The organism is Halomonas alkalisoli (genome assembly GCF_021412585.1).
GTDB classification, from domain to species: Bacteria; Pseudomonadota; Gammaproteobacteria; order Pseudomonadales; family Halomonadaceae; genus Halomonas; species Halomonas alkalisoli.
Genome location: NZ_JAKCMI010000012.1, coordinates 343373 through 393343, shown reverse-complemented (window position 1 = coordinate 393343; position 49971 = coordinate 343373). Strand labels below are relative to the sequence as shown.

The following is a 49971-nucleotide window of genomic DNA, read 5'->3' as shown; positions in this document are numbered from 1 at the left end:
GCCGGGAGTCCTTCGGCCTCCAGTCGTGATCTGAAGATACTCCAACAGCGGCGTGGCACCGTCGGTGGAGAGATTCGCTGTTGGAGCGCCGCTCCCCATCGCGACTGGCGCCGATAGGCGCCTTGGCGGTGCCACATCATTCCTCTACGCCACCACCACAATCGGCAGGGGGACATTGGCAAGCAGTTCGGGGTCTTCGTTGAGCAGCTGTGCCAGTTCGGTTCGATGCAGCAGCAGGCCGCCGGCATCGGCGTGGGCGAGCTGGTTTTCCAACTCCCGGGCGTGGCGGATCGGCAGGGGGGAGAGGCCTTCGAAGAGTGCCGTCAGCCAGTCGGGTATGGCTTGTGCGCCGTTTGATTGCCCTCGGCTCAGCATCCGCAGCGGGCCGCGCTTGAAGGGGTGCCGTTCATCCCAGAGCAGCACCGTGCAGGGGGCTTCCAGTATGAGCCGGCGGCTGGTGGAGCCGAGCCGCGTGCCCCAGCGCTCGGTCGTGCCGGCCTTGCCCAGTACCAGCACATCCTCGGGGCCGGCCTTGGCCAGGGCTTCCCCGGCGACCGGGCCGCGGCTGACTTCAAGGCGATGACGCAGCTCGCGCCCGGCCACGGCGCGTTCCAGCGCCTGGTGTACCCGCTGCAGCTGACGGGCGATGGTGGCCTCCAGCGTATCCACCGTAAGCGGCCGCGTGAGGCCCGATTGTGCGCCGATCTCGCAGGAGAACGGAAAGGCCGCACAGCTCAGCAGGTCCAGGTCTTCGACATAGACTGCGACGAGCTCGGCCTGTCGGCTGCTGGCCAGGTCCACCGCAGCGGCCAGGGCCGCCAGGCTATGGCGCGAGGCGTCGAGCAACGCCAGCACGCGCGCGATTTCGAGGATGGTGCCGCCGTTGCCGGGTGGTGGCGTGTCAGGCTTCATCATCGTCACGCGCCTCCTGGTCCCTGTCGTTCTCCTCGTCGTTCATCTTGCCGTTGCGCCCGCGCTCATGGCGGGCCACCTTGTGGAAGGCCACGAGCCGCTCGGCAACCAGGGCGTTGACGCTGCCCTCGGGATACTGGCCGTCATCGTCGCGCTCGCCCGGTGTCATGCCGGTCAATAGCGCCAGCGCTTCGTCCAGCGCGTGAATGGCATAGACCTTGAAGTCACCGGCGGCAATGGCGTCGCGCACGTCCGCCTTGAGCATCAGGTGCGCCACGTTGGTCGCCGGCAGCAAGACCCCATGGTCCTTGAGTTCGCCCCGCGCCCGGCAGATGTCGAAGAAGCCCTCGATCTTCTCGTTGACGCCGCCCACCGCCTGCACCATGCCGTACTGGTCGATGGAGCCGGTGACCGCCAGGCGCTGGTCGATGCCGACGCGGGCGATGGCCGAGATCAGCGCGCAGGCCTCGGCCACGGAGGCGCTGTCGCCTTCCACGCCGCCATAGGACTGCTCGAAGGCCAGGCTGGCGGAGAGCGACAGCGGCGAATCGGGGGCAAAGCGGCTGGCAAGGTAGCGTGACAGGATCATCACCGCCTTGGAGTGGATGCGCCCGCCCATCCGCGATTCACGTTCGATATCCACCACCTGGCCGGCGCCGGGGCGGGCGGTGGCGGTAATCCGGCTCGGCTGGCCGAAGGCGTAGTGGCCCAGGCTCAGCACCGAGAGCCCGTTCACCTGGCCCACCTGGAAGCCCTCGGTGCGAATCGCCACCGTGCCCCGGGTGATCATCTCGTGGCTGCGTTCGCGCAGGCGACTGGCGCGCCACAGCTGCTGCTCCACCGCCTTCTCCACGTGGGTGCGGCCGATCACCTTGGCTGCGGCCTGGTCGGCCCAGTGGTCGGCCTCTTCCAGCAGGTCGCTGAGTTCGCGATGGCGCGCGGTGAGCTTGCTCTGGTCATCGGCCAGGCGGCTGGCCCGCTCGATCACCGCCGCCACGCCGCTGCGATCGAGCGGGCGCAGGGCGGAATCCCGGGCCAGGGTGGCGATCATTCGCGCGAACAGGGGCTGGTTGGCGTCGTTGCGCTCCAGCTCATCCTCCAGGTCCGCCTGCACCTTGAACAGCTCCAGGAAATCGGGGTCGTGTTCGCACAGCAGGTAGTAGAACAGCCGTTCGCCGAGCAGCACCACCTTGAGATCCAGCGGTATCGGCTCCGGCTCCAGGGTGGTGGTGCTGATCAGCCCATAGGCCTGCTCCAGCGACTCGGTGCGGATCTCTCCGGCGCGCAGCACGCGCTTCAGGGTCTCCCAGGCACCGGGCTGCATCAGCAGGGCACGGACATCCACCATCAGATAGCCGCCGTTGGCGCGATGCAGCCCCCCGGCGCGGATCAGCGAGAAGTCGGTCAACAGGGTGCCATTGTGGACGTGGTGCTCGATGCGGCCCACCAGGTGCTGATGGGTCGGCAGGTCCAGATAGACCACCGGCGCCCCTTCACAGCTCCGGTTATCGACGATCAGATTGACCTGGAAGCGGCTGAACAACGCTTCCGGCGGAATGTCCGGTTCATCCGCGATAAAGGACTCCACGTGGGCCACGATCGCCTGGCGGATGGCCGTCAAATGAGCCAGTACGCCTTCATGGTCGGCATAGCGTTGCTCCAACTCCTCCAGCGGTGCCCCGATCGCGGTCTGCAGCATCTCCTCATTCAGTGCCACCATCTGCTCGTGCAGCTGCTTGGCAAGCTTCGGCATCTGACGAATGGCACGGGAGAGCTTCTTCTGCAGCACCTTGACCGTGCCTTCGATGCGCTCGCGGTCATCCTGGGGCAGCGCCTCGAACTCCTCCGGTGCCATCATCTTGTCATCGCTGGCCGGCGCGAAGGTGAACCCGTTGGGGGTGGAGAGCAGCAGGATATCGTGCTCGCGGGCCTCGCGACGCACCGCCTCGATGGCATCGCGCTGGCGCTCGTTCATGGCCTGCTTCAGCTCATGCAGGCGGTTCTGGTACTCATCCCCCTCGAAGACAGCGGGAATCGACGTACTCAGCTCCTGTGTCAGCTGCTCGATATCGGCGCGGAGCACCCGGCCCATGCCGGTGGGCAGCAGCAGGTGGAGGGGTCGCGAAGGGTCGTCGAAATTGTAGCGATAGGCCACGTCCGGCGGGGTCGGCTCGTCACGGGAACGCTCGGCGAGGAAGCGGCCCACCAGCTGATGCTTGCCATGGCCGGGGTTGCCCAGCACATAAAGATTGAAACCATCGCTGCGCATCGCCGTGCCGAAATCCAGCGCCTCCCGGGCCCGGTCATGGCCGCTGAGCAAATCCAGTGAGGGCAGCTCACTGCTCACCTTGAACGCGAACGCCTCCTCGGGGCAGTGGCGATACACCTGCGTCACATCCAATGGTTTCAAGATGGCTGCCTCCCTGTTCCCGGTGCACTTTGATGACGCTTCATCTCAGTATGGCGGAGTACATGCGGAAGTGCCTGATATAGGTCAAGGCGAGAAGATGTGCGCCTTGGCGGAGGCGGTGTCGTTGGTGGTGGTCGCTAACACTGGCAACACCGCCGGGAGGCCTGCGGCCTCCAGTCGTGAGCTGAAGCTTCCTCCTACAGGGTGGTAATCGCTTGCCACGGTAGGAAAAATCCGCTGTTGGAGCGCTGGTTTCCAACGAGACTGGCGCCGGTAGGCGCCTTGGCGGAGGCGGCCGAGGTTGGCAGTGGTCGCCACATCGGCAACACCGCCGGGAGGCCTGCGGCCTCCAGTCGTGAGCTGAAGCTTCCTCCTAGAGGGTGGTAATCGCTTGCCACGGTAGGAAAAATCCGCTGTTGGAGCGCTGCTCCGCATCGCGACTGGCGCCGGCAGGCGCCTCGGCGGAGGCGGCCGAGGATGGGAGTGGTCGCCAGCGTCGGCAACACCGCCGGGAGGCCTTCGGCCTCCAGTCGTGAGCTGAAGCTTCCTCCTACAGGGTGGTAATCGCTTGCCACGGTAGGAAAAATCCGCTGTTGGAGCGCTGGTTCCCATCGCGACTGGCGCCGTCAGGCGCCTCGGCGGAGGCCGGAAGCCTTCTTCACAGACTCCGGTAGCGGAACACTCTCAGGCTGGGGAGGAAGGGGGTGTCTTCCAGGCGTTCGTCGCTGCGCCGGGCGCGGGTGCGGGTCTCGGGCGGCTTGGCGGGTGGCAGGTTGTGGTCGGGCAGGCGGCCGCGGGGTGCGGGCAGGAAGAGCGGCAGGGCGACATTCATGGCGCGCCGGGTGCGGCCGTCGTCGAGGGGTTCGGTGTAGAAGAGGTTGGCGCGCATCAGCGGTGCCTGGCTCTGCACCTGGGCGAGGGGTTCGTCCGAGGGCAGGCCGGCGAGCTTGCGCAGCTGGATGCGCACGTGGGGCGCGTCGGTGTCCAGTGTCATCAGCTTCTTCTCGACATCGCCCACGCTGAGCCGCTTGATCGAGCGGCCGCTGGAATACCAGGCCAGGCGTACCCGTGCCACCGGGGCTTCGGCCACGGGAATGGCCCGCCAGCACTGCTTGAGGTGCAGCCGGGCGAGGCCGCTGCCGCGCAGGTGGTCGTGCAGTTCGGGGTGGCGAAACGGCAGCACCGCCTTGGCTTCGAGCAGCAGCGGCGGGTGGTTGTCGCGGATATGGGCCAGCTGCCTGGCGAATTCGGCCTTGGCGCCATTCACCGCGGCGACCTTCTCCAGCAGGATGTCATCGGCGGCGACCAGCCCCACATGGCTGCGGGTGGCGCGGCCGTCCTGGCCGTCCTGATACCAGAAGTCGAGCAGGGCACGGCGCAACCACGCCTCGCTGGCATCGGCCTGAAAGGCCCAGGCTTCGGCGGGCGAGCGGCTATAGGCCGCCAGCAGTTCCTCGCTGCGCTCGATCAGCGCATCGAAGGCCGCTTCCAGCTCCGCCAGCAGGCGGTAGGAGGGCGCCGGCGCCGGGCTCACCGGTCGTCGCCTCGCTCGGCCCGGGCCAGCCACTCTTCGATGTTGTGCTCGTCCATCGCCGGCTCACCGGCGATACGGTGCGATTCGTCGGCCCAGGCACCTAGGTCGAGCATCTTGCACCGCTCGCTGCAGAAGGGCCGGTAGGGGTTCTGTTCGCTCCATTCCACCTTGGTCTTGCACTGGGGACAGGCGACTTTCAGGGGGCGTTGGTTCGATTGGCTCATGAATCCGTTAGGCGTTGGTGGCTGTGAGGTCATTCTAGCGTCAATGACGGTGGCTGTGTGCCCAGGCGTTACCCGAAAAGCCTGATCAAGTGCGCCTGCTGGCTTTGAGATACACGGCATTGCGATCCCGTTTGCCTACTGCAATGACAAGTACAACCAGTTCTTGTTCGCGAACTTCGTACACCAGGCGAAAGCCAGCACTCCGCAGCTTGACCTTGTAGCGGTTCCTGCTGCCCGCAAGGCGCGAGGCAGGGATGATGGGGCTATCCAGGATGGTGATGAGCTTCTTCTTGAATTGGACCCGGACACTATCATCCAGTTTGCGCCACTCCTTCAGCGCTTCTTCACGAAAGCGCAGCTCATAGCTCATCCAGGGTCACCGTGACCTCCGCTTGGGAGCTGCGTTCGTCGGCAATGCGGTTCAGCTCGGCATCCTCCAGCTTTTCCAGCAATTCTTCGTAGGCGGCGGCCGGGATGCAGTAGAAGGCCGGTTGATTGTGATTCAAGACAGCCACAGGAAACCCCTCGCCCGCAGCGACCGTGGCCATGGGGTTCTTCTTCAACTCCGAAATGCTGGCGGTGGTATCGGCATGAATCTTGTAGGGCATGGCGGTCTCCTGACTGATCTATAGACCGAATTATAGTCTTTTATTCGGTCTCGTAAAGATTCTCGCAAGGGACGCTCTTCAACCTGCCAACTCACGATACCGACGATCCAGCTCGGCGACCTGGGCCTTAAGGCTGGCTTCATCGCCGCTGTTGTCGATCACGTCGTCGGCCCGGGCCAGGCGCTCGGCGCGGGGCATCTGCGCGGCGACGATGGCGCGGGCCTGGGCTTCGTCGACATCGTCACGGGCGGCGGTGCGGGCGATCTGCAGGCTTTCCGGCACGTCGATCACCAGGCAGCGGTCGGCCATCTCGCTCTGCCCTGACTCGAACAGCAGCGGCGAGACCAGCAGCACATAGGGCGCGCCTTCGGCCTGCAGCCGCTCCAGATGGACAATAAGGCGTTGCCGAATGCGGGGGTGCGTCACCGACTCCAGCCACTGCCGCTCGGCCGGGTCGGCAAAGACGATCTCGCGCAGCGCCCGGCGATCGAGGCTGCCGTCTTCCTGCAATACCCGCGGGCCCTCCACTCGGGAATAGCGCTCGGCGATCTCGGCCAGGGCCGGCTCGCCGGGCTCGACCACCTCGCGGGCCACGTCGTCGGCATCCACCCAGGGCACGCCCAGTGCGGCGAAGGCCCGTGCCACGGTGGACTTGCCCGAAGCGATGCCGCCGGTTACGCCAATGATCACAGTCACACTCCGTGAGATAGGGAACGGGTCACAGCATCACGCCCAGATAAAGCGCCATCAGCGGCTCGCCCACCAACAGCGCGATCCAGCCGGCCATGGCCAGGTAGGGGCCGAAGGGCATCGGTGCGCCGCGCAGGCGGGGAATGGCCAGCTGAGCGAGCACGCCAACGACGGCACCGACGCCAGCGGAAAGGATCAGCACCATCGGCAGGTACTGCCAGCCCAGCCAGGCCCCCAGTGCCGCCAGCAGCTTGAAGTCGCCGAAGCCCATGCCCTCCTTGCCGGTTACCAGCTTGAACAGCCAGTAGAAGCTCCACAGCGACAGGTACCCCGCCATGGCGCCGATCACCGCATCGGAGAGCAGCAGCGGCTGGAACAGCAGCTGGTAGAGCAGCCCCGCCCACAGCAGCGGCAGGGTGACGATGTCCGGCAGCAGTTGGGTGCGAAGGTCGATCACCGCCAGTGCCAGCAGCGAAAGGCAGGCGCCGAAGATGAACAGCCCTTGCCAGGTGGGGCCGTGCAGCGCCAGCACCGCCACCGCCAGGGCGCCACCGGCCAGCTCCACCAACGGATACTGCGGGCTGATCCGCCCTTCACAGTGGGCGCAGCGGCCGCGGCGCTTCAGCCAGCCGATTACAGGCAGGTTGTCGTGCCAGGCGATGGGCGTTTCGCAGCTGGGGCAGATCGAGCGCGGTACCATCAGGTTGAAGCGCGGCGGGGTCTCGTCCGGCAGCTCCAGCGCCTCGCGGGCCTCGGCCCGCCAGCCCAGCATCAGCATCACCGGCAGGCGCACGATCACCACGTTGAGGAAACTGCCCAGGCACAGGCCCAGGAAGGCCACCAAGGGCCAGAGAAGGGCGGGGGGAAGGTCAGTCAAAATAATTCCTTATCAAGCTGCCTCACTTTTCAGCAAGGGCCAGGCGCCTTGCTTGGAGGCATCGAGAATTACCACTTCCACTATACTGCCATCATCGGCATAGCTAACGTGCGTATGCCAGTCCTGTGACACTTCCTTTACGATAGGCTTTTCTGATAGATGCAGTACAAGGATGTCATCAGCTTCGTCGTAAGTGGTTCTCACTGTTACTCCTCCCAGCTGAAGTGGTGCATGATCGTCTTTACGACGAGTCTATCTTCGAGCACCACTGCCGCACAAATACAGTGCATCACTCACAACACCGTGCCGAGCTCAAATATGGGCAGATACATGGAAATGACCAGGCCGCCGACCAGCACCCCAAGCACCACGATGATCAGCGGCTCCAGCAGCGAGGTGAGGGCGTCGACCTTGTTGTCGACCTCCTCCTCGTAGTAGTCGGCCACGCGGTTGAGCATGGCGTCCAGCGAGCCGGACTCCTCGCCGATGCCCACCATCTGCACCGCCAGGGGAGGGAACTGTTCGGTCAGACGCATGGCAAAGTGCAGTTGCTGGCCGGTGGCGACATCCTCGCGGATCTGCCGGGTGGCGCGTTCATACACCAGGTTGCCCGCTGCGCCGGCGGCGATGTCCAGCGCCTCGACCATGGGCACGCCGGCCCCGTAGGTGGTGGCCAGGGTGCGTGAATAGCGCGCCACCGAGGACTTGTCGAGAATGTCCCCGATCACCGGGATCTTCAGCGAGAACTTGTGCATGCGATAGGCGAACGCCTGGGAGCGCTTCATGCCCTGGCGCATCAGGTAGACGAAGGCCACCACGATGCCGATGCCCCACAGCCAGTACTGCTGGGCGAATTCCGACATGGAGATGGTCATGCGGGTCATGGCCGGCAGCTCGGCGCCGAAGCCGTGGAACAGGCTCTCGAACTGGGGCACCACCTTGATCAGCAGCAGCGCCGTGACGCCGATCCCCACGGCGATCACCGCAATGGGATACCACAGCGCCTTCTTGACGCGGCCCTTGAGCGACTCGATCTTCTCCTTGTAGGCGGCGATCCGCTCGAGCATTCGATCCAGCGAACCGGAGCTCTCGCCGGCCTCCACCAGGTTGCAGAAGAGATTGTCGAACTGCTCGGGGTGCTGGCGCAGCGCCTGGGAGAAGCTCGACCCCGCCGCCACCTCGTTCATCATCTGCTGCACCACCGCACTCATGGCCGGCTTGCGGATGCTCTCGGCCACCACCTGGAACGCCTGCAGCACCGGCACCCCGGCGCGAATCATGGTCGCCATCTGGCGGGCGAAGAGCATGATGTCCCGCGGCTTGATGGTGCCCATGCCGCCGCCAAGCCCGCCCTTGCGGCGCACGTTCTTGACGATGATGTTCTGGTTGGCCAGCTCCCGCTCCACCTCTGCCTTGTGCGTTGCCACCACCTCGCCGCGCACCAGGCGCCCGCCCGGGCCCTTGCCCGACCAGTTCCAGCGGTAGAGCTTCAGCTTCCGGGGCGCTTTCGCTGTTCTGGTTGCCATGTCGTTCCCTGCTGCGTATCGAAAAACGTGGTCTCGGTTTCTTATAGTATTCCGCTATCAACCGTTATATCGGCCAGTTTGTCAGTTGTTTTAGTGTGAACCCAACTTAATCTTTCGTTACACGGTTGACCTCGGTCAAGCTTGTGATTCCCTGCATCACCTTGAGCAGGCCGCTTCGGCGCAGGTCCGGATGGCCTTCCTGGCGGGCCAACTGATCGAAGTCCATGGAGTTGCCCTGGCGCATGATCAGCTGGCTCATGGCACCGCTCACCGGCACCACTTCGTAGATACCCACCCGGCCCTTGTAGCCGTGGGTGCAGTGCATGCAGCCCACCGGCTCGTAGACGGTGGCACTGCCCACCTCCAGGTCGGTGAAGCCCTCGCGCAGCAGCGCCTCGCGGGGGATCTCCGCGGGCTGCTTGCACTGCTTGCACAGCCGGCGCGCCAGGCGCTGGGCGATGATCAGGCTGACGGAACTGGCGATATTGAAGGGCGGCACGCCCATGTTGGCCAGGCGGGTCAGGGTTTCTGCCGCCGAATTGGTGTGCACGGTGGAGAGCACCAGGTGCCCGGTCTGGGACGCCTTCACCGCGATCTCGGCGGTCTCCAGGTCGCGGATCTCGCCGACCATCACCACGTCCGGGTCCTGGCGCAGGAAGGCGCGCAGGGCACTGGCGAAGTCCAGCCCGATCTTGGGCAGCACGTTGACCTGGTTGACCCCCGGCACCTTGATTTCCACCGGGTCCTCCGCGGTACAGATATTGCGCTGCACTTCGTTGAGGATGTTCAGGCCGGTGTAGAGCGTGACCGTCTTGCCGCTGCCGGTGGGGCCGGTGACCAGGATCATGCCCTGGGGATGGTCCAGCACCGTTTCGTAGAGCCCGCGCTGCTCCGGCGTGAAGCCCAGCGCATCGATGCCGATCTGGGCCGAGGCGGGATCGAGGATACGCAGCACGATCTTCTCGCCGTAGACGGTGGGCAGCGAGTTGACGCGAAAGTCGATGGAGCGGGTCTTGGAGACCTTGAGCTTGATGGCGCCATCCTGGGGCAGGCGGCGCTCGGAAATATCCAGCCGCGACATCACCTTCAGGCGCGCGGCAATGCGCGCCCGCATGGAGAAGGGCGGGCGCGCCGCTTCCAGCAGCATGCCGTCGATGCGCATGCGTACCCGGTAGCTGGTCTCGTAGGGCTCGAAGTGAATGTCCGAGGCGCCGCGGCGGATGGCGTCGAGCAGGATCTTGTTGACGAACTTGACGATGGGCGCGTCATCGGCGCCGCTATGGGCGGCCTGGTTCGCCTCCTCGCTGAGGTCCACCCCCTCGTCGAACTCCAGCTCGCTGATTGCGTCGTCGACCCCGGCCAGGTCGTCCATCATGCTGGTCTCGTTCTGGGCCAGGTAGGCCTCCAGCACCGGCAGCAGCTGGTCGACCGGGCACAGCACCGCCTCGATGCTTAGCCCGGTGGCGAACTGCAGCTCATCGAGCTTGGCCAGGGTCGAGGGATAGGGCACCGCCACCGTCAGGCGGTGGGAGCGGCGCATCAGCGGCACCACGCACAGCTTGCGCAGCAGCTTTTCGGGATACTCATTGGCCGGCGGCAGGCTGGACAGGCGCAGGGCGTCCAGGTCGACGATGGGCAGGCCATACTCCCAGGCGGCGCACAGGGTGCCATCCCGGGGGGTGACCATGCCGGCATCGATCACATGCTGCAGCAGCGTGACCTCGGACTCGCGGGCCTCCTGCTCGGCGCGTTCCGCCGCCGGGCGCGACAGCAGGCCGTACTCCACCAGGCGCCGGGCCAGGCCGCGCAGGCCCTCGGCGGCCTGGGTCATGGTGGCGGTGTCGTCGGCGGTGCCGGCTTCCGAGAAGGGGCGGTTACTGTTCATGGCGCCTCTGTCGTTGGCCCGCGGGGCGGGGTGGAAAACGATAAATGGAATACCAATATACTAGTCCTTTACCACGGGGCGGCACAGCGGTAATCTCACGCGCGCTCAACCCTGGCATTAATCCGCTGGTACATTATCATTAGCTCAAATTCTCAGGCAGACGTATGTCGTGCTTGCAGGATGTCGAAGTGTAATTTAGTGTAAGTGGCAGGAGCGTGAATTCAGGGACAGTGGCGATACGCCAAATCGGAACAAAGGGGGCATCCGCCCCGGCTGCAGAAAGGCAGAAAGAAGGCAACCGGAAGCCAGCGGCTTCCATCGGCAGCTCCACGGGGCCGAACCAGCGAACCAAGGCCACGACCGGGCAACAGAGTAGGGGATAGGGCGATGAACATGATGAAAGAAATGCAGAACCAGCGGGCAGCCAGGAAGGGCCAGGGCGGCTTCACCCTGATCGAGCTGCTGATCGTGGTGGCGATCATCGGTATTCTGGCGGCAATTGCAATTCCGCAGTATCAGGATTACACCGCTCGTGCTGCGGACAGGGCTTGTTTGTCTGATATGCGAGCATTTGCAACAGCTGTGGCTGCATCGCGTTCAGATAGAATGAGCTTCTTGGCGGCAGATGGGGGGGATCCGGACCCGGCTGATATAAACATTACAGTTGGTCCTGCTGGAGCTTGCTCCGCCATTGACATTGATGGGACAACTATAACTGGAACAGCAAACGACCCGGGTGGCGAGATTGATGCAATTGACCACGGCGTTGCTGCGCCAACCGCACCAGCCACTTAAATAAGCCATTTAAGGGTTGCAGACGGCCGGCTTTCGCCGGCCGTTTTTTGTGTGGTGTGCTAAGAATGGCGCGCTACGCCTGAATGCTTGTAACCCCAGGGTGTTTTCACAGGGGGGGGGCTAGAGACGTTGAGCTCATTTTCCTATTGTGCACACGCTTGATGCCCACACAACCAACCCCGTTCCGATTTATTCATCGGAGGTGCTGAAAATTTCTACGGTGAGATCGTCGTGCTTTGCTCTAATGTGAGGTGACAGCAGAGGCCGGTGCTTTGGTAAGGTCACCGATCGAACCATCGAGGGAAAAGGCGCCGGCGGTTTTCATTATGATGAGGCTTTCGGTGAGATGGACGATGGGAGCGGCAGCAGTAGCGTCACCGAACTGCCCTGGCTGCAGTCCATATGGGTGCATTTAAGAACAATTCATAACTTCCATCTTCCCTGCGCATTCACCGCCTAGACTGTCGATACGTGCCCCACTGGAGGTCGACAGTATGAAAACGCGTAATGGATTGACGATAATTGCCGCAGCCACGCTCAGCCTGGCGCTGGCTTCTGCCCAGTTGCAGGCGCAGCCGGTGGAGCCCCGTGGGCAAGGACAGGGCCAGGGGCAAGGGCAGGGCAACAGCCAGCGTGGCCAGGGCCAGGAGCACCGTAAGGAGCATCGTCAAGAGCATCGCCAGGGTCGGGGCCAGGCCGGTGAGCGCCGCCAGCAGGCCGCCGAGGAGGGCGAGCGTCGCGAATGGCGCCGAGATGGCGAGTCGCGACGTGAAGGCCGTGGCGACTGGGAGCGCGAGCGCCGCTCCGGCAGCGATGGTTATCGTGATCGGCGTTCCGGTAGTGATGGTTATCGCGATGGGCCGAGAATCGATGAGCGGGAGATACGGCGTTTCTTCGGCGAGCGGCGAGAGTGGATCGAAGTCGATCGCTCACGTGATAGCCTGCCGCCGGGCATTCGCATGAACCTGGAGCGCGGCAAGCCGCTGCCGCCGGGGATTGCCAAACAGTTCGATGGTCGTCTCGCTCGGGACCTTCCCCGTTACGAAGGTTATGAGTGGCGTCGCGTCGGGCCCGACGTGGTACTGGTGGATATGGTCAACGATGTCGTTTACGAGGTGCTGCGGGATATTCTTTACTGATCGCGTGAGGCTCGTATCACCATAACGACCCTTGACTATCATTGATCCAAGCGCCGCCGTCGGGCGGCGTTCTCGTTTCCGGACTAAGCGCCACCCGATCGTTGACACGTGAGTATTTGCCTGTTGCCACCTATTTGGCCAAACTGATATAACGTATAAATACAGGCTTGCATATTGTCATGGGGCGCTGCTTGATGTATTTATAGTCGCCGCATCCTGTAAATTTTCCCAACCTAAGGAATACACGCCATGTCCCTTCTCAGTGAGTTCATGCAGAAAGAACAGCAGCTCAAGCAGCTCCAGGCTGAAATGGATCGTCTGCAGAACGATGATCGCCTGAAGGCCGAGCTGGCATTCAAGGACAAGCTTGAAGCCCTGATGCGCGAATTCAACAAGAGTTCTGCCGATGTCATCAGCTTGCTGGACCCGCAGGGCAGCAAGCCCGCTGCCGCCAAGGCATCCGCGGCAGCCGGTGGTGGCCGTCGCAAGCGTAAGCTGAAGATCTACAAGAACCCGAATACCGGTGAGGTCGTGGAAACCCGCGGCGGTAACCAGAAGACGCTGAAGGCGTGGAAGGACGAGCACGGCTCTGACAAGGTCGAGAGCTGGCTGGTACGCGTCGAGGAGTGATCGTTTCCTGCTGGCTGAATTGGCCAGCGCTGAAATCAGAGTGGCTGAATTCGCAGTAAGCGCCGGGCCCAGTGGGCCCGGCTGTTTTTGCAGTGTACTTCAATCCTCGTTTGTCGCGTTTCAAGTGTTCGTGATGAGTATCGGTAGTTGTACTTCCACACCCTGCTCCAGCAGGCGTACCTGCGCGGGTTCGCCGCTGGCATAGCAGCGCTTTTTTGCCAACCCCTCCCTGACGAGATACTGCACGGCCGCGGGTACCTCTTCCGGCGTGTTTACCGTAAGGCAAGCGTGACGCTGCTCCGGCAGTTCCAGGATACGAAAGGAAGCGGGAATGGCTAAACCGACATCGTTCTGCTCATCGATCAGTGGGCCGATATCGATGCGGTCCAGTTCGCAGGGCAGGGGTGTGCTATGGAGTACGGCAACGGTAGGGGCTTGTCTGAGGCGTTCGGGCAGGGTCTCGGCTCCTTTAGCAAGTTGTGCCCACTTGTGGAGATTGGAAAGGCCGCCGGCATCGATCTTGTGATAGAGCCGGGTGACCAGCGCCTGTCGAGGTGGCAGGCTGCGGATTTCGAAGTCCGGTGGTGCGCCACTGTGGCCCTGGCAGTACAAGGGCGAGCGTAACTTCAGGCGTTCCACCTGCCGGTACTGGCGAGGTGTCTGGTTGTAGCGGCGCTGGAAGGCGCGGCTGAAAGCCGAATGATTGTGATAACCGCTCCTCATGGCGATGGTATGAATTCTATAGGGTGTCAGTGCGAGTAGGCGGGCAGCCTTTTCCAGTCTCAAGATATCGCGATACGCGCTTGGCGAGAGACCGAAGCATTGCTTGAACCTCCGTCGTACCTGTGAGGTCGAATAACCGAGTCGATTGGCGAGGTCATCGATCCCCTGCTGGCTAGTCAGATGCTCCTGTAGCCAGATTTCCGCTCGCATCATCTCGTTGAACATCATTTGGTCCCTTGCGTTCGAGCCTGTAGCAATGCTTGACTTGACAGCCGATTATTTTGATGTTGGCGCTGTGTACTGGCGCCGGGTGTAGGCACATTGACGCTCCCAACCCGAAGTATTTATTGGTTTTATGCGTTCCTTTATGCGCTGTAGCGGGAGTCGAAGGCAAGTTTGGTGACGGGGGTTGACCGTTTGTGCATACTTTGTAGCGTAGAAGTGCAAACGGAATAATGAAACATGGTAACAGCAATCATTATCATGCATGGTGTTTCTCGGTTTCGCTCCGAGAATCAATAGCGGTATACTCATGACCAGACATTAATCGAGTGCTGTTCGGTACTTGAGCTTTAACGGAATCTAATGAAACAACACAAACCCAACCGACACATGGACGAGCGCGAAAAGCTGCGCAAGTTTCGTGAGCTCGACGATGCCTTCGCAGAAGCGCTTCGCGAGCTGGAAAAACCCAATTCACGGCTCGACATCCCCACCGGCCCGCCCGTACGTAGCCTGGCGGTGCAGGAGGCGGATGATGAGCAGGCCCGTCAGCGTCTCTTCGAAGATCGCCTGAAAACGCTGATGAGCGAGTACGCACAGCCCAGAGAGAGCGTGGCTCTTCTGCTGCGCACAATGCAGTCACTTGGCCACATTGCCTGAGTCGCTGTCTGAATCGCTGCCTGAGTAGCCGTCCGAATCGCCGCCTGAGTCGCACATGACCTATTTCGTCGTGATGGGCAGCCTGGCGCTGTCTGTCCTGTTTACCCTGAGCTGGGCGCTATGGCGCACGGTGCGCTGGGCCACTTCCAGCCTGCCCGGCGGCCGACGCCAGGGCGGGCGAGGCAAGCCCGCAACCCGCAAGCCGGCCAAGGCGCGCAAGTCCGCCGCGAAACCTGCGGCCAAGCCCAGCAAGAAGCCTTCGGTGAAAGTCAGGCGTGAACCCAGCCGCCTGGCCCAATGGCTGGCCGAATGGCGTGCGGCGCTGCCCCTGGCCGTGGTCACCACGCTGATCTACCTGGTCGCCCGGCTGGTGGAGCACGGCATGAGCTTTCGCCCGCCCCACACCGTGCCCGCCGGCTTCCACAGCCTGATCGTCGTCCTCGGCTGGGCCGCCGCCGTGATGCTCACCCTCGCGCTGATCAACCGCCTCGCCGCCTGGCGCTGTCGTTGATGTAACGTTTTATCCTACGGTAACGCCGCGGCGCTAGAGCATTCCCCACGAGTCCCGTAGAATTGACGCACTAGAATAACGATACCTCGAAAGGGAAAGTCGAGCGCCAGCTCGGCTCAGGACCGCAACATGGCGCCAGGGGCTAGTGAACGCCTTGCGACTACGAATGCTCGTTATTCGCCTCTCCAGTCCTTTCCCAGGTATCGAACCGTCAACAGGGCAAGGGAAATGTCCGGAACAATCCCCGGGCGGTAGCGTGCCTGGAAAGTGGGAAAGCACCCCGGCGTTCACCACCAAGGCATGACAAAACAACTGTTGGAGCGCTGGTTCCCATCGCGACTGGCGCCGCAGGCGCCTCGGCGGAGGCCACAACCGGGGCGATAACCGCAACGTTTCCAATACCGCCGGGAGTCCTTCGGCCTCCAGTCGTGAACTGAAGATACTCCTACAAATTTTTTCTCATATGGCGGGGTTGTGTTGGAGCGCTGGTCCCCATCGCGACTGGCGCCGCAGGCGCCTTGGCGGAGGCCCCAGGGCAGGCGATATCCGCAACGTTTCCTATACCGCTGCCGCAAGTGAAGATACTTCCCGAAACCTCCAGGATGAGGATGCGGACTCCATGAGCGATCCACTCCCTCGGCAGGATCACGACAGTCCATGGAAGGAGGCCCTGGAGTGGCGCTTCCCCGAGTTCATGGCCCTGTTGTTTCCCGGCATCTACCCCGAAATCGACTGGTCGAAGGGGCATAGCTTTCTCGACAAGGAACTCCAGCAGATCACCGCGGACGCCGATAATGGCCGTCGCTACGCCGACAAGCTGGCCAAGGTCTACACCTACGACGGTCTTGAGACCTGGGTGTTGATCCACGTTGAGGTGCAGGGTGAACCCGAGGCCGATTTTGCTGCCAGAATGTATACTTACCACTATCGGCTGCTGGATCGTTACGGTGTCGATGTGGTTAGCCTGGCGGTGCTGGCCGACGCCAGCCCAGGCTTCCGACCGCAGCGCTTCCAGCGTGGCCGCTGGGGCTGCGAAGTAGACTTCCGCTTCCCGGTCGCCAAGCTGCTGGATCTCGATGCCAGATGGGCTGAACTGGAAGCCAGTGACAATGTCTTTGCGCTGGTGGTGATGGCCCAGCTGAAGGCCAAGCAGCTTGATGACGGACACGAACTCAAGCGCTGGAAGGCACACCTCACGCGATTGATGTACCAGCGTGGCTACGCCAAGCAGCAGATCATCGAGCTATTCCGGCTGATCGACTGGATGATGCGGCTGCCGGATGCTCTGGAACGTGAGTTCCTCGACGAACACTATGCCTTTGAGGAGGCTCAGCACATGCCCTATGTCACCAGTGCCGAACGCTTCGGGATCGAGAAGGGTCGCCAGGAAGGTCGTCAGGAAGGTGAGTTGTTACTGCTCACCAGGCAGATCACGCTGAAGTTCGGCGAGCTGCCCGCCTGGGCGCGAGAAAGGCTTGAGCGTGCCACCACCGACCAGTTGGAAGCATGGGCAGAGCGCATCCTGAGTGCCGATAGCCTGGAAGCGCTGCTGAAAGAGTGATCGATTCGGCAGCCACCAAGGCATGACAAAACAGCTGTTGGGTCTTGTAAAAGCAGACTGCTATGAGCATCCGCGAGTCCGACTGGAAAGTTTTCAAGCGGCTTCGGGCGGTGGCGCTGGAACGGTTTTCGCAGCGCGCTCTGGATGAGTGCCAGAAGATCTGTTCAAAACGGGATGCTACGGCTCATGAGCGCTACGGCGAGCTGTATGGGTTAATCCATGAGCGTAATCGCGAGATGGCGCTTGCCTTTGATCATTTCAGCCGTTCTAGCGCGCTTTCGTGCCTTCGGCTAATCCGGATGCATCACCTGTTAACGGAGGCTGAGGTGGCCGAGTTCAGCGAGGAAACGCAGAGCGCGACCAATGTCGCCAGGTAATGGAAACCCAACAATGCGCTCCAAGGCATGCTCCGCATCGCGACTGGCGCCGTAGGCGCCCTGGCGGAGGCCGCAGCCATGGCGAAAACCGCAACGTTGGCAACACACAAGGGTAGGGGCATCGCGTGAAATTGCTGATCACCGGCATGGCCGGTTTTATTGGACATGCCGTGGCGAAGCGCCTCAGTGGGCAGGGCCACGAGATCGTCGGTATCGATAATCTTAACGAGTACTACGATGTCTCGCTCAAGCAGGCGCGGCTCGACGACCTGGCTTCCAACTGTGACGACGTTCGCTTCATCAAGTTGGACCTGGGTGACCGTGTCGGCATGGCCGCGCTGTTTCGCGACCAGCGCTTCGACCGGGTGATCCACCTGGCCGCCCAGGCCGGCGTGCGCTACTCGCTGGAGAATCCCCACGTCTACGCCGACTCCAACCTGATCGGCCACCTCAACGTGCTCGAGGGCTGTCGCCAGCAGAAGGTGAAGCACCTGGTCTACGCCTCGTCCAGTTCGGTCTACGGCATGAACGGCAAGACCCCGTTCGACACCGCCGACAACGTCGACCACCCCGTCAGCCTCTACGCGGCCACCAAGAAGGCCAACGAGCTGATGAGCCACACCTACGCACACCTGTACGACGTGCCGACCACCGGGCTGCGCTTCTTCACGGTATACGGCCCCTGGGGCCGGCCCGACATGGCCATCTTCAAGTTCGTCAAGGCGATGTTCGAAGGCAAGCCGATCCAGGTCTACAACCACGGCGACATGTCGCGGGACTTCACCTACATCGACGACATCGTCGAAGGCATCGTGCGTGTCCTCGACGTAATACCCCAGGCCGACGCCGACCGCCCCGGAGCCGTGGCCACCCCGGACAAGAGCGCCGCTCCTTTTTCGCTCTACAACATCGGCTACGGCGCACCGCTATCGCTGATGGCCTTCATCCGCGCCCTGGAAACCGCCACCGGCCGCGAAGCCATCTGCGAATACCTGCCCATGCAGCCCGGCGACGTCCCCCGCACCTGGGCCGACACCGAAGCCCTGCTGCAAGCCACCGGCTACCGCCCCCAGGTCCAGGTGGAAGAGGGCGTCAAACGCTTCGTCGAATGGTATCGCGGGTTTTATAACGTCTAGTTGTTGTTGTAGGAGCGCTGGTCCCCATCGCGACTGGCGCCGGCAGGCGCCCGGCGGAGGCCACAACGCTGGCGATAGCCGCAACGTTTCCAACACCGCCGGGGAGTCCTTCGGCCTCCAGTCGTGATCTGAAGATACTCCGACAGTGCAGTATTTGCCGACCTTGTTGGAGCGCTGGTTCCCATCGCGACTGGCGCCGATAGGCGCCCGGCAGCCACCACCAAGGCATGACAAAACAGCTGTTGGAGCGCTGCTCCGCATCGTGACTGGCGCCGATAGGCGCCTCGGCGGAGGCCACCGCCATCGCAATAACCACGCCGCTCCCATAACACCGCACCACAGATTCTCATGGACGATTACCCCCAGATCCTTCACCACGGCGGCGCGGCTGGCGTCACCGGCAGCTGCCACCGGCTGCAACTCGCCGCGGACCGCGCGCTGCTGATCGATTGCGGCCTGTTCCAGGGCCAGGACGCCGATCACCTCGACAGCCTCGAACAGCACACCGTGCGCTTCCCGGTGGAGGACGTGCTGGCCCTGGTGGTCACCCACGTGCACATCGACCACATCGGCCGGCTGCCGTACCTGCTGGCGGCAGGCTACAAGGGGCCGATTCTCTGCTCGGTACCGTCGGCACGGCTACTGCCCTTGGTCATAGAGGACGCACTCAAGATCGGCTTTACCCGCGACCGCGCCCTGATCGAGCGCTTCCTGGAAGAGGTGCAAGGCCGCCTGGTCGCCATCGACTACAAGACCTGGCACACCGTCATCCACGACGAGCGCCACCGCATCAAGGTCAGGCTCAAGCGTGCCGGGCATATCCTCGGCTCCGCCTACGTGGAAGTGGATACCCAGGACAAGGCTAGCGGGAAAAGCCAGCGCACCGTCTTCTCCGGCGACCTGGGCGCACCCCATGCACCGCTGCTGCCCGCGCCCAAGCCGCCGTACCGGGCCGAGGTGCTGGTACTGGAATCGACCTACGGCGATCGCCTGCACGAAGACAGGCGCCACCGCCGCGACCGGCTCAAGGCCGCCATCGACAGGGCACTGGAGAACGGCGGCACCGTGGTGTTCCCCGCCTTCAGCGTTGGCCGCACCCAGGAATTGCTCTACGAACTGGAAGGGCTGATACACAACGCACGAAGCGACCGCTGGCGCGAGCTCGAAATCATCGTCGACTCGCCCCTGGCAGCCCGTTTCACTGAGGTGTACCGCGAACTCAAGCCCTGGTGGGACGCCGAAGCACACAACCGCCTGCGCAGCGGCCGTCACCCGCTCAGCTTCGAGAACCTCTACACCGTGGACGACCACGCCGCCCACGAGCGCACCGTCGATTACCTGGCCGAGAGCCACCGCCCCGCAGTGGTCATCGCCGCCAGCGGCATGGTCAGCGGCGGCAGGGTGGTGAACTACCTCAAGCGTATGCTGGGCGACGAGCGCCACTGCGTACTGTTCACCGGTTATCAGGCCCACGGCACCCCCGGCCGCGACATCCAGCGCCATGGCCCCAACGGCGGCTGGGTGGAGCTGGATGGCCAGCGCATCGACATCCGTGCCCGGGTAGAAACCGTAAGCGGCTACTCGGCCCACGCCGACCAACACGACCTGCTCAACTTCGTGCGCCGCATGCGCCACCCGCCGAAGGAAGTGCGCCTGGTACACGGCGACCCCCGCGCCCAGGCCGCACTCAAGGCCAAGCTGCTGGAATGGGCCGAAGGGGCAGGGCACGAGTTGAAGGTGACGCTGGGCTGCAATTACGTTGCCGAGAAAACAGAGAACGAAGGCGCGGTTCCGAGCCTGACATGACGCTCCAAGCTGGGCTTTAGTGCAACGCTAGCGGTTCTACAACCAAGGACGGAAGGTCACGAATACATGGCTGGCCACGACAATAGCTACAAACTGCTGTTTTCCCACCAGCGAATGGTAAGAGACCTGCTTACCGGCTTCGTACACGAAAAGTGGGTTGAAGAGCTGGACCTCGATTCGCTGGAGAAGGCGAGTGGCTCCTACGTAACCGATGAGCTGCGAGGTATACACCATGCTGCAAGAACGAACCGGCCAATGGCCGCAGCGCTGGAAACAGGAAGGCCGCGAGGAAGGCCGCGAAGAAGCCCTTCGCAGCACGGCCCGCAAGCTGATCCAGACCACCGACCTGAGCGACCGGGCTATTGCTGACGCTACTGGGTTGCCCTTGGGCGAAGTTGAAGCCATGCGCGACGAGGCCCAGCACTGAGCTGACCAAACCCATGCGCTTTAAATCTACCCAACGTCTGACCATCCCGCGGGCTCAGCGTGCGCATCATGCGTGCCATGCAAGGGCGCAAGGTCGACGTACTCTTGAGTGCTCCGAATCTCAGTGAGCAAGCGATACACAGGCTGGCGCGTGAGCAAGGGGTTCGCCTGACGCCGAGCGAAGATGCCTGATCCAGAATTGATCCTGTTGGCACTGGCTAAAGCTGCCGCCCTCCAAGCTGCTGCTGCCGCTCAGTTACGCGGCCATCATCGGTGGCACCTGCACGCTCATTGGTACCAGCACCCCCAGTGTCAGTTTCATGCCTTTTGTCATCGCTATCATGTTTGCCGCCTCCGCCAGTTTCATGACGCCGCTGGGCTATCAGACCAACCTCATGGTACTGGGGCCAGGCGGTTATCGTTCTACGGATTACCTGCGGCTCGGCGCGCCTCTCAGTCTTATCGTCGGGGCTACCGCGGTGGGGTTGATACCGTTGGTGTGGGGGTTTTGACCCAAGCTATTGATAAGGATTTTCTGTGACTGCATTCGTAACAAACGAGATGCGCGCCCGCCTGGTCGAGGGCGTGCACGCTGCCGGGAGCGAGGTCCTGGCAATCTACCAGCGTGACTTCACGGTGGAAACCAAGGACGACGCGAGCCCGCTCACCGAGGCGGACATGGTCTCCCACCATGCGCTGGTGGCACTGCTGGAAAAGTGGGCGCCGGGCGTGCCGGTGCTCTCCGAGGAGTCCGGTGAAATACCTTACGCCACGCGCCAGGCCTGGAGCAGTTATTGGCTGGTCGATCCGCTGGACGGCACCAAGGAATTCGTCAACAAGAACGGAGAGTTCACGCTCAATGTGGCCTTGGTGGAGGAGGGCGTGCCGGTATTCGGCATCGTTCATGCGCCGGTGCTGCAAACCACCTGGGTAGGGCAGGTCGGTGGCGAAGCCTTCAAGATCGCCCAGGGCATCTACGCCAATATCCAGGTGCGTGATCTGCCCGATCCTGAGGCCGAGCCCTGGAAGGTGGTGGGCAGCCGTCGTCACGGCGCCGAGACCTTCGAGGCCTTCTGCGCCGAACTGCCGCATCACGAGCGCGTTTCCATGGGCAGCTCGATCAAGCTCTGCCTCGTCGCCGAGGGCGCCGCCGACCTCTACCCGCGTCTTGCCCCTACCTGCGAATGGGACACCGCCGCCGCCCAGGCCGTGGTCAGCGCCGCCGGTGGCGAGGTGCTCGATGCCAACACCCTCGAACCGCTGCGCTGCAACCAGCAGGACAGCGTGCTCAACCCCTGGTTTATCGTCTGCGGCCAGCGTGACGAGCGGTGGGAAAGCGCGCTGAGCGCGAGCCGTAAGCTTTAAGCTGTAAGAAAACCATCCGTGCTGGTGTTGGGGTTGCTTACAGCTTACGGCTTACAGTACAGGCCATGCGCAACCAGCCTTACACGCTTGGAAATTAACCAGCATCATCCAATCACCTCTATACTTACCTTTCTTTACCAACCGCCGCATAGAGCCCAAGTGCGGCCATCGCGTAGAATACCGGCCTGACCGAAAGGGCAGGCACTCCGCCACCGGCAGAGGCGATGGTCACGCAGGGCATGGGAATGCGCCCGGTTCAATCCCCAGGCGGTAGCGTGCCTGGGGCACACCATCAACTCGCATACTCGCAAGCAGGGATGACATGAACGTTACGGTTTTCGGTACGGGATACGTAGGGCTGGTGCAAGGCGCCATTCTGGCGGACGTGGGGCACCACGTGATCTGCGTGGATGTCGACGCCGACAAGGTCGAACGCCTGAAGCAGGGCGACATCCCCATCTTCGAACCCGGCCTGGAGCCGCTGGTGAAGGAGAACCACGCCGCCGGCCGGCTGGAATTCACCACCGATGCCGCCGCCGGCGTCAAGCACGGCCAGGTGCAGTTCATCGCCGTGGGCACCCCGCCCGATGAAGACGGCAGCGCCGATCTCAAGTACGTGCTGGCCGTGGCCGCCACCATTGCCGAGCACATGGAGCGCGACCAGATCATCATCGACAAGTCCACCGTGCCGGTAGGCACCGCCGACAAGGTGCGCGAGAAGGTCGATTCGGTGCTGGAAGCCCGCGGCCGCAAGGAGCTGCGCTTCGACGTGGTCTCCAACCCCGAGTTTCTCAAGGAAGGCAGCGCCGTTGCCGACTGCCAGAAGCCCGACCGCATCATTATCGGTACGGCCAGCAAGCAGACCGAAGACGTGATGCGCGAGCTCTACGCCCCCTTCAACCGCAGCCGTGACCGGGTCATCGTCATGGACGTGCGCAGCGCCGAGCTGACCAAGTACGCCGCCAACTGCATGCTGGCCACCAAGATCAGCTTCATGAACGAAATGGCCAACCTGGCCGAGCGCCTGGGCGCCGATATCGAAATGGTACGCCAGGGCATCGGCTCCGACCCCCGCATCGGCTACCACTTCATCTACCCCGGCGTGGGCTATGGCGGCTCCTGCTTCCCCAAGGACGTGCAGGCGCTGATCCGCACTGCCGGCGACATCGACTTCGACGCCAAGGTGCTCAAGGCGGTGGAAGCCCGCAACATGGACCAGAAGACCACCCTGTTCCAGAAGATCAGCAAGCACTTCAATAACGATTTGAAGGGCAAGACCTTCGCTATCTGGGGCCTGGCCTTCAAGCCCAACACCGACGACATGCGCGAAGCCCCCAGCCGCGTGCTGATGGAAGCGCTGTGGGAAGCCGGCGCCAAGGTGCAGGCCTTTGATCCCGAAGCCATGGAAGAGACCCAGCGCATCTACGGCAGCCGCGACGACCTCTCCCTGTGCGGCACCAAGGAAGCCGCACTGCGCGGCGCCGATGCCCTGGTGATCGTCACCGAATGGCAGGTGTTCCGCGCCCCGGACTTCGACCTGATCCAGGAACAGCTGGCCGAACCGGTGATCTTCGATGGGCGGAATATGTTTGAGCCCAGGCGGATGAAGATCAAGGGCTTTACCTACTACTCGGTTGGGCGCTGAAGCAAGCGCCCCTAACCACGTAATCTGATGAAATCCGTTACCGTCGAGTGACGCGGCCGCGTCATTGCAGAATCCACCTCTCACCGAAACTGAAGTCCCCATGCCTATCAAGACTCTTTGCGTGTTTGGCACGCGTCCTGAAGCCATCAAGATGGCTCCTCTGGCTTTGGCTCTCGCTGCTGATGAGCGCTTCGACGCCAAGGTGTGTGTGACCGGCCAGCACCGCGAAATGCTCGATCAGGTACTAGACCTGTTCGAGCTGAAGCCCGACCATGACCTGAATATCATGAAACCGGGGCAGGATCTCACCGATGTGACCACGGCTATCCTGCAGGGTATGAAAACGGTACTGGAAGAGGTGAAGCCAGATATCGTCTTGGTGCATGGGGATACTTCAACGACCTTTTCCACCACATTGGCTGCCTACTACCAACAGATTCCCGTTGGCCATGTGGAGGCGGGGCTACGTACCGGCAATATCTACTCGCCTTGGCCGGAAGAAGCCAACCGCAAGCTCACCGGTGCCTTGGCCGAACAGCACTTCGCTCCTACGGAGCGCTCCCGGCAAAACCTGCTGGAAGAGGGCGTGCCCCCCACAAAGGTGCATGTCACCGGTAATACCGTGATCGATGCGCTGCTCGACGTGGTGCGCAAGCTGGATACCAGCCCTGTATTCCAACAGCAATTTGCCGAGCAGTTCGACTTCCTGGATGCCAGCCGCAAGCTGATCCTGGTGACAGGCCACCGTCGCGAGAGTTTCGGTGGCGGTTTCGAGCGAATTTGTCAGGCCCTGCACGATATTGCCGCTCAACATCCCGAGGTACAAATCGTTTATCCGATGCACCTCAATCCCAATGTGCGCGAGCCGGTCAACCGCCTGCTTTCTGACATCGGCAATGTCCACCTGATCGAGCCGCTGGATTACCTGCCGTTCGTTTATCTAATGAATCGCTCGCACTTGATCCTGACCGATTCCGGTGGTGTACAGGAAGAAGCTCCGTCACTTGGCAAACCGGTGCTGGTGATGCGTGATACTACCGAGCGGCCCGAAGCCGTCGATGCCGGTACTGTCAAGCTGGTGGGCACCGATGTGGAACGCATTGTTGGCGAGGTGCACAGCCTGCTGACCGACAACGCTGCTTACGAAATGATGAGCTATGCCCATAACCCCTATGGCGATGGCAAGGCGTGCCAGCGAATCCTCGAGAGCTTGGCCACCACCCCCGTTAAATAACGCCTATCAGCGCGTACACACAGCCGTCCTGCAGCTCTATTTTGTGAGCTTTATTTTCTACATCGGATGCAACCATGGATTTCGACACCATCTCCGTTATCGGCCTCGGCTACATCGGCCTGCCGACCGCCGCCGTCATCGCTTCCCGTCGCAAGAAAGTCATCGGCGTGGATATCAACCAGCATGCGGTTGATACCATCAACCAAGGCGATATCCATATCGTCGAGCCCGAGTTGGATATCGTGGTGCACGCGGCGGTCAAGGAGGGCTACTTGCGGGCGACTACCAAGCCCGAGCCGGCTGATGCCTTCCTGATCGCGGTGCCAACACCCTTCAAGGCTGAGAATGGCAACGACCATGTGCCGGACCTCACCTATATCAAGGCGGCAAGCCAAACGATCGCGGCGGTGTTGAAGAAGGGTGACCTGGTGATCCTGGAATCCACTTCGCCAGTAGGGGCTACCGAGCAGATGGCAGCCTGGTTGGCAGAAGCCCGGCCGGACCTCACCTTCCCGCAAACTCATGGTGAAGAATCCGATATACGCATTGCCCACTGCCCGGAGCGGGTACTCCCAGGCCATGTGGTACGCGAGCTGGTTGAGAACGACCGTGTGATCGGTGGCATGACGGCTAAGTGTTCAAAAGCAGCAACGACTCTCTATAAGATCTTTGTGCAAGGGGAGTGCATTACCACCACTGTGCGCACCGCCGAGATGGCAAAACTCACTGAGAACAGCTTCCGCGATGTAAATATCGCCTTTGCGAATGAGCTTTCGATCATCTGCGACAAGCTCGATATCAACGTATGGGAACTCATTCGGCTAGCGAACCGTCACCCACGGGTCAATATTCTGCAGCCAGGACCTGGGGTGGGTGGCCACTGCATCGCTGTCGATCCATGGTTTATAGTGAGTGAAACACCCGAAGAGGCGCGCTTGATTCGTACTGCACGTGAAGTGAATGACGGTAAACCAGAGTGGGTAGTGGAAAAGGTACAGCAAGCTGTAGGGGAGTATCTCACAGCCAATCCGGACAAAACTGCTAAGGACGTTACCATTGCTTGCTTCGGGCTGGCCTTCAAACCGGACATCGACGATCTTCGGGAAAGTCCGGCACTGAGAATCGCAGAAGAAATTGTAGCTCGACACCCGGGAGGAGTCTTGCTAGTAGAGCCAAATATCGAACACTTATCTAGTGGAAGGTTGGCAGGCGCCAATCTGATTAATCAGCAGGTTGCACTTGAAAAGGCAGATGTGGTAGTGATGCTGGTCGATCATAAATCATTTAAGAACATGCCAAGTGATAATGTAGACTCTCGTTTTCTAGTTGATAGCAGAGGAATTTGGGAAGATCGGCTCAGGAAGTAAGTCTAAGTATTGGCTAAAATTTATATTTTATATGATGTATTTTTATATAAATTTTGTCAAATGGGAAAGAAGTGGGTGCGTTATTCCACGTGAGGTTATCGTAATCCATTGGTACCACCAAGGCGTGATAATCTAGCTCTTCGTCACTGGGTGTGGAACCCCCTGAACTGGGCCAGGATATGACCCCATCTAGACCGGAGGCATGGCATGGACGACACTCAGATTCTGATTCTTGGCCTTGTAGCACCCTGGGTTCTCATGGACCAGTACTTGGGTACCTCTGTGTGGGCTCACCACCTGGACCTCCATGTCGAGGCCGAGCGAGAGGCATCTACCCCTCTCCTGAGTGCGGCAATGCCTGCCCGGCAGTGACTTAACCCTGCTATTCGAGCAGGCCGCCATGTCATAGGTCAAGGAGATGCTGGTGCTGGCCGTCTCCTGCCAGCTGTAGATTTCCGACAAGTTGTTGTGGTGAATCGTGTACTACTAAATGGGACGGATGCTGGGTCAACTGGACCTATCCGAGGCCGTTGGCCTGGATGAGACCGTCTCACGACGCGGACATCGCTATGTCACGGTGTCCCTCGCCATACAGCGTCAGCAGGAGCCGGTGACCTTAGTGCTTGGCTATGGCAAGGCCGTGATTCAGTTGTTAAGCGCCTTCCTGACCGCGAATGGCCGCCACCCGGTCCTCTATACCGAGGTGGTCTGTAACATGTCCCAGGATTTCCTCAGTGGGGTGGGCAAGCACCTGCCCAACGCTGTGGTCACAGTCGGTTGGTTCCACACCGTGCAGACCTTTACCAAGGCACTGCGCTGCGCTGAAAAGCCAGGATAACCACAACCTGACGGCGAAGCAGCTGGACGTACACTAGGAATTGATGGCCGATCGGGGAGCCACCGCCGATACCCGGGTGATAAAGAAAAGCTGCGGTTGGTCCAAAACGCTCTGACACCGCGGGCAGCAGTTCGTTGGCGTATCATGAACTACCTCAACGTGATGCGTGGTGCAGTTGGTCGACAACACGCTCTTGAAACTGATGGCGAAAGCCTTAAGCACGCTGGAACGACATGTGGAACAGGTAGTGAGGCGCTCTCTCCAGCCTGACTAACGCGCGCTGGAGGGCATAAACGGCCACTTCTAGGCTGCTAGGTCACGCGCACGCGGCGGCTGCCGGAGCGAGGCCAACTTCATCCCGATTATCTATCAGATCGGACCCCCCGTGGGTCGCCTGGCTAAATCCACATGAAACGTCGAAGGGTCTAAATTTTTAGTTCTTATATGAATTAATATCTTCGTTTCTAATTAAAAGGCAGTATGAGATGGATGAGAATGAACTGAGTGAAGAAAATAAAAAGCTTAAGAACGAACTCAAAAAAATCAAAAGTAGCCATGCTTTTAAATATTCAAAAATCGTGCGAGAAAATATAATACATAAAAAAAAGCCTTTAAGTTTCATCAAAAGTAGCATCAGATATTATTTTGATTATAAAAATTCGCAAAAATATTCTGACGATAGGCTAATAGACAAATACAAGAAAAAAGGGACTGAAGAACTGTTGGGTTATGCGAATAAAAGATCTGCCTCGGTACATTATAAACAATTTCAACTGCTTAGAAACATTGAAGTTAAAGAAATACATACAGGCGATGTGTTTAAAGGGAAAGTGTTTTACATATTGCATAACTCTTTGCCTTATTCAACTGGTGGTTATGCAACACGTTCGCATGGTATAGCAACTGCCATGAAAGAAAATGGTTTGGAAGTTGTGTGTGTAAGCAGGCCTGGGTTTCCATATGACATGGGAGTTTTGGAAGATATACCAAGTGATGAATATATCGATGGGATACAATATAAAAGGATAAAAGGCCCGGAGAGAAAAGGAATAAGTACCTGCGAATACATGCAGAAGTGCATAGATAGCTTTTATAATCTATTTGAATTGGAAAAGCCTTCTTGTGTTTGGGCCGCTTCTTTTTATATAACAGCTCTGCCTGCCTTTATCGCTGCTAAAAAACTAGGTATACCATGTGTTTATGAAGTAAGAGGTTTGGCAGAAATAACTAAGGTGTCTAGAGATTCTACTTTTTATCAAACTGAAGAGTATAATACCAAGTATATTCTAGAGGCGGAGACAGTTAACTTTTCAGATTATACGTTGGCGATAACTGAAGCAGTCAAGGATGAGCTAGTTTCGCGTGGGTGCCCACCTAAAAAAATTGGAGTGCTACCTAACTCATGCGACCCTACTAGATTTCAAACTCAAGTAGACAGCAGTCAGGCAAAAGAAAAACTTGGCATCCCAGAAGAAGTACCTGTCATAGGGTATATAGGTACTTTTGTTGACTATGAAGGTCTTGAACGTTTAGCTGAAGCTTGCGGTTCATTAAAAAGCAGCGGAATTTCGTTTAGATTGTTATTGGTGGGTAGCGAAAATACTACTGGTAAGGTAAAGGGAAGAATAACGGAAGAAATACTGTCAATAGCTAACCGTTATGGGTATGAGGACTGGCTCCTCATGCCAGGAAGAGTCAGCTATGAAGATGTTAAACTATACTATAGTGTTATAGATATTGCACCGTTTCCCCGCAAGCCTTGGCCGGTCTGCGAGTTGGTCTCACCTATGAAGCCACTTGAGGCAATGGCTATGGGTAAAGCTATTATAGTTTCTGACGTAAAAGCATTAAAGGAACTAGTGGAGGATGGCGTTACTGGGCTTCATTATGGAAAAGGAAATATTGAAGATCTCTTTTTTGCATTAAAAAAGTTAGTTAATGATGCAGAAATGCGGCATGAGCTTGGGGCTAGAGCACAGAAGTGGGCCATAGGTGAACGTAATTGGAAGAGTACCGTTAGCTTTTCAGTAGAGGAGATTAAAAGCCATTTAGGAGATGTTGATGCATAGTATTATAATAAGTATTGATGAAAAAACGGGTGATGTTAAAATAGATACCGTTGGCCTTAGTAAAAGCAAAATAATAATTCAGCACGAAGGAAAGATTGTAAAGCATAAGCTTGAGATGTCTCGTATTCTTCAAAAATTCATGGGAGTTGGCTTTTATGAGGTTAAAATAAAGCCACCCGGTTTTTTCCGTCATTATATTGATAGTTTTGTATTTTATGTATTTAAAAGCTTTGGTTGTTACCGGGCAACTAAAGCAATGTCAAAAGATGTGTTTGATTATTGTACATCAGTGCATGGATTTCTTAAGCCTGAGGAAGGCATTGTATTATATGATGAGGCTCTGAGTTTGCCTAGGCAATCGACGGTTGTCGAGATAGGTGCTTATTGTGGAAGGAGTAGTTGTTTTCTGGCGGCTGCACTTAGGGAAAATGGTGGAAAGTTATATAGTATTGATACGTTTGAAAATGACAGCATGTCAGAAGGAAAAAGAAGCACATATGAAGAATTCAAAAATAACACAAAGCCTTTCGATGACATAATTGTTCCTGTGCGCTCCAGTTCAGTTAATGCGCTGGGGTTTATACAAGAGCAAATTGATATGCTTTTTATTGATGGTGATCACTCCTTAAGGGGATGTGCGGAGGATTTAGGTAATTATTACAGAAAAATTAAAAAAGAGGGGGTTGTTTGTTTTCATGATTGTGTTAATTCTTCTGAATACAAAAGAGTAAAGACAGTAGTCAGTTATTTTGCAAATTGTGGGCTATTGACTCCTCTGTATATGAGTAAAAGTGTTGCAGTTGCCACTACTTCGAAAAGTATCAATGTTGGCATACGAACCGGGGAAGGGTCTGTGAATGGTGCATTGCAATTGCACAACTATTTATACTCAAGCGAAAGTTTCAATTCATTTCTTTGTGATTACGTTAGTGACTTAACAGTTGTAGATAGCTTGCTTACTCTTATACCTAAAAAGCTTGAGAAAACCACACTCCTTGAAGGATGGTCATATTTAAGCAAATCATATTCTAAGATTGATGCGCATTATTTAAGAGTTGCTGCGTTTAAAGCGAGCGATATAATCCTAGCTCATAATGTTGTTAATACTAAAAGTTGCTTTAATTTTAGAGAAAAAACAGTTTTATATGCCCTGCAAGGGGCCTACAATAAAATCAAAGAAGACCCAGAGTTACATGACTCGCTTTCAAAAAATCCATATCTTGCCATATTGACTAATAGTAAAACACTTCATGGCTGCTTTGGGGAGTTGGGTTTGAGTTCTAGTTGTTTTTACCGACCTTCAGTTACCTTCACGTATCCAGATAGGCCACTTGAATTGCCTGATGATAAAAATGTGGCATTATATTTTGCAATTTCTCATCCTCCTATGTTCCAATATGCGCCACTTGTTAAAAAGCTAGTTAGTAGATTAAGTATGATTAATTTTTATATAGTTAACAAGGGTGACGACTTGACTAAGCAGGAAGTAAATTCTTGGGGGCTGAGTAATGTTAAATACCTTGGTATGGTGGACATAAAAGAGCTTTGCAGAAATGTAAAGGGAGTTGTTAGAATATCAGATCCTTTGGATTTGGGTAGGTCTACCTTCGACTTCATAAGTTATGGGCGGTTCTATGCCTCCCTAAAGACTTGCGAAGACTTCGGTTATACGAGCGAAAGCATCGAAGGGTTGGCTGATGTTATTTATAATGCAGTTGAAGGCTTTGGCAATGAGGATGCCATACTTCTCCATGCCCAGGCTAAAAATTTTTCTTTTGATGAGCGAAAAAGTGAATTTAATGAATTATTATTATCGTTATATAAGAGCGATATTGGCACTGTGTGCGTTGAATAGAATGGCTGAGGTGGAGCCTGGCTTCTGATGAGGGGCGAGAGGTTTGTTATATTTTTAGGATTTTTTGTTTCTTAATGATGTTATAAAAGGTGTTGATGTGCTTTCCCTTTTGCCTTTTTTCTCTAGTTTAAAAAAATGTCTTGCTAAAAAGTGGGAGTCTAACCGAATTAGGTCGCGCACAACTCGTCCAAGCGATCGTGGTTTGGCGCCTCGTTTTAATGAGAGAAAAATAATTGAATATATAGGTGCGTTAGAAAGCGGAGGAGATGATCAATTTTTATTGTACCGTGTTATTGGAAATGACTTGTTTCCTAGACATAAAAAAGGACAGTCGCGAAGCAATCTGGAGTTTATCTTAAGACATGAGTCGAAATTAGATGATTGCGAAAAGCGGTTTGTTGTCAATCGTATCGTTGATCCTGATGAAGAAAATAAAATAATTGACATGCTGGAATCTGTCAATGCAAAGTATATTCATATACCGTTTGATCTCGATGCATATCAGTCCTTACCTTTAGATGTCGAGGGAGTGCCAGTCGAATATTTGCCGACTGGTAAACGCTTTTCTCGCTTGAGTGCTGCGCAACAGAGCCGGATATGGATGCGGTTGTGTCGTCATAAGAATAATTATGTGATGAATAACAATGGGGCTAGGAATGCAGCGCTCCGAGATGGGAAAAAACAGGCTAAATGGGTGCTTCCATGGGATGGTAACTGCTTTCTCACGGTTGAGGGGTGGGAAGAAATTGTGGCGGCGATAAAAGACAAATCAGAGTCCCCCTATTTTGTCGTGCCGATGGCACGTATCGCCAGTAATGAGAGCTTGCTACAGTCAGGTTATCGGCCCAAGGCCGACGAAGAACCGCAAATGATTTTCAGGTGTGATAGTGCCGAGGAATTCGATGAGGCGTGTTACTACGGCCGCCGCCCTAAAGTGGAGCTTTTCTGGCGGCTCGGAATACCTGGCAAATGGGATCGCTGGCATATCGAGCCATGGGATCTTCCATGCCCTGACTACTCACAAGATGCTGGTGCCTTTGCCAAGGCAGGTTGGGTGGCGCGGCTTTTCTCGGGGCAGGCCCATCTTGAAAAAGGAAGCAGTGGTCTCGTTGATCGTGGCCTGGCTCGCAACGAAGCTATTGCTGCCTTGCTCAATAAGCTGGATGGGGAAGGGTTCCTTTCCGGGTATGATGCAAAACGCCTTTGCTATGTGCCTGTTGTGGCATCAGGTGGCACTATCAGCGAGACGTTAAGGCACACCTTGTTAAGCACGGCAAAGGAAGCGTTGTCCCGTGGGCCCTATTCTGTCGTCGACAAGAAAACGCTCCCTCCCAGCCATAACCCGCACGACTATTGGCACCCAGCGCCCTACTTCTGGCCCAATCCCATTCCTATTCCAAGGCTTCCTTACATACGCAGGGATGGCAAGCGCGTCCCAGGTACGCGACTGTACGAGCCGATGAGCGAGAACTACGACCGTACGCGGCTGCAGCGGCTATTCGATGACACCTTCGTTCTAACTTTGGCTGGGAGCGTGAGCCAGGATGAGCGATACGACGCTCATGCGGCAAGCCTCGTTCGTACCTGGTTCCTGAATTCTGACACAGCGATGGCACCTCATCTCGATTATGCTCAGGTGCGTAAAGGCTGGAACAAGAATCGAGGAAGCAGTTCCGGCATCATCGAGGCGAAGGATTTTTACTACTTCCTTGATGCCGTTAGGTTGCTGGAACAGCGCGGTAAGCTGGCACAGAGTGAATCGAGTGCGTTCCGGGAATGGTTGGCGAAGTATCTGCATTGGCTGCGCACCAGCCCGCAGGGAGTGAAGGAGCGCGCATCGCAGAACAACCATGGTACCTACTACGATCTTCAGGTTGGCGCCATTGCCGCGTTTCTTGGTGAAGATACGCTTCTGCGCCATACGCTGAGAGACAGTCGTTTCCGCATCGTGCAGCAATTTGCTGCCGACGGTAGCCAACCCGAGGAGCTGAAGCGTACGACTACCGCTCACTATTGTTGCTTCAATCTGCAGGGGTGGATCCACTTGGCGCAGCTGGCTGACTCATGCGGGGAGGACCTGTGGAGTTTCGAGGGGCCGCAGGGGCAGAGCCTGTGCAGGGCAATGGAATGGTTGCTACCGCACATAGATAAGGAGTGGCCCTTTCAGCAGATAGACAAGTTCGATTCCGAGCGTTTCTATCCCATCTATTTCGCTTATCATTCCCACTATGGAACGATGAGTGGATTGCAGAATTCGAAAATTCCCGGTCCGGAGGATGTGAAGCCGTTGTTCTTTCCTCATGATGGTATTCGTCCCTTTTGGCAGTTGAGTTAAATGGTGAAAAATAATGATAGTTGGGCGTGATACCTGATGTGGTTTTATCGTGTTGCGTTGCACCACCTATATTGGTCGGCAGCGGTGCTCAAGAAGTTTTTCAAGCTTGTTCCGCTGCCCACGATGATAGTTGTCGTATTGACCTTGGTGAGCCAATTTTCCCGAATGCTGGCTTTTTTCTTGCCGTTGAAGGTTATTATCTTGATCGGCTCGACAGGTATTCCCCGGTATTTCCCCGATTCCTGGGCTGCCTTCGACCGGGATGTTCTGGTGGTTACGCTAAGCCTTGCTACCGTATTCTTCTATGCCGTATCGCTCTTGTCAGAAAAACTGTTGAGCTATACAGCAGAGAAAGGTGCGGCTGGTGTGGTGCAGGGTACCAATAAATTGGTCCTTTTTACGAATCAGGACGAAGTCGCGAGCCAAGCTTATCAGAAATTAGCTGCTGGCTTGGCTACCGGGGTATTGACGATAGTTATTGCCTTACTCTTTGCCTTTATTTACCCGACCTTTCTATTCGCTGCGCTGATCTATGTTCTTTCCGCTTCGGCCTTCGTGTCGCTGATGGGCCGCAATGCCGAATCTCGCAATGAGCTTCAGCTGAAGGCCGCTACCCTGAGTGGGCTGCTTTCGGGTATCGGCTTCATGTTTCTTTTCGCCTTCATGGTAGTGGATTTCTTGCTATGGGAAGGCGTTGGTTTCATAGTGGCAATTATCAGCTTGTTGCTCTCGCGGCAGCTTTTGACCCGACTCGACGGCGTGATCAAGGACGCGATCTGGCTCAGTGGTAAGCGTCTTCAGGTCAATGCCATATTTTTTACCGGTCATCGCCTGGAAAAAATGCCGGAGCATTCTCGTAACAAAAAGTTCTGGAATTTTCTTTCGTTGAGTGAGGGCTCTGAGTCGCTGTTGCCGGTACTTTCTCAAATCAAAGGAGAGGAGCTGGGGGAGGATGCGCAGATTGCATGCCGTTGGACGCAAAGTGGTTTGGTGGATGTGCTGGCTTTCGAAGTGGAGCTAAAAGAGCCCGAAGGCGTGATTGAGCGATATCTTCTTAAAGTGTTCGGTAAGCGACAGCGTAAGGCTGCGATGAGCGAAGCCGATATCTTGTCATCTGCTACAGGCCATTTGCTGCCTGTGCCGGAGCTCGTATACATCGGACAGATAGAGGGTTTCGATGTGCACCTTTTCCGCTTGCCCGAATGGTGCGCTCCAGGCAGGTGTGCGGCAACGAAAGTGCAGATAGAGTGGCTGGCGAAATATTGGCAGGTCGAACCCGATAGAACTCTGGCAAACCGGTATCAGCGATCACACCCGCTGCTACAACACCGTTTGGGCGTGAAAATGCTCGAACGATTGGCTGCCGTTGCAGGCGATAGTGATGATAAGACTTCTATAGCGCAAACCAAGGATCGCTTCGAGGATATCCTGGAGGAGTTGAACCTGCTTCCCTTGGCGTTAATAAATCCCGGTGTGCCAAAGGATCTGAGTTTTGTATCGGAAACGGGGGAGCTGCTTCAGACTCACGTGGGGAACTGGTCGCTGGAGCCTATTGGGGTGGGGTTGCCGTGCGCTGATGCATGGTTGCCGAACCTAAAGGATATGTTGGAGGAGGCTGGGGAAAAGCGGGACTCCTTGCTGAGTATTCCCCCGGAGCGTGCTCATCTTTGTGCTTGCTGCAGTGCTTTTGAACAACACTTTAATAAGCAGCGATATGCCGATGCCATATCGCTGCTACCTGTCATCCTGGGGTGTCTGTTGGAAATTGATACGGCTCGTGACGGAGAGAGCGAGCGCTTGGCATATCCTGCTGCGGGTGAGGGTGGCTCATGAGCGCGGATGTGCAACCGCCAGTGGCCTCCATCATCGTGCCTACCTATCGAGATTGGCATGCCTTGCGTTCTTGCCTTGAAGCTCTGGGTGAACAGTCCATGCCGACGCAAGAGTTCGAAGTTCTCATTGTCGAGAATGCTGGCGACAGCCAGCCGCACGATTTGACCCTGCCCGGCAATGCCCGGCTAATCCATGAACCCTCGCCTGGCTCCTATGCAGCGCGCAATCGTGGTGTTGCTGAGGCCCGAGGTGACGTGCTCGCGTTTATCGATGCGGATTGCTTGCCTGCGCCTGGCTGGCTACAAGCCGGGATTGAGTGCTTGCAAGCCAATCCTGATGCGGCCCTGGTGGCCGGCAATATCGAGCTGACCTACGGCGCTCAGCGCTTGACGCCAGCGGAGTGCTTCGAGAAAGCCTTTGCGTTTCGTCAGCGGCAGAACGTCGCCAATGGTGTGGCCGTAACGGCGAACCTGTTTGTTCGGCGTAAGGTATTTGATGTGGTGGGGCCGTTCAATGCGCAGCTGATGTCGGGCGGGGATTTCGAGTGGACTCGGCGCGCCACTTCTCGCGGCCACCGGCTGGTGTTCAGTGAAGCTGCTGTGGTGCGCCACCCGGCACGCTCCTCTATCGCCGCGCTTGCCAGTAAGGCCCGTCGGGTAACATCCGGCAGCCAGGCACTGTATCAGGAGCGCGGCATGTTCGGTGGTATGCGGCGTGTGGTGGGCAACCTGTTCGGCGATGTCGCCTCGCTTTTTCCCCGGCGGGATATGTCCTGGCGTGAGCGTGCTTGGGCCGTGGTGGTGCTCGCCTATCTCAAGGTAGTAAAAGTGGCACAGCGATTTCGGCTGGTTACGACCAGGCATGACAGGGCAGAGCTGCCGCGATGAAAGTGCTGTTTGCGGCCTCCTTCGGTGGGCATTGGGCTCAGTTGAAGCGGTTAACCGAGCTGCTTGCCTGCGATGAGCGTGAGTTTGTTTCCACGGCCAGGGAGCAGCACCAATCGGCGGATTACTATCTGGACGATTTCAGCGTTCGCGAGCTGTGGCGAGGGGTGCGCCAATTGCCCCGTGCCCTGAGTATCGTCCGTAAGAGCCGCCCTGACCTGATCATCAGTACCGGCGCTGCGCCCGGTTTACTGGTACTCTTCGCCGGCTTCCTGCTGGGCAAAAAGACCCTGTGGGTGGACAGCATCGCCAACAGCCGTCGGTTGTCGCTCTCGGGGCGTGTGGCCAAGCTGTTTGCCAGCCAGGTGCTCACCCAGTGGCCGGAACTGGCCACTGGGCGCGTGCGCTACCTGGGGAGGCTGCTATGAGGGTGTTGTTTGCCGCGGGTACTCAGTTTTCCTTTCCGCGGTTGGACGAGGCGGTGCTGAGCGTGGCCCGCGAGCGGCCAGCGTGGAAGCTGGTCTACCAGGCCGGGCCAGGGGCGTCGCTCCAGCGCTTCGCGTCGTTGCCCAACCTGCAGGCGCAGGCGTTGTTCAACGCGGGTGAGTTCAGCTCAATATTCGATAATGCTGATTTGGTGGTGACGCACGCCGGAATGGGCAATATCATGGCGTGCCTGGAGCAGGGCAAGCCGTTTCTGATGTTGCCGAGGCTTGCGCGGCTGGGGGAGCATCGCAATGACCATCAGGTGGATACCGCCGAGGCCATCTCGCGCATCTATGGCGTGCCGTTTTTTCCAGACGTCGAACCGCTGGTCGAGGCCGTGCTTGATGGGCAAGCAGCCCTGGCATTGCCTGCTGCGCCGGCCCAACGCATTCGCGATGAGCGGCGGGCCTTTGGCAAGCAACTGAATGCACTGATTCAGCAACTGTAAGGATCGTCGTAGAACTGATGAGTAAAAGCACCTCCGGTTTTGCCGACCGATACCCTGCCCAGTTGATCGTTCCTGTCGTTGATTTCATCGCCGTCGTGGGCGGTGGCCTGCTGGCCTATTGGCTGCGTTTCGGCAGCTTTGCCTTGCATGAACGGTATTGGCTAGCCATTGCCATCATGTGCTTGCTGGTTATTCTGCTCAATACCGTTCAAGGCGGCTACGAGCGTTGGCGTATTAGCCGCATCTCGTCACTGCTTGGCAAACTTTGTCTGGTCTGGCTGACGGTGGCGATCATAGCCGCGTCGCTGATCTTTTTTGCCCATGCTGCCGAGCGGTTCTCACGGCTTTGGATCGGCTTCACCTTGGTTATCTCCTTTTTGGGCTCCGGCGGCAGCCGTGTGCTGGCACAGGTACTGCTACGTAGCGCTCGGCGGCGCGGGTGGTCGCAGCGTCCTGTCTTCTTGGTAGGGCCTGGCGAGCAGATCCTTCGCGTGGCCGAAGGTATGCGCAACTCGCCCGCCGAAGGGTATGCGCTGGCAGGTATCGAGCGCATCTCGGAGCCTCCCGAAGCGGGTTGTCTGGAACGGTTGGCGCGCCGCGTAGAGGAGTCGGGGGCGCGGGAGGTGTGGATCTGCGTGCCGCTCGAGATGGGAGGGGTGGTGCGTACGATCTTCTATGCGCTGCGCAACCATACCGCGGAGGTTCGCTTCGTTCCTGACTTCAAGGATATGCAGTTGCTCAACCACCGCATGAGCGAAGTGGCAGGGCAGTTGTCCATTGATCTCAGCGTGACCCCCATTGATGGGGTGGCGCGCATCGTCAAGCGCCTTGAGGATCTGGTTCTCGGCTCGTTGTTTTCGTTACTGGCATTGCCGGTCTGCTTGATCATTGCGGTTGCCATCAAGGCCACGTCACCTGGGCCGGTGCTGTTCAAGCAGTACCGTACTGGTGCCAACGGCAAATTGTTCAAGGTGTACAAGTTCCGCTCCATGGCGGTACACCAGGAAGCGGGGGGATGTGTTACCCAGGCCAGGAAGGGCGACCCACGGATAACTCGGCTGGGGGCCTTCCTGCGCTGCACCTCACTTGATGAGCTGCCGCAATTCTATAATGTGCTGCAAGGGCGCATGTCGATCGTGGGGCCTCGGCCGCATGCGTTGGCCCACAACGAGCATTACAAGGACCTGGTGGAATCCTACATGAAGCGTCACAAAGTCAAGCCCGGGATCACCGGCTGGGCCCAGGTCAACGGCCTTCGAGGTGAAACGGATACCGTGGACAAGATGGAGCGCCGCGTTCAGTGCGACCTCTGGTACATCGACAACTGGTCGTTGTGGCTGGACCTGCGGATCATCGGCCTGACGATAGTCAAGGGGTTCATCAATCCTAACGCCTACTGATGCTTAGGAAACGGGGTGGTATAATCGGCCGGCTTTAATGCCGGCCTTTTTAATTCTGGAGCTCCATTTTTGATGTTTTTTGTTGATTATCAGCGTGTTGGGGCTCCCGTTCTTATGCGGCACTACACCAGCCTGGCGGTATTCCTGCTGGGTGCCATCGCCCTGGTCGTGTCGAGCGGGTATTCGTTGGGCGCTGTGATGCTGCTGCTTGGCAGCGTTATCTTGCTGGTCAAGCGCCCAGGCCTGAATCTGGATCGCAGTGACTGGCTGGTCATTGCCGCCCTGGTTGCCTATGCCAGTGTCGGCATGGCGGAGGCCTGGTGGGATGGGCAGGGCTCGCGTGGTATCGACAAGCCCCTTCGCTTTGTACTCGCTATACCGGCCATGCTGCTGATCATGGCCTATCCGCCCCGTCTTGCCTGGATGTGGAGCGGGATTGCCACGGGTGCTGTTGGCGCGGGGATTTGGGCCGGCTGGCAGAAGCTGGTGGAGGAGGCCTGGCGCGCCGAGGGTCACACCCATGTGATTCAGTTTGGCAACCTGAGCATGCTGCTGGGGGTCTTGTGCCTCGCCGGGCTTGGCTGGGCCGTCGTGCAGCCACGGCGCAACCTGTGGTTCGCGTTACTGCTGCTGGGCGCCTTGGGGGGAATCCTCGGTTCGCTTTTTTCGGGTAGCCGCGGTGGCTGGATCGGTTTTCCGATTGTGCTGTTGGTGCTCTATCGCGGCTATGGAAGGCAGTTGCCGGGCAGGATCAAGGTGGCGGTTCTCGCCGTGGTGGTGGTGGGCGCCAGCTCGGTTTACGCATTACCACAAACCGGCGTTCAATCTCGGGTGCATGAGGCGTTCAGTGACGTCGAGCGCTATATCAGCGGTGAGAGCCGTACGAGCTCCGTGGGTGCCCGTTTCGAGATGTGGAAGGGGGCTTACCACCTGATCCTCGAGAAGCCGGTCACCGGTTGGGGTCATCTTGGTTATCGTGAGGGTATGGATCTGTTGGCGGAAGAGGGCGTGATTCACCCGAGGGTCACGATATTCGGTCACGCCCACAATGAGTTCATCGATGCCTTTGCCAAGCGCGGTGTCATCGGCCTGGCTGTGCTGCTGGCCTTGTACCTGGTCCCGATGAGGTTCTTTGCACGCCAGATGGCGGCGAGGAACCTTGAATTGCGATCTCTTGCGGTGGCCGGTGTGCTGCTGCCGGTGGCCTATATCGACTTCGGTCTGTCGCAGGTTTTCCTGGCCCACAATAGCGGGGTGATGATGTTCGCCTTCTGGTTGGCGGTATTGTGGGGGAGCTTCCAGGCGCGCATCAAAGCGGGCGAAGGGCAGTCAGGGTAGTTGAAAGAACGATAAGCAATAGCGTTTTACCATTCGGCCTTCCAGGCGGATATTGCCATTCGTGACGGCGGCTTTGAGCTTTTTCTGAATTCTACGCTTCGCTTGGATTTATAGAGCGCACATTGCTTCGTAGGACTGGCTGAGCACGGATTCGATAGCACTCTGGATATGAGGCCAGCGATTGAAGCACGGGATGACGACAGAAACCAATGGCTGCTTGGCAAGCATGATCAGAGCGCTTCGAACCGTGGAAGGACGTTTTCAGCCAGAAACTGCTGGTAGTGGCGTTCGTCTATTTCAACAGGTGCGCTCTCCATCCGTGCAATGGCTTGTGCAAGCCCTTGCTCGTCATCCTGCTCGACGAGAAACTCGGCAAGCGCGCCGGTCAGGATTTCCCTGGGGCCGCTGGGGCAGTCCACGCTGATTACCGGGGTATGCAGAAGCAGGGCTTCAATCAACACGCGTGGGAGCCCTTCCGCATCGGAAGTCAGGATCAGTGCCTTTGCGTTCTGAATGACAGGATAGGGGTTCGTTCGGTAACCCAGCATGACGACCTTGTTGTCCAGCCCGAGCTCTGTCACCAGTTGACGGATCTCGGCTTCGGTCTCTCCCTTGCCCAGCAGGAGCAGTGGCGTTGAGACACCGCTGCGAGCATAGGCACGCAGCAGACGATCCTGTCGCTTGACGTTGGTGAACGCTCCTACATGCACGAAATAGTCGTCGAAGGGGAGGGAGACCTCCTCGCTGGCCATTTCGAGGAAGGGCTGTCGTTCGTACGGGTTGTAGATCGTCTGGATACTGGATGGCTGGATGCCGATAACGTCGAGCAGGTTCTTCTCGACACCGTGTGAAACGGCAATGATGTTACGCCCATCGTAAAATTTCCGCTGCTTGCCGAATGCCTTATCCCGCTTCGGTGAGTGGTGAAGCTGAGCGGAAGAGTCACCCTTTACCCAGAAATGGAGGTTGTGGTGATCAAGGTGCCTTGTAATCCTGTCGCAGGAGCATGAAAGCACGACATCGGCACGAAAGGCCTTCAGCGCCTTGGCGATCTGGCGAGCTTGCCACTTTTCCACCAGGACTGTGTTGAGTGCCTTGGTGGCCTTGTTGATTACCGCAAGGTTGACGATCTCCAGGCCCTCGGGAATGCGATGCTCAATCCGCTCCCTAAGGGTGAATACCGTGACTTGATGCCCGCGTTGGCGTAGGCCTTCCGCCGTATAAAGCAGGGATTTCTGGGCGCCGCCTCCGTAAAGATCCGAGATGACAAAGGCGAAACGTTTCGGTTGCAATTCACTGCTCCAGTGGTGCAAGGCAAGGACCGGCATTGTAGCGAAAGGCGTCTTATGCGACTAGGGAGGCGCTGAGCAAATCGCGACTGGCGCCGTCAGGCGCCGTCAGGCGCCTCGGCGGAGGCCGCGGCGTTGGCGGTGATCGCCGGCATTGGTAATACCGCCGGGAGGCCTTCGGCCTCCAGTCGTGAGCTAAAGCTACTCCAACAGAATACTCTCATATTGTTGGAGCGCTCGGTTCGGCGCCCCGACTCCGCATCGCGACTGGCGCCGTCAGGCGCCCTGGCGGAGGCTACGGTGGTTTGTGCATTTCACTGTTGGAGCGCCGCTCTGCGTCGCGACTGGCGCCGTCAGGCGCCCTGGCGGAGGCCGCCGCCGATGGCGGTGATCGCCAGCATCAGCAACACCGCCGGGAGGCCTGCGGCCTCCAGTCGTGAGCTGAAGCTACTCCAACAGTGAAGTAGTTGCCGGCCTTGTTGGAGCGCCGGGCGGCGATACCAGGATGGAACCGTGGGGCCCGGCGCTTGTCGTAGCGAGGGTACGCGGGGGCCATGCTTCGCATGGCCTTTTCATTCCTGGGCTAAGGGGAAGCGGGTGAAGAACCTTTGTGTGCTGGCTTTTGCCAGGGTCGTGAAGCTGCTGGCCAACGTGACCAAACTGGCTGCCTACGCTTTCCACTATGTCTTGCCGAACAAGCGTTTCACCATTCCCGAGCGGGCGGCACCGCTGTGGAACTCCCAGCGCAGTTCTCGCATTCCCCGCACGCTGTGGCAGACCAACTACACCAACCGGGCGACGCTGCCGGTCTACCTCAACTACCTGTGCAATCGGCTGCTGGCACCGACCTTCGAGTATCGCTTCCTGGTCACTGAGGCCCGAGCGGCGTTCATCCAGGAGCACTATTCGCCGGAGATCCTTGCTGCTTACTCGAGGCTGCAGGTGGGCGCGGCCCAGGCGGATTACTGGCGGGTGCTGGTACTGCAGAAGATGGGCGGCGTCTACCTGGATATCGATGCCCATACGGTGTGGCCGCTGGGGCGGATCGTCAAGCCGGACTTCGATGAGCTGTTCATTACCACCAAGCGCGGCGAGATCAGCAACTATTTCATCGCCAGCAAACCGGATAATCCCCATCTGCAGAGCGTGGCCGAAGCGATACGAGAGAATATCGAGAACGAATCTGACAAGAATATCTTCGAGCTGACCGGCCCTGGCGTATTCAATCAGGTACTAGCCCGCGACGACGTGCGCACCCGGCTCTATCGTTATACTTGCAATCAGGGCAACTTCACCAACGAGTACTTCCAGTACCTCGACAAGCCCCAGGGGAAGTGGACGAAGGAGCAGCATCAGGTCGATGTGGTGCGCAAGCGGGAAGCGGCAGAGTAGGGTGGATTCATCGGTAACACCGCCGGGAGTCCTTCGGCCTCCAGTCGCGATCTGAAGATGCTCCAACAGCAGCGTGGTTTGTCTCAATGGAAAGAACAGCTGTTGGAGCGCTGCTCCCCATCGCGACTGGCGCCGCCAGGCGCCCTGGCGGAGGCTGCCAACATTGGCGGTGATCTCCTGCATCGGCAACACCGCTGGGAGTCCTTAGGCCGAGAGCGACCTCACACAGGCAGTGCTGCGGTTACCTTCTCCAAGGCGCTTTTTCCCTGCTCGCTGCCTTTGTGCTGTTCCCACCAGAGCTGATGCACGCCTCTCACTCTCACGGTGACGCGTTGTATTCCCAGGGTTTGCGCCATGGCCAGTCTATGCAGGCCCTTGTTGACCTTGACCATGTCGCCAAACCGGTCGATGGCGATGCCAAGCGCATCCTTCCCCAGGCCGTTCTTGAAGCCGAAGCAGCTCATGTCTTCCATATAGAAGAGATAGCGTTCCAGATAGGCGAGAATGCGTGCCTCCGAGTCAAGCAGGATGCCCTGATGGTGCAAGCGTAGCGGGCCGTCCTTTTCCAGTTTGCTCTTAAGGCTGGAATAGCTGTCGCTGGCGGTCAGATCGAGCCGGTGGGCCCAGAGATCGCGAATGAACTGCTGGCGCTGAGTGTTGGCAAGAGCGTGCGTTTTCAGGTCCCAGTCCCCGGGCCAGATAAAGAGATTAGAGATTGTTCGCCGTAGGGCGCGGTTCGGAAACGAAGCGGGATAGCTTAAACCTCGGCTGAGCATGCTTGGGTCAATCTCGAGGTCAAGCCTGCTGCCGAGATACGCTTCGACACTTCGGCGCGGCAGGCCCTGGTTCTCCAGCATCGCGCTGCCGGCCTTGTTGTCGAGCCAGCGTTGGAATAGCTGGTCTTCGAATGGGCGCCCCAGGCGGCGCTTGAAGCCTTCCTTGATTTGAAACGCGGCTCGGGAACGGAACATGCGGTAGCGCAGGGCCGGGTCGTAGAGTGGCGGATAGACTGGCTCGCCGGTTGGCGTCAGGGGCGCATTGCGCTGTGCGATTTCAGCCGAGATGCGGTCGTTCAGCTCAGCTAGCAACCGGGGGGAGGGCGCCACGGCGGGCTCCTGTTGCGACATCGCCAGTAGCCTTGCGCCGCTGAGCAGCGCTGGGCGAGACCCGGTGGGTGAATCCACCGTTGTTGAGCCCTCGGCTTCCAGTGCACTGACCCGGCGACTCATGGCCTGCTGTGAACCATGTAGCGCCAACAACTGGTTATAGAGCCGGCTGGCGAATATGCCGTACAACCAGGCGCTGGGCGTCGTATCGCTACCTAGTTCTGGCAGATTGCGCCAGGCAAGCACCAGGGTGTCGCGACACACCGCCTCATGGTGCCCTGGCTGTTCAAGAAAGCGAGCAGACACGCCGAGCAGGCCCGGCAAACAGGCGCTTGCCAGGTACTCGAAGGCAGTGATGTCGCCCTCGATACAGCCACCAATGAGTTTATCCAGTGACGCTGCATCGGCACTGGCTTGGTGGGTAGGCGCGTTGTGGTTGCTAGCCAAGGCGAGTCTCGGGCAGGAAATGAAAAAACCGGCATTTTAGCCGAATGCACCATTGTTGTCTTGAGCGGGTAGCCGAGAGCAGCGTGGTTCGCGTTGGTGGAGAGGAGCGCTGGCATTGGCGACACCGCCGGGAGGCCTTCGGCCTCCAGTCGTGATCTGAAGATGCTCCAACAGTGCGGTGGTTGCTGACCTTGTTGGAGCGCCGCTCCGCGTCGCGACTGGCGCCGCCAGGCGCCCCGGCGGAGGCTGCGACGTTGGTTGTGAACGCCAGCACCGGCAACACCGCCGGGAGGCCTTCGGCCTCCAGTCGCGATCTAAAGATGCTCCTACAGCGGCGTGGCACCGTTGGTGGAAAGAATCGTTGTTGGAGCGCCGCTTTGCGTCGCGACTTGCGCCGCCAGGCGCCCTGGCGGAGGCCACCGACGTTGGCGGTGGTCGCCGGAATTGGCAACACCGCCGGGAGGCCTGCGGCCTCCAGTCGTGAGCTGAAGCTACTCCTACAGAGTGGCAATTGCCTGCAATGGCAGGAAAAGTCAGCTGTTGGAGCGCTCGGTTCGGCGCCCCGAGTCCCCATCGCGACTGGCGCCGCCAGGCGCCCTGGCTGAGGGCGCGGCGTTTTCGCTGTTTACCAATGGTACGCCATACTCACTCGTGCGCCGTGCTGAGTCTCGCGGTGCGAAAACGAGCCTTCGTACGTGCCGCTGATGGCAACGCTGCCGTTGCCACCCAGCTCACGTTCCCAACTGAGACCTGTGTTCACGTCGGCTGAGTGCAGGGTACGATTATCCGGCGTTACGAGGAAGCTGCCGCTGGTGGTGTCGGCGCTTAATGACGCTTGGGTACCGCCGCCGGACTGGTTGCGCATGCCCCAGGCCAGGCCGCCGGTCAGCAGTACGGTTTCCTGGCCATGGCGGCGCATGACATGACCGGCGTCCAGCCCCAGGCTGGTGCGCCATACCTGCTGGCGCTGGGAGCCGTAGGACATGGTGAAAGCGCTATCACCCGTTTCATCGTAGGCACTCTGTTGCAGCCAGCTATGCATTACCCGGGCGTGGGGCACCAGTTCCCAATCGTCGGCCTGTCCGATCACGTAGCTGGTACCGATTGCCAGCGTGATCTCTTCCCCACGGTTGCTGCCTTCCACCACATCGGTCTGGAGTCCTGTGATCTCGCGGCGATGCTCGTTGTCACTGAAGCCGGCGAGCAGGGTGGTGTCCACGATCAGGTCGTTGTAGCGCCTGGCGGCATAGGCGCCGGTGATAACGCTCTCCATCTCGGAACGGGCATTGGCGGCGTCGCTGCCGTTGATGCGGCCTTGGCTGACGCCGAGGAAGAGTCCGCCAAGCCAGTCCTGTGCGAAACGATGGTCCATGCCGAGGAGGGCGCCGTGGGTGCGGTGGTCGTAGTCGCCGCCGCTGCCTCGACTGACGAAGCCTTCTGCCCAACTGCTGGCTCGGCCCATCCGGGAGGCACCCTGATGCGAGAGCTGCGAGGCCATGTCGACCAGGCCGTCGTAGGAGTCATGATCACCGTATTGCAGCACACTGGACCGGGTATCGTTGCCTGGCGCCATTCCCAGCGATGTGCCTTGCTCGAGCTGTCGGTTGGCGGTGTGGCCGGCATAGGTGGCAGGGGCTACCAGGCCCCTGCTCATTTGACCACCAAGGCCGGTGCTGGCGTAGCGCTTGCCCACGGTGTTCAGCATCGCTCGGCTGGCATTCACGGTGGCATCGCGCATGCCGCTGCGCGAGACGTTTGAGCTCATGCTCTCCACGAACCGGGCCCGCTCGGTCTCTGACATGGCCGCCAGCGAGGTGAGGGCCTGGAGCAGTGGGCTGTTGGGGTCGCGCAGGCCGAGTTCGTCGACCACGCGGTCCAGGTAGGCACCGCCGGGTTGGCTGCGGCTGCCTGCCACCGGGGCTTCGAAAAGCTTTTCAACATTCTTGGTCTCGACGACTAAGTCCGGGCCATACACGATGACTAAGTCCGGGCCGTGGACGACGACGACGAAGTCCAGGCCATAGACGAAGAACGACTGGGGAAAGCCGATATCATTGCCGGGGCTGTAGGTACTGATAACCACGGTGTAGCGGGCACCACCTTCCAGCGTCTGCTTCAAGGCTGGGCAGAAAGTGGGACTTGAGCATGAAACAAACGTGATGCCGGCGGCAGCAAGGTCATCCGTCAGGTTGGAGCCGTCGACCTGGCTACCCCAGTCGTCGTTGCCGGTGATCCAGCCGTTGCCGGGGGCGGTGGGGTCGAACGAGCCGCGATAGAGCAGCATGACCGTATCCACCGGAGCGGTGGTCTGGCCGAGCAGGTACTCCCCCGACGTGTTGACGATGATCTCCTGGCCTACATAGTTGTACTGGTAAGGGCCGGTGCTTGGCGTGCTGTTTCTAATATTGGAGATACGGATCCTATCCCAGTCGAGCGACATGGTGCCGACGTTGGTATGGCCGTCGGTAAGGGTGAATTCAGTCAGGCTCCCGGCGTGGGCAGGGGTGGCCAGCATGGCACTGGCCAGGCCACAGGCAACGGCAAGAAGCGTTTTGCGCTGTGTGCGGGGGATAGTTGTTGTCATAGTGGCGGGCGCTTCTTGGAGGGGGCAGGGCAAAGCTGCCATTCATACAGGATATCGGCCCGGAATGGCGTGGCTTTAGCAATAAGCCGTCAAAGTGTGATTCTGCTGGGCGCCGGCAGGCGCCTTGGCGGTGATAGCCAACCTCGGCAACACCGCCGGGAGGCCTGCGGCCTCCAGTCGTGAGCTGAAGATGCTCCAACAGTGCGGTGGTTGCTGACCTTGTTGGAGCGCCGCTTTGCGTCGCGACTGTCGCCGGTAGGCGCCTTGGTGTTCTCAATCAACAGTCACACGTCAAAGTCGTCGAAACGCGTGCTCGCCTGCTGCCTGACCAGGTGCGGGAAGGCCCGCTCGACGGCTTGTGTCGTTGACAGTTCCCGCAGTTCGTTACGCAGGAGGGTGGCTATCAGCTGCGCCTGCGCTTCATCTCGATGGCGTTTGATGGGTTCCCGGTCCGGTTGCTGGCTGACATAGTGCTTGTGCAGCACGAACGCCCGCGGGTCTACGGTGGACAGCCGAAGCGGCATGCCGCGTTCATCGAACACGACTGCTTCGAAGCGCGGTGAGGCGATCGCCCATTTCAAGGAGTCGATGCCTACCGGTTTCAGGTCGCCAGCTTCCAGGTGGTGTTCGAAGTCGTTCATTGTCATCACATCGGCGGCCTGGGTAATCAGGTCGATCATGTAGCCCTGGGCATTGGCTGCACGAAACTCGTATGGGGTATCGGTGAGCGGCTCGAACGAGCGATCGCTGGATCGAATGACCGATAGCAGGGTGTCCCCCTCCAGAGCCGTTACGATCCTCAAGCCTTGCCGGGCGTCCATCAGGACGTCCATATCGGCTGTCGCCAGGTGTTCGGGTTCGATCCGCACACCAGCGCGGGCCTCGTAGGCATACAGGGCGTTGGTGCCGATGACCCGAAAGGGGAGGTCCTTGCGTTGCAGTGCCCGGATTACCCTGGCGCCGGCGACCGGGAAGCGGTTCAGCCGATTGGCCCGGATATAGGCGGCGTGCAGCTGGAGCTGCTCCTTGAGTGACTGCTCCCGAGCCTGGTACTCAGCCTTGCGGGTATCGAACGCTTCCCGAATGGCCTCGGTTTCGGCGGACCGCGGGCCTAGCGAGTGGTTCTTGCCGCCGGTGTAGGCCCGGTAGAGGTACTCCCGCCCATGGATGCGCTTCCAGTGCATCGAGCCTTTGACCTGTCGCGCCTGGCCGCGATGCTGCTCAAGCGCTTCGAAGAGCTGGATGGCGTTGACGGCAACGCGGGATTGCTCAGATTGTAGGCGCTGATATGACATGGTGAGCCTTCCATCGGCGGTCTTTAACTAACATGATGACAATTATGGTGGAGAATTAGTTAAAGTCCAGTATGCCGTGCGACGCTGCCTGTCAGCCTGCGATGATCGCTACCATCGGCAACACTGCCGGGAGGCCTGCGGCCTCCAGTCGCGATCTGAAGATGCTCCTACATTAGAAAAACCGCTGTTGGAGCGCTGGACCCCATCGCGACTGGCGACGGTAGCCGCTTTGGGCGATTGTAGACCTACTTTGTGTTAACCATAGTTGACAATGCTTAGGCTGTTAACTACAGTTATCAGTATGATCGAACTGTTAAAAACAGATGTCTTCGATCGATGGTTACGAAGTCTACGTGATACCAGTGCTCGTGCCAGGATCGTAGCGCGTGTCAAACGTCTCAGCCAGGGAAACCCTGGAGATGTGAAGCCTGTGGGGGAAGGCGTTTCGGAGATGCGGATTCCCTATGGCCCTGGTTACCGCGTTTACTACATCGCTAGAGGACCCATCGTGATCGTGCTGCTCTGTGGTGGCGATAAAAGCAGCCAGTCACGCGACATCGAGCAGGCTAAAGCCATTGCCGCGCAATGGAAGGAGTGACCCCATGTCTGCCCAGAAAGTTATTTTCAGTCATTACGATACGGCTGAGTACCTCCAGAACGAGGAAGATATTGCGGCGTACCTGGAGGCTGTGATGGAGGAGAATGACCCATCACTGCTGGCCGCGGCGCTGGGTGATATTGCCCGTGCGCGCAACATGAGCCAGTTGGCCAAAGAGGTGGGCATGAGCCGCGAGGGCCTTTACAAGGCACTGTCCGGCGAGGGCAACCCGGCGTACGCCACCATTAGCAAGGTCGCCAATGCTTTGGGACTGCGTCTCACCATTGAACCGCTTCCTCGCTCGGATGCTCAGGTTTGAACACGATGATCCCGGCGTCGGCAACACCGCCGGGAGGCCTTCGGCCTCCAGTCGTGAGCTGAAGCTTCCTCCAACAGCCGTGTGGTTAGCGTTGGTGTAGAGGATCGCTGTTGGAGCGCTCGGTTCGGAGCTCCGAGTCCGCATCGTGACTGGCGCCGGTAGGCGCCTTGGCGGAGGCTGTCGACGTTGGCGGTGATCGCCACCATCGGCAACACCGCCGGGAGGCCTGCGGCCTCCAGTTGCGATCTGAAGGTGCTCCAACAACGAAATTTTCGAATGATGGGGTTCTGTTGGAGCGCCGCTCTGCGTCGCGACTGGCGCCGGTAGGCGCCTTGGCGGAGACTGCAGCGTTGGCGGTGATCGCCAACCTCGGCAACACCGCCGGGAGGCCTGCGGCCTCCAGTCGCGAGCTAAAGCTACTCCAATATTAGAAAGAACAGCTGTTGGAGCGCTGGTTTCCATCGCGACTGGCGCCGGAAGGCGCCTCGGCGGAGACCGCGGCGTTGGCTGTGGTCGTTTGCTGACGTTATTCCTTTTGATTTTCCAGCTCTTTCTCCATCACCTTCTCGACCAGAGCAGGCTGACGCGGCATCAAGCAGACCTTTAGCCCAAGTGGGCGGAAGGCGCGATTCATAACCGCGAGCGAGACGTTACCCTTGTCGCCTTCCATATCGGACAGCGTGCGTCGGCTAATACCTACCAGCCGTGCATAGTCGTTCTGGGTCAGACCGAGCACATCGCGTCTCAGAATACGCAGTAGATCGCCTTCGCTGATTTCCCCAGCGACAAGTCGACGAGTGGCTTCGATCATTTTTTCTTCCCTCTCGTCTGGGCTCAGGCTCTGTCGTTTCATGTCAGCCCCCAGGACTTGAGGCGGTGGTCTAGTGTACCTAGCCCTACGGCAGGCATGGTGAGTATCCGCTCTGGTACGCCATGTTCGTGCAATCTCTCTTGCAGCCCGATCAGTTCTCCGGCCAGGGCCTTGAGTTCGCTGATGGACTGTTCGGCAGGCGCCAGGTCTTTCAGTGCGTGGGCTATGGCGATCCAGTCGAAATCGCCGCCCTCTTCAAAAGGAGAGCCCCATCGTGTTGTGCGCGTCACCCCCTCGGGGTCGGCCTTCATGGGGGCGAAGTCATAGACGGGGGCGTGCCAGATCCCTTCCGGTCGCTTGAGCAGGGCAGCATTGCGCCCA

The 49971-nt window shown here is 58.8% G+C and carries 46 protein-coding genes and 2 pseudogenes (1 of these 48 running past the window's edge); 29 read left to right on the top strand and 19 right to left on the bottom strand.

Going from position 1 to position 49971, the window contains the following annotated elements:
* Positions 1-144: 144 nt before the first annotated feature.
* The 11 genes from LY622_RS03860 to pilB form a co-directional block, all read right to left on the bottom strand.
* Complete coding sequence (locus LY622_RS03860; RefSeq protein ID WP_234289666.1) at positions 145-915, bottom strand: universal stress protein; 771 nt, start codon at positions 913-915, stop codon at positions 145-147.
* Positions 902-3322: a Lon protease family protein gene (locus tag LY622_RS03855; RefSeq protein WP_234289665.1), complete on the bottom strand. Its 2421-nt coding sequence runs from the start codon at positions 3320-3322 to the stop codon at positions 902-904. The genes LY622_RS03860 and LY622_RS03855 overlap by 14 nt, the downstream gene beginning before the upstream one ends.
* A 658-nt stretch (positions 3323-3980) precedes the next feature.
* Entirely contained in the window at positions 3981-4856 is an 876-nt protein-coding gene (locus LY622_RS03850) for a DNA replication terminus site-binding protein (RefSeq protein ID WP_234289664.1), read from the bottom strand.
* Positions 4853-5080: a DNA gyrase inhibitor YacG gene (yacG, locus tag LY622_RS03845; protein ID WP_066447298.1), complete on the bottom strand. Its 228-nt coding sequence runs from the start codon at positions 5078-5080 to the stop codon at positions 4853-4855. Before yacG ends, LY622_RS03850 begins: the two co-directional genes overlap by 4 nt.
* Before the next feature lie 85 nt (positions 5081-5165).
* Positions 5166-5450 carry a type II toxin-antitoxin system RelE family toxin gene (locus LY622_RS03840; RefSeq protein WP_234289663.1) on the bottom strand — a complete coding sequence of 95 codons (285 nt, stop codon included), beginning with the start codon at positions 5448-5450 and terminating at the stop codon, positions 5166-5168.
* Positions 5440-5688 (bottom strand): type II toxin-antitoxin system Phd/YefM family antitoxin, encoded by a 249-nt coding sequence (locus tag LY622_RS03835; protein ID WP_234289662.1) that lies wholly within the window; start codon positions 5686-5688, stop codon positions 5440-5442. Before LY622_RS03835 ends, LY622_RS03840 begins: the two co-directional genes overlap by 11 nt.
* Before the next feature lie 78 nt (positions 5689-5766).
* Positions 5767-6378: a dephospho-CoA kinase gene (coaE, locus tag LY622_RS03830; protein ID WP_234289661.1), complete on the bottom strand. Its 612-nt coding sequence runs from the start codon at positions 6376-6378 to the stop codon at positions 5767-5769.
* Positions 6379-6406: 28 nt separating this feature from the next.
* Positions 6407-7258 carry a prepilin peptidase gene (locus tag LY622_RS03825; RefSeq protein WP_234289681.1) on the bottom strand — a complete coding sequence of 284 codons (852 nt, stop codon included), beginning with the start codon at positions 7256-7258 and terminating at the stop codon, positions 6407-6409.
* Between the two features lie 9 nt (positions 7259-7267).
* On the bottom strand, positions 7268-7459 hold the full coding sequence (locus tag LY622_RS03820; protein ID WP_083517494.1) for a DUF2283 domain-containing protein: 192 nt from the start codon (positions 7457-7459) through the stop codon (positions 7268-7270).
* An 89-nt stretch (positions 7460-7548) separates the two neighbouring features.
* Positions 7549-8781 carry a type II secretion system F family protein gene (locus tag LY622_RS03815; RefSeq protein ID WP_234289660.1) on the bottom strand — a complete coding sequence of 411 codons (1233 nt, stop codon included), beginning with the start codon at positions 8779-8781 and terminating at the stop codon, positions 7549-7551.
* Positions 8782-8887: 106 nt separating this feature from the next.
* Positions 8888-10666 (bottom strand): type IV-A pilus assembly ATPase PilB, encoded by a 1779-nt coding sequence (pilB, locus tag LY622_RS03810; RefSeq protein ID WP_439649573.1) that lies wholly within the window; start codon positions 10664-10666, stop codon positions 8888-8890.
* Positions 10667-11053: 387 nt separating this feature from the next.
* On the opposite strand from pilB, the gene LY622_RS22540 reads away from it, so the two are divergent.
* The 3 genes from LY622_RS22540 to LY622_RS03795 all read left to right on the top strand — a co-directional run bounded on the left by LY622_RS22540 (position 11054) and on the right by LY622_RS03795 (position 13230).
* Positions 11054-11461, top strand: coding sequence for a pilin (locus LY622_RS22540; RefSeq protein WP_305038558.1), 408 nt, complete (start codon positions 11054-11056; stop codon positions 11459-11461).
* Positions 11462-11955: 494 nt separating this feature from the next.
* A complete protein-coding gene (locus LY622_RS03800; protein ID WP_234289659.1) occupies positions 11956-12600 on the top strand; it encodes an anti-virulence regulator CigR family protein in 645 nt (214 codons plus the stop codon).
* 249 nt (positions 12601-12849) lie between these two features.
* Positions 12850-13230 carry a histone-like nucleoid-structuring protein, MvaT/MvaU family gene (locus LY622_RS03795; protein WP_234289658.1) on the top strand — a complete coding sequence of 127 codons (381 nt, stop codon included), beginning with the start codon at positions 12850-12852 and terminating at the stop codon, positions 13228-13230.
* A 120-nt stretch (positions 13231-13350) separates the two neighbouring features.
* Here LY622_RS03795 and LY622_RS03790 read toward each other — a convergent pair whose 3' ends face one another.
* On the bottom strand, positions 13351-14178 hold the full coding sequence (locus LY622_RS03790; protein WP_234289657.1) for a helix-turn-helix domain-containing protein: 828 nt from the start codon (positions 14176-14178) through the stop codon (positions 13351-13353).
* A gap of 360 nt (positions 14179-14538) precedes the next feature.
* Between LY622_RS03790 and LY622_RS03785 the strand changes: the two genes are divergently transcribed.
* The 23 genes and pseudogenes from LY622_RS03785 to LY622_RS03675 all read left to right on the top strand — a co-directional run bounded on the left by LY622_RS03785 (position 14539) and on the right by LY622_RS03675 (position 39749).
* Positions 14539-14835 carry a hypothetical protein gene (locus tag LY622_RS03785; protein WP_234289656.1) on the top strand — a complete coding sequence of 99 codons (297 nt, stop codon included), beginning with the start codon at positions 14539-14541 and terminating at the stop codon, positions 14833-14835.
* Between the two features lie 55 nt (positions 14836-14890).
* On the top strand, positions 14891-15346 hold the full coding sequence (locus LY622_RS03780; RefSeq protein ID WP_234289655.1) for a hypothetical protein: 456 nt from the start codon (positions 14891-14893) through the stop codon (positions 15344-15346).
* 619 nt (positions 15347-15965) lie between these two features.
* A complete protein-coding gene (locus tag LY622_RS03775; protein WP_234289654.1) occupies positions 15966-16907 on the top strand; it encodes a DUF4351 domain-containing protein in 942 nt (313 codons plus the stop codon).
* Between the two features lie 62 nt (positions 16908-16969).
* Positions 16970-17284, top strand: a complete 315-nt coding sequence (locus LY622_RS03770) for a hypothetical protein (protein WP_234289653.1) — start codon at positions 16970-16972, stop codon at positions 17282-17284.
* A gap of 125 nt (positions 17285-17409) precedes the next feature.
* Positions 17410-18420 (top strand): NAD-dependent epimerase, encoded by a 1011-nt coding sequence (locus LY622_RS03765; RefSeq protein WP_369413719.1) that lies wholly within the window; start codon positions 17410-17412, stop codon positions 18418-18420.
* Positions 18421-18768: 348 nt separating this feature from the next.
* On the top strand, positions 18769-20226 hold the full coding sequence (locus LY622_RS03760; protein ID WP_234289652.1) for an MBL fold metallo-hydrolase RNA specificity domain-containing protein: 1458 nt from the start codon (positions 18769-18771) through the stop codon (positions 20224-20226).
* 66 nt (positions 20227-20292) lie between these two features.
* Positions 20293-20439, top strand: a pseudogene (locus LY622_RS03755) (Rpn family recombination-promoting nuclease/putative transposase); the annotation flags it as partial.
* Positions 20440-20458: 19 nt separating this feature from the next.
* The gene (locus LY622_RS03750) at positions 20459-20653 is read left to right on the top strand and encodes a hypothetical protein (protein WP_234289651.1); all 195 of its coding nucleotides are present in this window, start codon (positions 20459-20461) and stop codon (positions 20651-20653) included.
* Positions 20654-20963: 310 nt separating this feature from the next.
* Positions 20964-21164: pseudogene (locus tag LY622_RS03745) on the top strand (SLC13 family permease); the annotation flags it as partial.
* Positions 21165-21213: 49 nt separating this feature from the next.
* Positions 21214-22017 carry a 3'(2'),5'-bisphosphate nucleotidase CysQ gene (cysQ, locus tag LY622_RS03740; protein WP_234289678.1) on the top strand — a complete coding sequence of 268 codons (804 nt, stop codon included), beginning with the start codon at positions 21214-21216 and terminating at the stop codon, positions 22015-22017.
* A gap of 322 nt (positions 22018-22339) precedes the next feature.
* A complete protein-coding gene (locus tag LY622_RS03735) occupies positions 22340-23662 on the top strand; it encodes a UDP-glucose dehydrogenase family protein (RefSeq protein WP_234289650.1) in 1323 nt (440 codons plus the stop codon).
* A gap of 106 nt (positions 23663-23768) precedes the next feature.
* Positions 23769-24896, top strand: a complete 1128-nt coding sequence (gene wecB / locus LY622_RS03730) for a non-hydrolyzing UDP-N-acetylglucosamine 2-epimerase (protein ID WP_369413726.1) — start codon at positions 23769-23771, stop codon at positions 24894-24896.
* 74 nt (positions 24897-24970) lie between these two features.
* Positions 24971-26263 (top strand): UDP-N-acetyl-D-mannosamine dehydrogenase, encoded by a 1293-nt coding sequence (wecC, locus tag LY622_RS03725; RefSeq protein WP_234289648.1) that lies wholly within the window; start codon positions 24971-24973, stop codon positions 26261-26263.
* 499 nt (positions 26264-26762) lie between these two features.
* A complete protein-coding gene (locus LY622_RS03720) occupies positions 26763-27101 on the top strand; it encodes a transposase (RefSeq protein ID WP_234289647.1) in 339 nt (112 codons plus the stop codon).
* Positions 27102-27586: 485 nt separating this feature from the next.
* Positions 27587-29170: a glycosyltransferase family 4 protein gene (locus LY622_RS03715; RefSeq protein WP_234289646.1), complete on the top strand. Its 1584-nt coding sequence runs from the start codon at positions 27587-27589 to the stop codon at positions 29168-29170.
* Positions 29163-31025, top strand: coding sequence for a class I SAM-dependent methyltransferase (locus tag LY622_RS03710; protein WP_234289645.1), 1863 nt, complete (start codon positions 29163-29165; stop codon positions 31023-31025). Before LY622_RS03715 ends, LY622_RS03710 begins: the two co-directional genes overlap by 8 nt.
* Positions 31026-31089: 64 nt before the next feature.
* Entirely contained in the window at positions 31090-33360 is a 2271-nt protein-coding gene (locus tag LY622_RS03705) for an alginate lyase family protein (protein ID WP_234289644.1), read from the top strand.
* A 36-nt stretch (positions 33361-33396) separates the two neighbouring features.
* Positions 33397-35193, top strand: coding sequence for a hypothetical protein (locus tag LY622_RS03700; RefSeq protein ID WP_234289643.1), 1797 nt, complete (start codon positions 33397-33399; stop codon positions 35191-35193).
* Positions 35190-36080, top strand: a complete 891-nt coding sequence (locus LY622_RS03695) for a glycosyltransferase family 2 protein (RefSeq protein WP_234289642.1) — start codon at positions 35190-35192, stop codon at positions 36078-36080. Before LY622_RS03700 ends, LY622_RS03695 begins: the two co-directional genes overlap by 4 nt.
* Positions 36077-36505 (top strand): glycosyltransferase family protein, encoded by a 429-nt coding sequence (locus LY622_RS03690; RefSeq protein ID WP_234289641.1) that lies wholly within the window; start codon positions 36077-36079, stop codon positions 36503-36505. Before LY622_RS03695 ends, LY622_RS03690 begins: the two co-directional genes overlap by 4 nt.
* Complete coding sequence (locus LY622_RS03685) at positions 36502-37011, top strand: glycosyltransferase (protein ID WP_234289640.1); 510 nt, start codon at positions 36502-36504, stop codon at positions 37009-37011. Before LY622_RS03690 ends, LY622_RS03685 begins: the two co-directional genes overlap by 4 nt.
* Before the next feature lie 17 nt (positions 37012-37028).
* Entirely contained in the window at positions 37029-38411 is a 1383-nt protein-coding gene (locus tag LY622_RS03680) for an undecaprenyl-phosphate glucose phosphotransferase (RefSeq protein WP_234289639.1), read from the top strand.
* Between the two features lie 72 nt (positions 38412-38483).
* Complete coding sequence (locus LY622_RS03675) at positions 38484-39749, top strand: O-antigen ligase family protein (RefSeq protein WP_234289638.1); 1266 nt, start codon at positions 38484-38486, stop codon at positions 39747-39749.
* A 108-nt stretch (positions 39750-39857) separates the two neighbouring features.
* Here the strand turns inward: LY622_RS03675 and LY622_RS22615 are convergent, their stop codons facing one another.
* On the bottom strand, positions 39858-39977 hold the full coding sequence (locus tag LY622_RS22615; RefSeq protein ID WP_369413715.1) for a glycosyltransferase: 120 nt from the start codon (positions 39975-39977) through the stop codon (positions 39858-39860).
* A 2-nt stretch (positions 39978-39979) separates the two neighbouring features.
* Positions 39980-41041 carry a glycosyltransferase gene (locus LY622_RS03670; protein WP_234289637.1) on the bottom strand — a complete coding sequence of 354 codons (1062 nt, stop codon included), beginning with the start codon at positions 41039-41041 and terminating at the stop codon, positions 39980-39982.
* Between the two features lie 594 nt (positions 41042-41635).
* Here LY622_RS03670 and LY622_RS03665 point away from each other — a divergent pair.
* A complete protein-coding gene (locus LY622_RS03665; RefSeq protein ID WP_234289636.1) occupies positions 41636-42430 on the top strand; it encodes a glycosyltransferase family 32 protein in 795 nt (264 codons plus the stop codon).
* 221 nt (positions 42431-42651) lie between these two features.
* Here the strand turns inward: LY622_RS03665 and LY622_RS03660 are convergent, their stop codons facing one another.
* From LY622_RS03660 to LY622_RS03650, 3 genes are all read right to left on the bottom strand, one after another.
* Positions 42652-43983, bottom strand: a complete 1332-nt coding sequence (locus LY622_RS03660; RefSeq protein WP_234289635.1) for an RNA polymerase sigma factor — start codon at positions 43981-43983, stop codon at positions 42652-42654.
* Between the two features lie 625 nt (positions 43984-44608).
* Positions 44609-46567 (bottom strand): autotransporter outer membrane beta-barrel domain-containing protein, encoded by a 1959-nt coding sequence (locus tag LY622_RS03655; RefSeq protein ID WP_234289634.1) that lies wholly within the window; start codon positions 46565-46567, stop codon positions 44609-44611.
* Positions 46568-46851: 284 nt separating this feature from the next.
* A complete protein-coding gene (locus LY622_RS03650; RefSeq protein WP_234289633.1) occupies positions 46852-47862 on the bottom strand; it encodes a GSU2403 family nucleotidyltransferase fold protein in 1011 nt (336 codons plus the stop codon).
* Positions 47863-48163: 301 nt separating this feature from the next.
* Between LY622_RS03650 and LY622_RS03645 the strand changes: the two genes are divergently transcribed.
* Together LY622_RS03645 and LY622_RS03640 are read left to right on the top strand one after the other, a co-directional pair.
* Positions 48164-48460: a type II toxin-antitoxin system RelE/ParE family toxin gene (locus tag LY622_RS03645; protein ID WP_234289632.1), complete on the top strand. Its 297-nt coding sequence runs from the start codon at positions 48164-48166 to the stop codon at positions 48458-48460.
* A gap of 4 nt (positions 48461-48464) precedes the next feature.
* Positions 48465-48779 carry an addiction module antidote protein gene (locus LY622_RS03640; RefSeq protein ID WP_234289631.1) on the top strand — a complete coding sequence of 105 codons (315 nt, stop codon included), beginning with the start codon at positions 48465-48467 and terminating at the stop codon, positions 48777-48779.
* A gap of 526 nt (positions 48780-49305) precedes the next feature.
* Here LY622_RS03640 and LY622_RS03635 read toward each other — a convergent pair.
* Together LY622_RS03635 and LY622_RS03630 are read right to left on the bottom strand one after the other, a co-directional pair.
* A complete protein-coding gene (locus LY622_RS03635) occupies positions 49306-49632 on the bottom strand; it encodes a helix-turn-helix transcriptional regulator (protein ID WP_234289630.1) in 327 nt (108 codons plus the stop codon).
* Positions 49629-49971: the 3' portion of a type II toxin-antitoxin system HipA family toxin gene (locus LY622_RS03630; RefSeq protein ID WP_234289629.1), read on the bottom strand. The gene runs 1004 nt beyond the window's last position; 343 of the gene's 1347 nt are visible here — the last part of the coding sequence; its start codon lies beyond the right edge, outside the window — the gene reads right to left on this strand; it ends in the stop codon at positions 49629-49631. Before LY622_RS03630 ends, LY622_RS03635 begins: the two co-directional genes overlap by 4 nt.

Excerpts from the sequence above, each read along its gene's own strand:
- LY622_RS03860 (WP_234289666.1), bottom strand. The coding sequence starts at position 915 with ATGATGAAGCCTGACACGCCACCACCCGGCAACGGCGGCACCATCCTC.
- yacG (WP_066447298.1), bottom strand. The coding sequence starts at position 5,080 with ATGAGCCAATCGAACCAACGCCCCCTGAAAGTCGCCTGTCCCCAGTGC.
- LY622_RS03840 (WP_234289663.1), bottom strand. The coding sequence starts at position 5,450 with ATGAGCTATGAGCTGCGCTTTCGTGAAGAAGCGCTGAAGGAGTGGCGC.
- LY622_RS03835 (WP_234289662.1), bottom strand. The coding sequence starts at position 5,688 with ATGCCCTACAAGATTCATGCCGATACCACCGCCAGCATTTCGGAGTTG.
- LY622_RS03815 (WP_234289660.1), bottom strand. The coding sequence starts at position 8,781 with ATGGCAACCAGAACAGCGAAAGCGCCCCGGAAGCTGAAGCTCTACCGC.
- pilB (WP_439649573.1), bottom strand. The coding sequence starts at position 10,666 with ATGAACAGTAACCGCCCCTTCTCGGAAGCCGGCACCGCCGACGACACC.
- LY622_RS22540 (WP_305038558.1), top strand. The coding sequence starts at position 11,054 with ATGAACATGATGAAAGAAATGCAGAACCAGCGGGCAGCCAGGAAGGGC.
- LY622_RS03800 (WP_234289659.1), top strand. The coding sequence starts at position 11,956 with ATGAAAACGCGTAATGGATTGACGATAATTGCCGCAGCCACGCTCAGC.
- LY622_RS03795 (WP_234289658.1), top strand. The coding sequence starts at position 12,850 with ATGTCCCTTCTCAGTGAGTTCATGCAGAAAGAACAGCAGCTCAAGCAG.
- LY622_RS03790 (WP_234289657.1), bottom strand. The coding sequence starts at position 14,178 with ATGTTCAACGAGATGATGCGAGCGGAAATCTGGCTACAGGAGCATCTG.
- LY622_RS03785 (WP_234289656.1), top strand. The coding sequence starts at position 14,539 with ATGAAACAACACAAACCCAACCGACACATGGACGAGCGCGAAAAGCTG.
- LY622_RS03780 (WP_234289655.1), top strand. The coding sequence starts at position 14,891 with ATGACCTATTTCGTCGTGATGGGCAGCCTGGCGCTGTCTGTCCTGTTT.
- LY622_RS03775 (WP_234289654.1), top strand. The coding sequence starts at position 15,966 with ATGAGCGATCCACTCCCTCGGCAGGATCACGACAGTCCATGGAAGGAG.
- LY622_RS03770 (WP_234289653.1), top strand. The coding sequence starts at position 16,970 with ATGAGCATCCGCGAGTCCGACTGGAAAGTTTTCAAGCGGCTTCGGGCG.
- LY622_RS03760 (WP_234289652.1), top strand. The coding sequence starts at position 18,769 with ATGGACGATTACCCCCAGATCCTTCACCACGGCGGCGCGGCTGGCGTC.
- LY622_RS03750 (WP_234289651.1), top strand. The coding sequence starts at position 20,459 with ATGCTGCAAGAACGAACCGGCCAATGGCCGCAGCGCTGGAAACAGGAA.
- cysQ (WP_234289678.1), top strand. The coding sequence starts at position 21,214 with ATGCGCGCCCGCCTGGTCGAGGGCGTGCACGCTGCCGGGAGCGAGGTC.
- LY622_RS03735 (WP_234289650.1), top strand. The coding sequence starts at position 22,340 with ATGAACGTTACGGTTTTCGGTACGGGATACGTAGGGCTGGTGCAAGGC.
- wecC (WP_234289648.1), top strand. The coding sequence starts at position 24,971 with ATGGATTTCGACACCATCTCCGTTATCGGCCTCGGCTACATCGGCCTG.
- LY622_RS03720 (WP_234289647.1), top strand. The coding sequence starts at position 26,763 with ATGCTGGGTCAACTGGACCTATCCGAGGCCGTTGGCCTGGATGAGACC.
- LY622_RS03715 (WP_234289646.1), top strand. The coding sequence starts at position 27,587 with ATGGATGAGAATGAACTGAGTGAAGAAAATAAAAAGCTTAAGAACGAA.
- LY622_RS03710 (WP_234289645.1), top strand. The coding sequence starts at position 29,163 with ATGCATAGTATTATAATAAGTATTGATGAAAAAACGGGTGATGTTAAA.
- LY622_RS03700 (WP_234289643.1), top strand. The coding sequence starts at position 33,397 with ATGTGGTTTTATCGTGTTGCGTTGCACCACCTATATTGGTCGGCAGCG.
- LY622_RS03695 (WP_234289642.1), top strand. The coding sequence starts at position 35,190 with ATGAGCGCGGATGTGCAACCGCCAGTGGCCTCCATCATCGTGCCTACC.
- LY622_RS03690 (WP_234289641.1), top strand. The coding sequence starts at position 36,077 with ATGAAAGTGCTGTTTGCGGCCTCCTTCGGTGGGCATTGGGCTCAGTTG.
- LY622_RS03685 (WP_234289640.1), top strand. The coding sequence starts at position 36,502 with ATGAGGGTGTTGTTTGCCGCGGGTACTCAGTTTTCCTTTCCGCGGTTG.
- LY622_RS03680 (WP_234289639.1), top strand. The coding sequence starts at position 37,029 with ATGAGTAAAAGCACCTCCGGTTTTGCCGACCGATACCCTGCCCAGTTG.
- LY622_RS03675 (WP_234289638.1), top strand. The coding sequence starts at position 38,484 with ATGTTTTTTGTTGATTATCAGCGTGTTGGGGCTCCCGTTCTTATGCGG.
- LY622_RS22615 (WP_369413715.1), bottom strand. The coding sequence starts at position 39,977 with ATGCTTGCCAAGCAGCCATTGGTTTCTGTCGTCATCCCGTGCTTCAAT.
- LY622_RS03655 (WP_234289634.1), bottom strand. The coding sequence starts at position 46,567 with ATGACAACAACTATCCCCCGCACACAGCGCAAAACGCTTCTTGCCGTT.
- LY622_RS03650 (WP_234289633.1), bottom strand. The coding sequence starts at position 47,862 with ATGTCATATCAGCGCCTACAATCTGAGCAATCCCGCGTTGCCGTCAAC.
- LY622_RS03645 (WP_234289632.1), top strand. The coding sequence starts at position 48,164 with ATGATCGAACTGTTAAAAACAGATGTCTTCGATCGATGGTTACGAAGT.
- LY622_RS03640 (WP_234289631.1), top strand. The coding sequence starts at position 48,465 with ATGTCTGCCCAGAAAGTTATTTTCAGTCATTACGATACGGCTGAGTAC.
- LY622_RS03635 (WP_234289630.1), bottom strand. The coding sequence starts at position 49,632 with ATGAAACGACAGAGCCTGAGCCCAGACGAGAGGGAAGAAAAAATGATC.